Source organism: Lacrimispora brassicae, assembly GCF_054772055.1.
On sequence record NZ_BRYH01000002.1, the window covers coordinates 57,672 to 110,937 of the forward strand.

A 53,266-nucleotide genomic window follows, 5' to 3' on the forward strand; every position below is an offset into this window, starting at 1 on the left:
CGATCCAGCCCTGTTCAGAATATAACGTGGTCAGCGCAATTCCTGCCACGGCGGTGGGCAGTGCGAAAGGCAGCTCAATCAGGCCATCCAATATCCGCCGCATAGGAAATTGATAACGGGTTAAAATCCAGGCCAGCAAAATGCCGAACACTACATTAACCACAGCGGCAATCGCAGCACAGCTAAGACTGACCTTATAGGCCGCTACGGTTTGTTTATTAGTAATCACTCTTAAAAAATCGCTGAACGTAGAATCGGAAAGAAGTAAGAATACAGAAAACAGAGGAATTAGCACAACCAAACTGAGCATTGTGATGGTGATACCGATGGAAAGGCCAAATCCTGGTATCACTCTGCTTTTCCGTTTTATAAAAGTTTTTTCAAAATTATCCATGATTCCCCCTGCACCCGGCGATTACAACCGTGTTACTTCTGATATATCTGATCAAAAATCGCTCCGTCGGCAAAAAATTTATCTCTGGCAGAGGCCCACCCTCCAAAGTCATCGTTGATATTGACTAGCTGGATATTGAGATCAAAAGTATCTCCAAATTCCTTAAGGATGTCAGGATTGGAAGGACGATAATAATTTTTCCCTTCCAACCGCTGTGCCTCGTCTGAATAGAGGTAGTCAAGATAAGCTTTTGCAATCTCCGTGGTTCCATGTTTTTCGGCATTGACGTCTACCACCGCAACGGACGGCTGCGCCAGAATGCTTAAGCTGGGAGTTATAATCTCAAATTCACCGGGATGCTCTTCCACCGAAAGAAACGCCTCGTTTTCCCATGCTAACAGCACATCCCCTTTTTTGTTCTCTACAAATGTAGTGGTTGATCCGCGAGCGCCGGAATCCAGCACCGACACATTGGCGTAAAGCGCTTGTAAAAATTCCTTGTTTTTTGTTTCGTCCCCGCCATATGTTTTATCTGAGAAGGCCCAGGCAGCCAAAAAGTTCCACCGGGCACCGCCGGAGCTTTTTGGATCCGGGGTGATGACTTCAACATCAGTCCCCACAAGGTCATCCCAATCCTGAATGTTTTTCGGATTTCCTTTGCGCACCAGGAAAACAATTGTGGATGTATAGGGGGCGCTGTCCTTTGGAAATTCTTTTACCCAGCCGTCTTCAATCAGTCCGGCTGTACGCAGTTCATCCACATCGCCCTCCAGAGCCAGTGTTACCACGTCGGCCTCGTTGCCCTCCAATACGGAGCGAGCCTGCTTGCCTGATCCGCCGTGAGACTGGGTGATTTCCACTGTTTGCCCTGCTTTCTGCTCCCAATAGGTTTGGAAGAGTTTGTTATATTGCTCATACAACTCCCGGGTAGGGTCGTAGGAGACATTTGTAATAGATACAGTTTCAGAGGCTGCATTATCAGCGTCAGAAGAGACATCCTTGCCAGAGCAGCCCGTCAAAACACCAAGGACAGAAACTAATACGATAGTGGGCCCTAAGACCCTATTGGAAAATATGTTTATACGTTTCATAATAGAAATACCTCATTTCACCATGATATTTTTAAGCCGCATCTTGTTTTTAGAAAATCTGAAATCACATTCGTTCTTTCATGCCACAGGTCTTTCCAGCAGCAAAATGACAAAGCTTATAACATCGGCAATACGAAATCATGGAAAGAGCAGGTTTTTTTCGCATTCGGTTCACCCCCAATCCCTATTACATATAAAACAAATATGTTTACTATGCATTATACGGATCAGATTCAATTTCTGCAACGGGTAATTAAGCAAACGTTTGCTTTTATTGCTTCAAATCATGACCATCTGTACATATGGCAGTGGGGGTGCACTTTACAAATAAAAAGGAACTATCATAATAGACAGTTCCTCAGATTGTTGACTTATAGCTTCTTGGTTGGAAAAATCAAAGAGGTCAGGCCATTCTTCCACAACCAATTTGCAATCTTTTTGAAATTCATGCACGCAAATACCCGTTCAATGGTTTGGCTTCGAAGTGAGCAGAGTTCCTTGTTACCTGTGGTATGCGCCAATGTAAATTTATCGAGGCTGCTCATTATGCTTATTAGCCATAATTCAAATTATATATTCAACCACAAAGCGGGACGGACACCGCCTGTACATTTGCCATCGCTGATGTTGCCTTTCAAAATATTGTTGCCCTGGATACCTATATTACCGTCACCGTGGATATACACAGCTTTTACATTAACGCGGCCGGGCGACCGAAGCCACCACCAGCTACCACCTTTTTTACCCTCAAGTCTTGCTATTCTCTTACTGTTGTTTTCATCTTTTCTTTCAAACCAATATCTTTGATTTTTTCCTGGGTTATGCAGTTTTGAACTGCTGTCACCAAAATATTGGCACACTACTTCCTCAATGTTTAATAAAAATATGCTGTCCCTCGTATCTGCTCCGCCTTTTGAACCATACCACTGATTGTCAGGATTTTTATTTATTACCGGAATTATTCTTGATTGATCAGTTGCGTTGAATTTGTCATAAAATTCGCCGTTAAGATATTTTCTTAATGAGCAGTCAGCCCATGTTATATCTTTATAAGCATCATGGTAAGCACGCTGTTCTATCATATACTCGGTTATAATCAAAACCCCATTGTCTTTTATGTCAAGAATGCGCCAGTCATAACCGCCGAATAGCATTACCCCGCCAATATTAAATTCTTCCATTCACCTTCTCCTTAATAGGGAATAATAAATCAAGTTGTAAATCCTTCATTTTACCGCTTTGAGCATAGTTATAAAAATTTAGTGTTTCTTCAAAGCCTTGCCCCGCGCTCGTTTCCAGGGATATCCAGCGTGGGGAATCCCAGTCGTTATCATACTTATCGCTGGCGTTGACCCATTCTTTTAATAAACGCCAATCCTCAAAATCCCATGTCCTCAATACATGCGCGGCATATAACCCACCGTTAAAGGTTCGCTTTACCAAAGGCGCGGGTATTTCCATGTCATCGGGAACAGATACCCAAACTTCATATATGTGAGAAGGTTCTCCGATTCCTGCTGCTCCCTTAGAGCAGTCAAAACCAAAACTCCGGACATCGGGTTTAATTCTTAACAATCCGCTATCTTTTACGAACTGATTTATCATATCTAACGCCTTACCTTCGCAGTTTTCTCCCATTGCGTAAGCAGCGGCCACGGTCATGGGCGGAAGGTAAACAATCCGCACATCTTTGTCCTCCATTTTACTCAGTTTCTCGCTTGCCTGGTTAAGTTGTTCCATTGACTTTTCCTCCTTGAAATTAATTTTAGAGACAGTCAGGGAATCCACAATTTCTAATAAACCTTCATCATCCGGTAGTGCGAATATCGCGCTTCCAAGGTTTAGATGTTCGATAAAGGCTTTAACAACACTGCGAATGGTGGAAAGCGCGGTGATTTCGTCCTCAATTTCCATAAGGTTGCTCTCAAAGGCTTCGATTGCAACACGCGCATCCGCGCTTTGCAGAATCTCGGCAATCTGTTTAAGCGGTATCCTCAGTTTCCGTAGAATAATAATCTGGCGCAGACGTGTGATGGCTTCCATATCATATACACGATAAGCGAAATCTTCTTTTTTCACAGGTGTTATCAACCCGATTTGTCCGTAATATCTAAGTGTCCGGGTTGAAATCGAAAAATGTTTAGATACTTGACTGATGGTTTGCAGTTCCATGACTAACTCCCCCTTTCAAGTGTAAGTATACCGGTTGACGCGACGTCAAAGTCAAGCGAGAAACCAAAAAATTCGTTTTAAAAACCCACGGAAAACCAAAATTAGCTTGCTGTACAGATAATATAACTAATCTGAATCTAAACATTTTTATTAAACCAACACATTATCCAATTAACAATCAGTATAGCATAATTCTTTCACTAATCACAGATGTAAAAAGGCCATCAACATATAGAATGTCGACAGCCTGAGGAACCATCACAATTGACGGTTCCTTTCAAAGATAATTTTCAATTTTCAAAGAGAGCTGTGGAAAGATATCGCTCACCATTATCCGGAAGAATAACTACAATGACCTTATCTGCGTTTTCCGGACGTCTGGCAATTTCTGTTGCCGCCCATAATGCTGCGCCGGAGGAGATTCCGACCAGAAGTCCCTCGGTATGTGCAATTTCCCGTCCTGCTTGAAAAGCGTCTTCGTTTTTCACTGTAATTACTTCATCATAGACGGAAGTATCCAGTGTCTCTGGTACAAAGCCTGCGCCAATGCCCTGAATTTTGTGCGGACCGGGGCGGCCTTCGGAAAGAACGGGGGAATCTGCCGGCTCTACAGCAATCACCTGCAAGGCGGAATTCATTTTCTTCAGATATTCACCCACTCCGGTGATGGTGCCGCCGGTGCCGATACCGGCCACCACAATATCAACCTTACCATCAGTATCTTCCCAGATTTCCGGTCCGGTGGTTTCCCGATGCACCTGTGGATTGGCAGGGTTGACAAACTGCCCCGGAATAAAGGAATTTGGCGTCTTTTCCGCTAATTCCTGAGCCTTAACGATTGCTCCCCTCATGCCCTTCGCACCCTCTGTCAGCACCACCTCAGCGCCATATGCGGCCAGTAGCTTACGGCGCTCTATACTCATAATCTCTGGCATCGTCAGAATAATACGGTACCCGCTGGCTGCCGCAACAGCAGCCAGTCCAATGCCCGTATTGCCACTGGTTGGTTCAATGATAACAGAGCCGGGCTTTAACTTGCCGCTCTCCTCTGCATCACGAATCATCGCCCAGGCAATACGGTCTTTAACACTCCCCGCCGGGTTATAATATTCCAGTTTGCCCAGCAGCACGGCTGAAAGCTCCTTCTGCTGCACGTATCGGTTCAGCTTCAACAGTGGCGTTTTCCCAATTAACTCAGTTAAACTGTTTGCAATTCTAGACATCTTTATAACCTCCCAGTACAATATAGTAAATTGATATGATATCTATGATATTCCGTTCGACCTGGAATGTCAATATTATAGATATACCACTCTCCCTGTTCAAATCATTCAGCAATATTATGCAGGAACATCTGCCGGATGGCGGAAAGCGTAAGCAAACAGCGATGAACAGGCTTTACCATAAAGCCATCCAATATAAGCCTTCTTTCCATACTTGCCTCATGGTTCCCCAAAATATCCTCCCGCATATGCTTGCCGGCCGTTAAAGTCAGAGGGACAAGCGTGATATTTGAATACGCGTTTTGCCGGAAGAACCGCACCGATATATCCAGATCCGGCTGGCCCTCTAAAACAGCAACCCATGCCTGTGAAAATCCCGCCTTTTGCAATGCTTCCGAGAGACGGGTATACACAGCTTTGCCCACTGGATGACTGGAACCATGCCCCACAAACAGCGTTGGCTCATCCCCGTATTCATTATGGAGAATCTCTGCAAAACATGTAATCGCCTCCTCTGAATACAGAAGAGGCTTACCAACCTCAATATTTTTCGTGTAACAGGAAATTGCAGCAAGCAGCTTTTCATATTCAAAACCCGGCAATAAATGTACCGGCTGAACAAAAATATTGTCCGATTCACACTGTTTCACCCCTGCCTGTAGGGTTCGTGCAGAAAAGACCCGGCAGCCGGGAAACAGGAATCTCACCTCACCCTCTAAAACTGCCAAATCACCAAAACCGACAAGCAGGATATCCCATTGTAATTTGTTTTTCATATATACATTCCTTCGTTTATATTGAATACGCTTTCCCGCCGCATCAACTTATTTGGCAGGTATAGTTTCAGCGGAAGCCGGTGTTGTTTGTGAATGCGGCCGATGAGCAGTTGCACCGCCATGCTTCCAATTTCAGCAATTGGCATACCTACTGTTGTCAGCATAGGAGTAACATAGCTGGACAATTCAATATTGTCCATACTGATTATGGAAAGCTGCTCCGGGACCTTGATTCTCACCTCTCTGAAACGGCGCAAGGCAGCAATGGCTGACACATCGGCTGCGCAAAAGACTGCTGTGGGCAACCCAGCTCCCCCGCGCAAAAGCAAATCCGCCCCCCGGTATCCCCCCTCGCCAGTGTGTGGGACATTGCAAACGAAACGCCGGTTGTCTTCCAGTCCGCATTTACAAATCATATCACGATACGCCTGGTACCGTATTTCATCGTCTGTTTCACCAATATAACCAATCCGCCGGTGACCATAGGACACAAGGTGTTCTATGGCCATTTGTGTCGCCTCATACCCATCGCAAATTACCTGATCCCATTCAGCATGAATTAAATTTCGTCCTACATAAACGATATTTTTGTAATGACACTCCAGGAATTCTGTTGCCGCCTCACTGAACCGTCCCAGCACAATCGCGCCATCCACTTTTGCCGATTCAATTTTTTCAAGGGTAGGGATCATTTTGATATCAAAAACTGAATAAGAGAGCCGTACAGGATAGTTTCGTTCCATGGCCTGCTGTTCAATGACTTGGGCAAGCTGAGCAAAAAATGGGTTATCATCCAAAGTCTTCGCTCTCCCTAAAATGCAGGCAAAGGTTCCGGCCGGTGTTTGCTGTCCCCCGGTTTTCCCTCTTTTTAAATTCCGCGCACTCTGGTTCGGCATATAACCTGTTTCCTTGATGACAGCCCATACCCGGTCCTGGGTTTCTTTGCGGGCGAAACTCCCGTCCGCTGAATTGATAATTCTGGAAACGGTGGACACAGAAACTCCGGCCCGCACTGCAACTTCTTTTAATGTCATGCTGTTACCCTCCCCTCTTAACTATTATGGGAAGTAAAAAGCACTTCCCATAATCGGATGGACGGGGCAAAGATCGCCCCTTTTATCCTCACTTGCGCTGCAAGTTCGGATAACTCCTATTATATATATGTGTTTAGTATGATATATAATTATATATGAAAAAGCAAGACAAATCTTGTATAACGTTTGCGTCAGCATTTGCCATGATTTTGCTGTTTTTTTGTGTAACGATTGCGTAATTTGCTCTGGATTTCCATCTTAAGAACAGGTAAAATGAGTCATATCATATATTTCCCATAGATAAAGTAGGTGATTTCATGGAACAGGTAAATAAGATGCTCCGTACGGAATATTTAGAAACAGATTTTTTAATCATTGGCGGCGGCACTGCAGGGTGTTATGCTGCTTTAACATTCAGTGAACAAAGCTTCGGCCGCATATTGATTGCCGATAAGGCGGATATACGGCGCAGCGGCTGCCTGGCCGCGGGAGTCAACGCAATTAACGCATACATTGTGCCGGGAAAAACGCCTCAGGATTATGTGGATTACGCCCGTAACGACGCACAAGGGATTGTGCGCGGTGACTTACTTCTGACAATGGCCGAGAGGCTTAACCGGACAGCGCAAAAACTGGAAGGATTGGGACTTACGATTCTCAAGGATGAACAAGGCGGGTATACCATACGCGGCAATCGAAATATTAAAATAAACGGAGAAAATATAAAACCGATTTTGGCCGATGCCGTGTCAAAGAAACCGGAAATTACAGTGATGAACCGCATCAACGTGTTTGAGTATATTGTGAAGGATAATCGCATTCAGGGTGCCTATGCTGTCAGCATAGATGAGCCGGTGCTGTACGTCCTTACGGCAAAAGCAGTACTCTGCGCCACCGGCGGCGCGGCGGGCTTGTACCGCCCCAACCACCCCGGATTTTCCCGGCACAAAATGTGGTATCCTCCCTTTAATACCGGCGCCGGGTATGCCATGGGCATTCTGGCAGGTGCTGAGATGACCACTTTGGAAATGCGTTTTATCGCCCTGCGCTGCAAAGATACCATTGCGCCTACAGGAACGCTGGCTCAGGGTGTTGGTGCAAAGCAGATCAATTCCCAGGGAGAGATTTATGAACAGAAATATGGATTGACCACCTCTCAGCGTCTCCATGGAACGGTGACAGAAAACCGCGAGGGCCGCGGACCATGCACCCTGCGTACCATGGGGATCACCGCAGAACAGGATGAGGATTTACAGAGAGCGTATCTCAACATGGCACCAAGTCAAACTCTAAGATGGCTGGAAAGCGGTGAAACACCCCGCATCAAGAATGTAGAAATTGAAGGAACCGAACCCTATATCGTGGGAGGGCACACGGCCAGCGGCTATTGGGTGGATACCAATCGGGAAACCACCGTAAAGGGGCTGTTTGCTGCCGGAGATGTGGCCGGAGGGTGCCCCCAGAAATATGTAACCGGCGCATTTGCAGAGGGGGAAATCGCTGCATTGGCAGCGATTTCATACATAAACAGAGAGGCGGCGCTGCCGGACGCCGGGCAAGTCCGGGAAAAAAAACTCTGGCTGGAGCAATTTCTAAGTAATGATAAAGCCAGTGTTACCACAGACGAGCTGGAAGAAAAAATGCAGTCCGTCATGGATCAATACGCCGGAGGCATTGGCTCCGACTACCGGTTTTCAGAAGACTCCCTGTGCATTGGCGATGAAAAGATTCAGGAGATTCAAAGACAGGCAAACGCTTTGGCTGCGTCGGATATGCAAGAACTTGTATACATACTGGAGCTGCGGGAACGATTAATCCTCTGCCGGTCAGTGATCGCCCACTTGGCCGCCCGGCGGGAAACCCGCTGGCACAGCTTTGCAGAGAACACCGATTACCCGGACATCAGTTCTGAAATGGAATGCTATGTCAATTCCAGGCTTGAGAACGGCAATTTGAAGATTCTCTTCCGGCCGCTTGTTGGGGAAGGAGAAGCATATGAGCATTGAAATAAGATCAAAGCAATGCATTGGATGCGGCCGTTGCAGCAGCATCTGTCCTGGCAGCCTGATTCGCCTGCAACGGGGAAAGGCTGAAATTTTACGGCCGGAGCGTTGCTGGGGCTGCGCTTCCTGTCTCAAGGAATGTCCGGTACAGGCCATTGCCCTCTATCTGGGCGAGGACATCGGGGGACTGGGCGGCCGGTTTACCATCCGGCGAACCGGTACCCAACTGCACTGGACACTCACAAATCCGGATGGCAGCACAAAAACCCTAACGGTAGACAGCCGCAGCGCCAACAAATACTAAACGCTTCTACCTGTTTTCAGTGACACAGGCAAGCAACAATTAATCCGTAAGAAAACAGATTATATCAAGAGAGGAGAGATCCCCATGTCTCTGACACATTTAGATCAATTGGAAGCTGAGGCGATCTATATTTTTCGTGAGGTAGCCGCCGAGTGCGAACGTCCGGTGATGCTATACTCCATCGGAAAGGATTCGTCGGTAATGCTTCATCTGGCCCTGAAAGCTTTTTACCCGGAAAAACCGCCCTTCCCATTTCTGCATATCGACACTAGCTGGAAATTTCGTGAAATGATCACATTTCGTGACCGGCGCGCAAAGGAACTGGGCATCAGCATGCTGGTCTACCGAAACGAAGAGGCGATCTCGCAAGGAATTAATCCCTTTGACCACGGCGCCGCATACACCGATATTATGAAGACGCAAGCGCTTAAAGACGCGCTTACCAAATATCAGTTCACGGCTGCCTTTGGCGGCGGGCGGCGGGACGAGGAAAAATCCCGGGCAAAGGAGCGGATCTTCTCTTTCCGGAACGAATACCACGCTTGGGATCCCAAAAATCAGCGCCCGGAAATGTGGAAATTATACAATACGCAGATTGGCAAAGGTGAAAGCATGCGCGTCTTCCCTATTTCCAATTGGACAGAAAAAGATATCTGGCAATATATCCGGCGGGAAAATATTGACATTGTGCCCTTGTATTTTGCAAAGGAACGTCCTGTGGTTTATCGGGATGGAAACATTATCATGGTTGACGATGACCGGATGCGTTTAAGTCCCGGAGAAGTTTTGCAGCTCAAAAAAGTCCGATTTCGCACACTGGGCTGCTATCCGCTCACCGGCGGAGTGGAATCCGAAGCAGATACACTGGATGCAGTAATCAAGGAAACGCTGGCCTCGGTCACAAGTGAACGCACCAGCCGGGTCATTGATAAGGAGGCGGCCGGCAGCATGGAGCGCCGGAAACGGGAGGGATATTTTTAATGGGCAGTACAGAAAACGGGCTTTTGAAATTTATTACCTGCGGCAGTGTGGACGACGGTAAATCCACCTTGATCGGGCATATTCTATACGACTCAAAGCTGCTCTATGCAGATCAGGAACAGGCACTGATTCTGGATAGCCAGGTGGGAAGCAGGGGAGGCGCAATCGACTATTCTCTCCTGTTAGATGGTCTGATGGCTGAACGTGAGCAGGGAATCACCATTGATGTTGCTTACCGTTACTTTACAACCAATGCCCGCAGCTTTATCGTAGCCGACACACCGGGCCACGAAGAGTATACCCGGAATATGGCGGTGGGCGCCTCTTTTGCGGAACTTTCGGTCATTCTGGTAGACGCATCCCAGGGCGTGCTGGCGCAAACCCGCCGGCATACCAGAATCTGTTCTTTGATGGGGATACGCTTTTTCGTTTTTGCCGTCAACAAAATGGATTTAATTTCCTATAGCAGGGAAAAATTCAACGAGATATCGGAAGATATCGTGACTCTGTGCGAGGACTTGTCACTGGAACATGTGGTCATCATCCCGGTTTCAGCAACAGAAGGAGACAATGTTACCAGACATTCGGAAAACATGCCCTGGTATCAAGGCAAAACACTGCTCTCCCATCTGGAAACAGTGGATATTTCCCATGAACAGCCGGAAGCAGGCTTTTATATGCCAGTGCAGCGGGTTTGCCGACCCGACCATAGCTTTCGAGGGTTTCAGGGGCAGGTGGAGGCAGGCCGGGTATCAGTCGGCGATCAGTTGACCGCCTTGCCCAGCGGAGAACATGCTCTTGTAAAATCCATTTCCATTGCCGGAAAAAATACGGCCGAATCGTCTGTGGGACAGCCGGTCACCATACAGCTTGACCGGGAAGTGGATGTCTCCCGGGGCTGTGTGCTGGTGAAAGACGCCGGTCTCAAGCTGGAAAGGACCTTTGTTGCCACGCTTCTATGGATGGATGAAGAAAATCTGATTCCTGGGAAGGAATATTTACTCAAACTGGGTACAAAGCTAAGCCCAGCCGTTGTGACCGGTATCCAGCATAAAGTGGATATAAACAGCGGTGCACTGCTGCCCGCCGAATCAGTGGGCAAGAACGAAATACTGCGCTGTGAAATCTCATTGTCCGAGCCTATTGTATTGGATCAATTCAAACGGCATAAAAGCCTGGGCGAGTTGATATTAATCGATAGAGTGAGGCACGCTACGACCGCCTGCGGGGTCATTGAAGAGACAGACGAACAAAAGCAAGAGGATGTCCTCCTGCAGGATGGAGAGAAAACGCTGTCCATTCGGCTGTTTGATAACTTTTATTACCATCCGGGCATTCATGCTGTGCTGCGTCATAGCCCTGATCCGGCGGTCTATAAAGTGGGAGATGCCCTTCCTTTAAAAACCGATCTGTTTGATTATCCTCTTGATTTTGACCTGCCCTATGATCAGGAGTTCGCCCGCATTCGTCAGGGAGTTTTTGTGGGATTCGGCAGCCATGATGAAAAAACGCCGCTGATTGATACCAACGGCATTCCGACAGAAGGAGAACTGCCCCGGAATTTTGGGAAATACCGCCGTGTGCTGATTTGGGAGGATTCTTATGAAATTTAACACCAGGCTTTTACACGGAGCATTTCCTCCTGATTTCCAGGGCGCAACACTTCCTCCTGTGTATCAGGTGTCGGCCTTTGCCCAGGAATCGGCCGAAAAACTGGAAAAGGTTTTTGCAAATACGGCCTCTGGGTTTGCCTATACGCGTATATCCAACCCCACAATTTCGGCTTTTGAAAAGAGAATTGCGGTTCTGGAAGGCGGCCTGGATGCGGTCTCCTGTTCCTCCGGTATGGCGGCAGTCAGCATGGCGCTTTTAAATATTCTAAAAGCGGGAGATGAAATTATAGCCGGAAGCGGCCTGTTTGGCGGAACGCTGGAACTTCTCCATGATTTGGAGGCATTCGGAATCACCACACGTTTTGTTGAGAATGTGACGGCAGAGGAAATTGAACGTGCCATTACCCCACACACCCGCGCAGTCTTTGCCGAACTGATCGGAAATCCAAAACTGGATGTGGTAGATATCCGGGCAGTTGCCGATGTTACGGAAAGCCATGGAATACCGCTGATCATCGACAGCACTACCGCCAGCCCGGCGCTGATCCGGCCCCTTGATTACGGTGCACAGGTTGTGGTGCACTCCTCTTCCAAATACATCAACGGCAGCGGTGACGCCATTTCCGGCGTTATCGTAGACGGCGGCAGATTCACCTGGGATTTTGATAAATTCCCCATGCTTGCAAAATACAAAAAGTTTGCCAGGTTTGCATATACAGCCCGGCTGAGGCAGGATATCTGGCGTAACTTCGGCTCCTGTCTGGCTCCGCAAAACGCATATTTGAACTGTATTGGGCTGGAAACACTGGGACTGCGTATGGAGCGGCTTTGCCAAAACGCGCAGGAACTTGCTGAATTTCTGGAAAACTCACCTGGCGTGCATGTTAATTATCCCGGCTTAAAGAGCAGCAATTATAAGCCGCTCATCGACAGCCAGATGGAAGGCGGCGCAGGTGGGGCGATTCTGACGCTCCGCACAGGGTCAAAAGAAAACGCGTTTCTCATGATTAATGGGCTGAAATACGTTCGCATCGCAACCAACATCGGGGATGTACGCACACTGGTGATTCATCCCGCCTCCACCATTTACAATCATGCAAGCAAAGAGACAAAACAAAACGCGGGCGTATATGACGACCTGATCCGTGTCAGCGTTGGGCTGGAAGATATTGAAGATTTAAAAGAAGATTTTGCACAGGCAATTTCAAAAATATATGAAAGCGGGGATCCTTATGGCAGTTAACTATAAAGAATTGAAAAACGGCGGATTTATGCGGCAAGTGCAGAAAAACCATTTCTCCTTGCGGCTGAAGGTAGTGGGCGGCAATCTGACAGCTTCACAGCTAGCCGCGATTGCCGAAATCAGCCAGAAATACGGCGACGGCCATGTACATCTTACTTCCCGTCAGAGCATAGAGATTCCTTTTATTAAGCTGGATGATGTGGATACAGTCAAAGCGGAACTGGACGATGGCGGTGTGAACACCGGCGTCTGCGGCCCCCGGGTTCGAACCGTTACGGCCTGCCAAGGCAACGCCATTTGCCCATCCGGCTGCATTGATACTTATCCCCTTGCGGTAGAGATTTCCGACCGCTATTTTGGACGGGAACTGCCTCATAAATTCAAGTTTGGAGTGACCGGCTGCATGAACAACTGCCTTAAGGCGGAGGAAAATGATCTGGGCGTAAAGGGCGGCTATACAGTGGAATGGATTCAAGAGGCCTGCACCCTGTGCGGTGTATGCACCAAAGTCTGCCGGGAAGGTGCTCTCACCCAAACAGACGGCAAAATCCTCCTGGACCGTGATAAATGCAGCAACTGCGGCCGCTGCGTCAAATCCTGCCCCTTTGACGCCTGGAAAGGCGAGCCGGGATATCTGGTTTCCTTCGGGGGAACCTTCGGCAACTTAATTGCCAGGGGACAACAATTTTTGCCCATCATCCGCGACAAGGAAACCTTATTCCGTGTGACCGATGCGGCACTTGATTTCTTCAACAGGAATGCAAAACCCAGCGAGCGATTCCGGGTCGCCATTGAACGCACCGGCTGGGACGAATTTAAACGTGAAATGGAGGCTGCTTACAATGGTTGATTTTAATATAAATGAGGCGCTGGACATCACAGACGTGGTCTGTCCGGTCACCTTTGTCAAAGTGAAAGTGGCACTTGAGGAGTTAGACGAAGGGCAAATCCTGTCCATTCGTTTAAACGACGGCGAACCGGTACAAAATGTTCCCCGCAGTGTAAAGGAAGAGGGACATCAAATTCTGCGCCTGACAGATAATAAAGACGGAACCTATAACCTGATCGTGCGAAAGTCCGGAGAATAGCTGATTTAACCTCCCTTAGCACATCGATTAAATTTTGGAGGAATTGAAATGATACTAACTGTAGCAGGAAATAAAAAAGAATACGCTGACGGCCTGACCGTAGCGGAGCTGATTGAAATAGAGCAGATAGAAACACCCCAATATGCCACGGTATCTGTTGACGATGAGTTTATTTCCGGAGATGCTTTCAGCGAAACACAGTTGCACGACGGTGCCAGTGTGGAGTTTTTATACTTTATGGGCGGAGGGCAGAGATATGGCATTTACCAATGAGCAGTTGGAACGGTATTCCCGGCACATCCTACTCTCCGAGGTAGGTGTAAAGGGACAGAAAATGCTTCTGGATGCCAAGGTACTGATCATCGGAGCCGGCGGGCTGGGCGCTCCCTGTGCGCTGTACTTAGCCGCTGCGGGTGTAGGAACCATCGGGGTAGCCGATGCTGACCAGGTAGATCTTTCCAACCTTCAGCGGCAGGTCATTCACAGCACGCCCGACGTGGGCAAAGCCAAGGTGGAATCAGCCAAAGAAAGCATCAAGGCCATCAACCATGACGTGACTGTCAAAACCTACCGTACTTTTGTGACGGCAGACAATGTTATGGATCTGATTGCCGATTATGATTTTATCATTGATGGTACGGATAATTTCCCCGCTAAGTTCCTGATTAATGATGCCTGTGTACTGGCGAAGAAGCCTTTTTCTCATGCCGGCATTATCCGGTTCAAAGGACAACTGATGACCTATGTACCGGGGCAGGGCCCCTGCTATCGCTGCGTTTTTAAGAATCCGCCTCCACCGGATGCAGTTCCCACCTGCAGACAGGCCGGTGTGATTGGTGCCATGGGTGGAGTCATCGGTTCTCTTCAGGCAATGGAGGCGATCAAATATATGATTGGTAAGGGTGAACTCCTGACCGGCTCACTCCTGACCTATGACGCATTATCCATGACATTTCGTAAAATCAAACTTCCAAAGTGCCCGGGCTGCCAGGTATGCGGAGAATCCCCCTCTATTTTGGCTCCCTTTGATTATGAACAGGCGGTGTGTGATTTAAAATGAAGCTTACAATAAAAGAAACTTACATGAAATTAATTGTGGAACACGCCAGGGGAGGCCTTCCCAACGAGGTCTGTGGATTGATTGCAGGTACTGTGGATGGCGACAGTAAGACGGTTCAAAAGGTCTATCTGCTTTCCAATCCCGACCAAAGTCCGGAGCATTTCTCCATTGACCCCAAAGAGCATCTCTTTGCGATCAAGGATATGCGCGGGAACGGCTGGTCACCCCTTGGGAATTTCCATTCTCACCCATCTACTCCTGCCAGACCCTCACAAGAGGATATCCGGCTGGCCTATGATCCTTTTGCAAGCTATTTGGTCCTCTCCCTGGCAGAAGATATACCTGTATTGAAAGCCTTTGGCATTACCGGAGATGTGGTGGAACAACAAGAAATAGTGGTCATATCTTAATAAAGAGCGTGCTGTCGGGCAGACAGCACGCTCCTTCTATACTTTTACGCTTCTCCGAATACAGTCTTATAATCCGCCTGGAGCTTGGCGATCCGCGCTTCATCCAGTTCTAAAATATCACTGTTATCCATAGAAGTATTGGAATCTTCAATTAAAATCATTTTCGTATCCTTCCGGGTAATGGTGTTATGCCACAAGGCTGCCGGAATGTTATATACCTTATGAGGTTGCATGTGAACTGCGCCAAATTCCAGGCCTTCTTCTGATTCATTGGCATAAACAAGGGTACATGCTCCCTCCACAAGCACAAAGAGCTCATCCGTTTTGTTGTGCCTCTCCAGGCAGTCAATTCCTGAGACATCATTGGCTGGTTTCCAATTTTTGATGCCAACGGTCCATTTTTCATTCTCAAATACTCTCTGCATTCCTTCGCCCGCAAACTCGTAAACGGCGATATTCATGATTTTATCCTCCCATTAACCCAGTATATTTCTGCAGGCTTCTGCCACGTGTCCGGCGGTGAGTCCATACGCTTCAAACAGTTCTTCCGGCTTTCCAGATTTACCAAACTTATCCTGTATTCCCAATGACGCAAATCTGGCGCCCCTATGCCCGGCCAGGACCTCTGCTACCGCTGACCCAAGTCCGCCGATCACAGAATGTTCCTCTATGGTCACAATGCCTTTGCAGGTTTCATTCATCTTTAAAATGATGTCTTTATCAATGGGTTTGATGGTATGCATATTCACAACCGCTGCATGAATGCCTTCCTTCTCAAGCTCTTCGGATGCCTTTAATGCCTCAGGGATCATCAGGCCGCAGGATATGATGCATACATCATTCCCTTCTCTCATCACATTGGCTTTTCCCGGTATAAACGGCGTCTCTGCGGTTGTAATATCCTTGCAGACCGGTCTTGCCACCCGAATGTATACCGGTCCGTTTATTTCAGCCGCAGCCATCACGGCTTTTTCCGTTTCCGCAGGATCACAGGGCACAAAGATTGTCATATGAGGCATTTCTCTCATAAGTGCAATATCTTCAAAAGACTGGTGGCTTCCGCCGTCTTCTCCTACGGAAAGGCCGGAATGGGAAAAACCGAACTTCACATTTGCATTGGTATAGCAGATGGAATTACGGATCTGCTCATAGGCCCGTCCTGCCCCAAATAATGCAAAAGTACTGGCAAAGGGTATGTATCCGGTATTTGCAAAACCTGCTGCAGCACACATCATATTTGCTTCTGCAATTCCCATGTTATAAAAACGCTCCGGATACTTTTCCTGAAACATACAGGTCTGGGTGGCATGTGCCAAATCTGCATCCAGCACCACTACCTTTTCATTCTCCCCACCTAATTTTACAAGAGATTCTCCATAAGCAACTCTCAGTGATTTCCCCATTACTCTACCTCCTGCTCTTTCATTGCCTGGGCAAATTCTTCTGCATTCATCGGTCTACCGTGCCAGCCAGACTGGTCTTCCATAAAGGAGACCCCTTTTCCCTTTATGGTATTACAGCAGATAAACTTCGGTTTCCCTCTTACCGGCGCCTTTAAGGCTGCTGTTATGGCAGAGATATCGTGTCCATCCACTTCAAAGCATTCAAATCCGAAGGCTTCATATTTTTTCACAATGTCTCCCAGGCTCATGACTTCTGCATTGCATCCGTCAATCTGCAGCTTGTTATAATCCAGCAGAAACGTAAGGTTATCAAGCTTATAATGAGCCGACGCCATTGCCGCCTCCCATACAAGCCCTTCCTGACACTCTCCATCCCCAAGAATTGCATATACGCGATAGGATGCGCCCCCATGTTTGGCAGCCAGAGCCAGGCCCATTGCCAAAGATGCCCCCTGGCCTAAGGAACCGGTGTTCATATCCACTCCCGGAGTCTTTGTACAATCCGGATGTCCCTGCAAGTGGCTGTCAATCTGTCTTAAGCCCGCTAAATCTTCCTTGGGAAAATATCCTAAATCCGCCAGTACCGCATACAATGCAGGGCATGCATGGCCTTTGCTCAATACCAGACGATCCCTGTCCGGTTTATCCGGATCCTTTGGATCCACATTCATCACTTCATAATAGAGTGCCATCAGCATCTCAATACAGGATAAGGATCCTCCCGGATGCCCGGACTGACAGGCAAATAACATTTTAAGAATTTCAGCCCGCAGTTCTTTTGCTTTCTTATTGTACTGCATTTGTTTTCCTCCTTATATATACTCAGCCTTTTACGGCCCCTGCTGTTAACCCTTCCACCAACCGCTTCTGTGCAAAAAAGAACATGATGCATACCGGAATAATGGTTATGATGCCTCCTGCTGTCAGCAAATCCCATTGAACCCCTAATTGTCCGATCAGACTTTTTAAGGCCACCGGAATGGTACGCGTCTCTGTATTGGTAAACATCACAGCAAATGTGTATTCATTCCATGATGTCATAAAAATATAAACCCCTGTAGCCACCAGACAAGGTCCCAGTATGGGAAGAATGATCTTCACAAAAGCAACGCCCCGGTTGCAGCCATCTACCAGGGCTGCTTCTTCCAGGGACATGGGAAGGTCATTTAAGAATCCCAACAGCAGCCATACGGAAAATGGAATGGTAAAGGTGGTATAAGATAATACAAGGGAAGCAGGTGTGAACAAAAGTCCCATCTTGCGCATAATGGAATACAGCGGAATCAGCAGCAATACCGTAGGAAACATATTGTTGCAGAGGAACGTGCACATGAGAAGCTTTCTGCCGGCAAACTGGTATCTGGAAAAGGCATAAGCCGCAAGAGTGGATGCAGTCAGGGATACAAGAGTCGTTGTTGTTGCCACCACAAAGCTGTTCTTTATAGCTGCCAGGAAATTAACCGTAGTGGTAAAAAGTTTCCTGTAGGACTCAAAGGTGATGGATTTAGGTAAGTAGGTAACTACCGTGCCGTACAGCTCATCCTGGGGTTTCAAGGATGTGGCAAGAGTCCAATAGAACGGGAACAAAATAAAGATAAGCATTGCAATCAGCGGCAGATACACACACAGAATCCGTTTGATATCAGGTTGTTTTTTCATCCTTATTCCTCCCCTTTAAAGTTCATTTTTAAGTACGGGATTGCAGCAAACAAAAGCAGTACTGCCAGTAATAACGCCATTGCAGAGGCATAACCCAGATTCAGTGCATTTCCCTTGTTGAATATATAAACGCTGAGCGTCTGGGTGGAATAGGCCGGCCCGCCTTCCGTCATGTTAAAAATTACATCCACTGAATTGGCAACCCAGATGACACGAAGCAGTGCCGTAACAAAAATCGTATTCTTAATGGATGGAATGGTTATATAAAAAAGTTTCTGCCACGCCGCTGCCCCGTCTATGCTGGAAGCTTCATATATTTCTGAGGATACGCCCTGCAGGGCTGCCAGAAGCATAAGCGCAAAAAACGGTATCCCCTGCCAGATGATGGTCACAATGACGCTGGGAAATGCGGTCGACACCTGGGACAAAAAAGGAATTTTATCCGAAATAACATGAAGCTTTAAAAGCAGATCATTCAGAACACCAAAGTTGCCGTCATAAATCCATCTCCACATCAACCCGATCAAGACTCCAGGCGTAACCCAGGGTATCATACTGACCGCTCTCACCATTCCCCTTCCGAAAAACTCCTGATTTAAGAGGAGGGCCAGAATGAATCCGAACAAAAACTGAAAACCAACTCCACATACCACCCATAAAATGGTTCGGATCAGAGCTCCCCAGAACAGCGGGTCCTTACAAGCAGAGGCATAATTGGTCAGCCCATGAAACGCAATCTCTTTCGGCCTTCGAAGATCATAGTTCTGAAAACTCATAAGAATTGCATTCATAACCGGTATAAACACCACGCACAAAATGATAATCACTGCCGGAGCCACCAGTATATACGGCCATATGGTCCGTTTTTTAACCATCGATAATTCTCCCTCCCAACCGGAAGGGGCCGCCTTTTTTTGCAGCCCCCTCACTTTTCGATTCCTTATTGATATAATCCGGCCTGCAACGTCTTCATGCACTCTTCGGCAGATATGCCGCCGGTCAGTGCCTGAGAAACGGTATTTGGCCACAGCGTGGAAATCCACTCTGTAGTTGTATCAAGAATCGGAATGATACCTGCAAACTTCTGTCCGTCAATGGAGGCTTTCATAAAGCGGTTATTCTGGAAAAAATCAGTCTCCTGGACACTTTTACTTACCGGAACATTTCCAGTTCCCTCACACCACATCTTCTGGCCTTCTCCTGCTGCCAGATAGGATACCCACTCAAAGGCTGCCTCTTTGTTTTCACAGGATTCAAATATAACCGTTTCCGTGTCTCCCATTGATGTCCACTGTCCCTTACCTGCCGGGAACGCGAATGCAGATACATCATCTCCCAGCAGCTTTTCCATATCCTTGCTGGATCCTGTATGATGAATGGTCATAGCCGTCAGCCCTGACTGGAAATTGGCAATGATCTCACTGAATCCGTCACTGGTTGCTGTGGGAGGCACATAGCCTTTCTTATAAATATCAATAAAATCCTGCATGCCCTGTACCGCCTCAGGTGTTGTTAAGTCCTCAAAAGTGCCGCCCCGTCCATATACAAAGCTGCCCCATGGCTCCTGACCGCCTTTTGCACCTCTCATGCCAAAGCCGTATACGTCAGTCTTTCCATCCCCATTGGTATCCATGGTGCACTTTTCTATGGCCTGTAAGAATTCTTCATAGGTCTTCGGTACCTCTATCCCTGCCTGTTTAAAGGTGGAGGGCCTGTAATATACATACAGAACCTGGATGTTCCATGGCATTACATAGATTCGCTCCATGTCTCCGGCCTTTTTCATAATGTCATAAATGTTATCATCAATCTCAGCTTTTTTATCCCACACATTAATCATTGGTGTTAAGTCAGCCAACAGATCGTTGTTTACAAATAATGGTGTTGAGGTGAGCTTCCATGTGGCGCAGTCAATATCTCCGCCTCCCATTTTAGCGTTAAACAGATTCTCTGAATATGCGCCCCCATCCCACGGGCTTTCTTCACCCACGACGGTAATTCCTTTGCCGTTTTCCTCATTAAACTTCTTGATAATATCCTGCATGAGCTGGGAATAATCCGTATTATCGGCCCAATAACGAAATTTTATGGTACATGGTTTTATATCCCCGGAAGGAGCCTGTCCTTCCTTTTCCGATGTGGTCTGTGTACCTGCTGCTGTGGTTTGTGCACCTGCTGCTGTCTCTGTACCTGCCGATGTGGCCTCTTTGCTGCCTGAAGAACAGCCTGCCATCGCTCCCCCGGCCATAAGAACCGCCAGGACCATTGCCATTGTTTTCTTTCCAATCAATCCTTTTTTCATTTTTTCCCTTCCCTTTCCCTGACATCATTTAGTGTTTCCCATACATGCCGTTCGGCAAGAAATTTGGCTTCCATATAATTACCGTCGGCAATTGCTTGATAAATACCTTTATGGCTTCGTTTTGCCCGTTTGAAGCTCTCCAGGTCATTATGGGTTTCTACGTGGCTCCGCCGGATGGATTCATTGATTATGGGGACCACCCGAATGAGTACTTCATTATGGGTGCATTCTGCTACAGCCGTATGGAACTGAACATCCATCTCTGCCGTAGCGGTGCTGTTGATCTGAATCTGGTCCATCTCCGCTACCAGTCTCTCAAGATTCTTAATATCCTGAGGTGTGGCCCTTTGTACCGCCAGTCCCGCAATCTGAGGTTCAATTAACATCCGGGTTTCAAACAGATTCTGAATAAGATACTTCTGATCCGTAAAATGCAGCCCAAGGGGATCCTCCCCGATCCCTGTTCCGGCACTGACAAAGGTTCCGCTCCCCTGGCGGATGACAACTACATTTTCAGCCCTTAAATACTTCATGGCTTCTCTCAAGGTAGAACGGCTGACTCCAAAAACCTCCGACAGTTCCTTCTCCGTAGGCAGCCGGTCTCCCGGCTTCATCTCCCTTTGGATAATCATGGTTTTTACCTTTTGAGCCGTAGCCATGGGGAGAACATCCACATTCTGCATCTTATCCATATTCCTTCTCATACCTCCTCCTCTCCGCAAATCAATTTGTATAAATTGTATACAAATAAAGTGTTTTACTGTTTTCATTTGGTTGTTTTTGTTTTCATCTGTCCTAATGCTAGCATAACATATGATGTATGTAAATAGATATTTTATGTTTATTTGAATTATTATTATAAAATAACAATTTATCCCTAATTATTTTGTGCATATATCACAAATATGAATAATAATTCATCATACCTTTCATATGTTTACCATACCAATTGGTATGTTGTTTTTGATTTCGTATTAAAATAATATAAAGAAGAGCTGCCATAAATCTTAAAACTCAGACGTCTGTTTACAATATAATTCTGTCATGATAAAATGTAATCAACGATATTCCTGCTCTTAACTCAAGATATGATGGGGGGATTAAATGACCGAAGAAAGCAAGGAGCCAAAACCACGGCGTATACAAAAAACAGATTTAAAAACACAGATAGAAACAGAGCTGCTGCATTTTATCAAGCAGATGGATCTATCGGTGAATAACAAGCTGCCACGGGAAGAAGAACTGTCCAGAATGCTGGGGGTCAGCCGCATCACACTGCGAAGCGTCCTGGACGACTTATCAGCCAAGGGAATGATTTTCCGCAGGCATGGAAAAGGTACCTTCATCAATAACAGCTTTTTTGAAATGAAAGCCAGCTTTAACCCTGTCATGCATTTTGTGGACATGATAACCAGCAGCGGCTATAAGCCCAGAGTGGAAATGATCCACCATGATATCATTAAGGCGGACAGGGATGTTGCCGATCATCTTGAGATGGCGGAAGGCGGCCTGGTTCTTATTTGTGATAAGATATTTTATGCCGATAAACAGATATGCGCCGTTACAAGGGATTACATCCCCTTCTCTTATCTTAACGGAGTGGATATGGCGGAGTTGGACAACTTTGTTAATTCCGTGTTTTACTTCATGTACAAGGCCACAGGGAAAAAACTGGAATGGGATAAGGTGGAGCTGAATGCAGTATACAGCAAGGATGTAGAACTGTTAAACGAATTGCTGGAGCGCTTTCACATTCCCCCAAAGGCATTTCTCCTTCTGAAAGCCATGAACTATGACGAGGATGGCACTGCTGCCGTATACACCTGGGAGTATGTGGATACCACCATATTAAAATATAGCCAGATTCGCAAAAGGCTGCTGCACTATGAGAATATTTAAAATTTGCGGCACATCCAAAACGTCCCGGAATGAAGGCTCTTTAAAAAAGCTTTCATTCCGGGACGCTTTGTTTTTCTTTCTATGAAGAGCTGCCATATCCGCAAGCCCTTTTGTTAACACTTACCTATGGCTGCCATTTGGCGTAGCCATAGATCATGATGAAAATGCTCACCACAAGCAGCACATTTCCAGTGATGATATATGGCCCTTTTTCGGCCAGACAAGCCATGAATGATCCTATGCCCATAATGACCGTTCCCATCAGGGCGCTTAATTTATATCTGTCCATATAACTCCCTCCTTTTACGCTTCTTCGGCCAGTTTGCCAGCCATCTGCCTGTTGGTCACAGCCATCAATACCGTGTAAATAATGGCTCCAAGTATGATCCCGTTCAGTGACGGAAGTCCGAAGGGAATTATGTATACCGCTACGATACAGGCGCCCCAGGTGATCCAGGGAACCGGATTCCATTTCCGGAAGGAAGCCTTGTCATATTCTTCATACCTGCCCTTGTGAACCAGGAAATAGTCGGAAAGTATGATGCCAGACAATGGGGGAACCACTGTTCCCAGTATATTTAAGAAGCTGAACAAAAAGCCGATATCATATGGCTTTGTAAGGGTCGCAACAGCGGACAGAGCCAAAAGGATGCCCAGCATTTTCTTTCTCTCCATTTTAAATGCATTGGACAGGTTTAAGGAGGTGGAATAAAGGTTTGCCGCATTGGTTGTAAAAATGTTGGTAGTCATAAGGATCAGACTGGGGATGACCAGGCCAAAGCTTAAGAGGATGACGGTTAAGTCACTGTTTTGCATGGCAATGGCTGCAATAGCTCCGCAGACGATCATGAGGATGTTGCCCCCCAGAAGGCCTGTAAGAGTGGCGGATACGGCTGTTTTCGTATCCTTTGCATACCGCATAATATCTGCAATACAGGTGGCAGTGGAAAGCACCCATGTACCGATTACGGCCGTAATTCCTGAATACAGGGATATGTTCCCACTTGGAACGTAGGAAAACAGAGCCTCAGCACCGCCAATAACCCCCAGAGAGCGGATGGCAGTGGCAATGGATAAGAATACGATTGCCGGGATAGCGATATATCCCAGAATGGCAATTGCCTGTATGCCGAACATAGCAAAGATACCCATAACAATGGCGCTGGCCGCCATACAGATCCCTTCCCCCACCCAGCCAAAATGGAATACCTGAGCTACGAAATGTCCATAGGTGGCCGCCTGAATGGTGTACCAGCCAAAATTCACAATAGGCACGAAAATCGATGCAGCCTTGGAACCGCTGGAACCAAAACTGTAACGGGTGAGAAGAGCAAAGGTAAGCCCTGTCTTACAGGCAATGATACTGATCAGCACAGCAATGATGCTTAAGAAAATATTTCCTCCAAGGGTTGCAATGATAATACCCTTAAAATCCAGTCCGGCCGCAAGTCCCCCTCCTGCCATCATGCTGGTGATAACAAAGACAAACCCGGTCCATATAATCGTAAGGCTGAAATAGCTTTTCCGCTGGTTTAATGGCACGGCACAGCGGGAAAACTCTGTATCCGTCTGCTGACTCTGATTTTTCTGTTCCATCTCCAAATCCTCCTGATGATTAATTCAATACTTTAATGGTTCCAATACCCCTTGTGGACCTCCGCGATCTCTTCTACCAGCTCCGGAAATGGCCCTACAACCTGGATCTTTTTCTGTCCCCTTGCAAACACTTCACGGCAGGGCAGATCAAAGGTAGGATTCTGAGGATCTGCCCCTGTATGGGCCAGGAGATCTTTTTCAGACATGCCGTACACCACCCGTCCGATGCCTGCCCAGTAAATTGCTCCCGCGCACATGGCACATGGCTCTGCGGTGGTATAAAGTGTACACTCCTCCAGAAAATCCTTGGAATACAATTGGGAGGCTCTCTCAGCTACCTGTGTCTCAGCATGACCTGTACATTTCCCTTCGGTGATCTCAATGTTAGGCTGCTCCAGGAGAATGGTTCCATCCTTTCCTGCAAGAAGCGCTCCAAAAGGGGTGTTGCCTGCTTCCCTTGACTGGCGGGATATTTCCTTACACCGCTTCAGGTTTTTAATATCAATTTCATAGTCCATATTAGACCTCCTATCGTATAAGGTATTACCTCATATCTTTATTACAATAATAATTTAACATATCTTAGAAGTGTTGTAAATAACTAATATGCTTAATAAAGGCGAAAAATATTGTGCATATTATCTAAATCACAACGGTCCTGATGCTGTTTTTTCCAACATAAAAATAAATCCCCCACTTGGAAAAGTAAGGGATTTATCATAAAACAGCCTTATGGAGAGAGCCTAACGGTCCATCAGCTTACAGGCCGCCACGCCCACCAGAGTTGAAATCAAAGTGGCAATAAGCGCCGGCCCTACCACAGCCATTGGATTGGGGCTTCCGTACTGGCTCCTGTAAGCAATCATATTGACAGGCAGTAACTGCAGGGAAGAAATATTAATGATGAGAAAGGTGCACATCTCATTGTTTGCTGTCCCCTCAGGAACCGGCTTAAGGGAATATTTCCCGGAGACCTCTCCCTTTCTCCGCTTTTCCTCCAGCTCCTTTAAGGCCTCCATGGCCTTAAGCCCTGCCGGAGTGGCCGCCCACCCAAGTCCCAGGATATTGGCAATGATATTGGTGGAGATATATTCAAATGAAGGATGGTCCTTTGGAATTCTGGGAAAAAGGAAACGAAGCACAGGACGCATTTTCTGTGACAGCCGTTCGATCAGCCCGGACCTGCTCCCCACCTCCATGATTCCGCTCCAAAAGGACATGATTCCCAGCATGGTGATGCACAGCGTTACAGCTTCCCTTGCAGAGTTAATGGCCCCTTCCGTTACTCCGTTTAAATTTCCGTGAAAGGCCCCCCAAAGGACTCCCACCAGCATCATAAAAGCCCATAAGTAGTTCAGCATCGGTCTTTCCTCTTCTTAACATCTTTTCATTCTTTCTTAATCCATCTTATTCCCCCTGAAATGACCTTATGTGTTTTCCTTGCTGCAAGTTCATAGTAATATAAAGAGTCCTTTGTCAAAATCACCGTCAGCCCATATTTGCAGCAAACCAAGAAAAATACCGCAAAGCAACAAAATCTCAGTTGCTTTGCGGCATCCATTTTCATAAAAGCCATATGAATTCAAGTCTTTCATTGGCATTTTCCGGTGTCAGTCACTTCCGGAACTTTCTTTTCTTCAGTTACCCATTATCCCTGTCATTTGTCAGATTCAGCTTGTCCAGCACAAAGAACATCAGACCCATGAGCATGCCGACTACACACGCAAGAACCATACCTGATAACTGAATACTTCCAAACTTTACGGCAACGCCGGAAAGGCCTGTTACAAAGATAACGGATGTCATGGCCATGTTTCTGGATCTTCCATAATCCACCCGTGCATCAACCAGAATACGAATGCCGGAAGCTCCGATCATTCCATATAATAAGAATGAAATTCCGCCGATTACCGGCCCCGGAATTGTATTGATCAATGTTGTCATCTTTCCGATAAAAGAGCAGGCAACAGAAAGGACAGCCGCTCCCCCGATCACATAGACGCTGTATACCTTTGTCATTGCCATAACGCCGATATTCTCCCCATATGTGGTGGTAGGCACGGAACCAACAAGACCGGAAAGCGCAGTTGATATATAATCTCCCAGCAAAGATCGGTGAAGCCCGGGATCCTTTATTAAATCTCTTTCTACGATCTTACTGGTTACAATCTGATGGCCGATATGCTCCGACGTAACCACCAAAAGCACAGGAAGAATAATGACAATTGCTTCCCACTTGAACTTTGGTGCAGAAAAATTAGGCAATGACAACCATGGTGCAGCACTGATCTGAGTAAAATCTACAATGCCGCATAAAAGAGCTGCCACATACCCTGCAATAATCGCAATCAGAATCGGGATAACAGATAAGAATTTTCTGAATACAACAGAACCAATCACTGCTGTCAGCAGAGTTACCAGAAAAACAATGACATTTCTCATATCAATCATTTCATCCTTCAGACCAGCATTGGATGCCGCCGTTCCTGCCAGCTCCAGGCCGATCAGCGCCACAACCGGTCCCATAGCCGCCGGAGGAAGAACAACATCGATCCAGTCCGAACCGAACTTATAAATAATCAGTGCCAGAATGCATCCGCAAATCCCAACGGCAACAAACCCGCCCAGGGCATAATTATAGCCCCATTTGCTGATAACAATTCCTGCCGGTGCCAGGAACGCAAAACTGGAGCCAAGGTATGCCGGTGCTTTTCCCTTTGTTATGAAAATAAAAAATAATGTTCCCATACCGTTCATAAACAGTACAACTGCCGGGTTGATTCCAAATATAAAAGGAACCAGGACGGATGCTCCGAACATTGCGAACATGTGCTGGATACTTAAGGGCACCAACAGCTTAAATGGCACTTTTTCTTCCACCTGAATGATTTTCTTGCTTTCCATACAGCTCTCCATTTCTCTTATAGTCTTCTAATAATTTTTTATCTTTCCCATTATAGCATCACCTCTATGTTCGTGCAACAACTTAAAATGGGTGAATTCAATTTGTTCAGCAGCGTTTCTGCAAGAGCCCGGAAAAAGGGCCGCAGCTCCGGTTTCTTCAAACCGGCAGCCCTGCAGCCCCTTTTAGTCCGATACCAAAGTCAAGCAAGCTTGACCTTGACTTGTTGCCTTCACGAGAATCAATTCTCACCAACCAAATCTTTCATAACCTCTTCCACGGTTTCCATCCGTGTTGCCAGATACGCCTTGCTTCCGCAAAAGACAAGCCCTTCCTCGGTCCGTCCTTCTGCAGAATCCACCAAAGCCTTGGTAATGCAGTAGGGAATTGTCTCCCTGTCACATTTTTCCAAACATTGATAGCAATGCTCCAGGCGGAAAGGCACCTGTCCCACTCCCTTTAGGAAGGGATTTTTAATGGCTCTCCCAGGCATTCCCACCGGGCTCTTTGTAATAACGATATCCTCTTTTTCCGCCTGGATATAAGCCTGCTTAAACTCCTCCGGAGCGTCACACTCCAGGGTTGTTACAAAACGGGTGGCTACCTGAACTCCGTCAACACCCAGAGAAAGCTGGTGCAGCACATCCTCATGGGTATAGATGCCCCCGGCCGTCACTACCGGAATCTCCTTGTTATACTTATCCCCGTATTCCTTTACCAGCCGGATAATGCCTCTCACTTCTTCATCATAATCCGCCTGCTTATAGGTGAGGTCCACCTCCGCCGTATCCACTCCAAGGTTTGCCAGATCCTCTCTGGAAAATCCCAGGTGTCCTCCTGCCAGAGGCCCTTCCACCACTACCAGGTCAGGCGCCTGATGGTATTTACGGTCCCACATCTTACAGATGACCATGGCAGACTTTACCGTTGATACAATGGGAGCTATCTTGGTTTTTAACACGATCCCGGCTTCTTCTGCAGCCTCAGCCACATATTCCGGCAGGCTTATAGGAAGCCCGGCTCCGGATATGATTAAATCCGCTCCTGCCTTTACCGCTTTTTTTACATAACTGGCATAATTCTTTGTGGCAACCATAATGTTAAATCCTATGATGCCATCCGGTGAGATTTCTCTCGCCTTTTTCATTTCCTGTCCAATGGACCGTAAATTCGCTTCCAAAGGATTCTTCTTAAAATCAGGCTCCCGAAAGCCGATCTGGGCCGTAGAAATGATCCCAATCCCTCCGGCCTTTGCCACTGCTCCGGCTAAGGAGGAAAGGCTGATCCCAACTCCCATACCGCCCTGGATCACCGGATGCTTTGCTACCAGATCTCCTATTACCAAAGGTTTTAATGTTCCCATTACATTCTCCTAAATCTTTCATATCTTTGATCTGCAAGTTCTTCCTTTGTCATGGTAAGGTAAGAGGCAAAAAATTCTTCCATGGCTTTATCCATTTCTTCCGCAATCAGGTCAAGATTATCTGCACAGGCCGGTTCTTCCTCCTGAATCACCCGCTCTATGAGACCTAATTCCATTAAATCCCTGGCCGTGATCTTCATGACCCTGGCCGCGTCATTTGCTTTTTTACTGTCCTTATAAAGAATCGAAGCAAAGCCCTCCGGCGAGAGAATGGAGTAGATGGAATTTTCCATCATCCAGACCTCATTTCCCACTGCCATGGCAAGAGCTCCGCCGCTTCCGCCCTCTCCTATGACGATGGAAAGAACCGGAACCGTTAGATCCGCCATTTCAAATAAGTTTCTGGCTATGGCTTCCCCCTGGCCCCTTTCCTCGGCCTCAAGACCGCAGAAAGCTCCCGGCGTATCCACAAGACAGACAATGGGGCGTCCAAAGGCTTCCGCCTGTTTCATCAGGCGAAGGGCCTTCCGGTAGCCTTCCGGAGAGGGCATTCCAAAATTGCGCCTGATATTATCCTTTGTATTCTTCCCCTTTTCCTGTCCGATGACCGTAACAGGCATTCCATGGAAAGAGGCGATCCCGCCTACAATGGCTCCGTCATCCTTATAATAACGGTCCCCGGCAAACTCTATAAAATCATCAAATATAGCATGGATGTAATCCGATGCCACCGGACGGTCCGAACTTCTGGATAATAATACCGTATCCCAGGCGCTCCTTTTGTTCTTTCTCAACCGGAAGGGTTTCTTTTTTCCACCACTTGATTCCGCTTTTGTCCGGTTATCCACAAAAAGGTTCTGAACACTTGGAGTATTGTGGAGGTTCAGGATATCTGACAGGGTTTCCTTCATCTCTTCCCTGGGGACGATCTTGTCAATGAAGCCATGTTCAAGTAAAAACTCCGCCCTCTGAAACCCTTCCGGCAGCTTTTGCCCAATGGTCTGTTCGATGACCCGGGGGCCTGCAAATCCGATGAGGGCAAAGGGCTCCGCCAGAATAATGTCGCCAAGCATGGCAAAGCTGGCGGTCACTCCTCCTGTGGTAGGGTCCGTAAGAACGCTGATATAAAGCTGGCCTGCCTTATGATGGCGCTTTAAGGCCGCCGAAGTCTTTGCCATCTGCATCAGGGACACGATCCCCTCCTGCATCCTGGCACCGCCGGAACAGGCAAAAAGGATCACAGGAAGCTTCTCTTTTGTGGCCCGTTCCACGGCTCTTGCGATCTTCTCCCCCATAACATGGCCCATGCTGCTCATGATAAAACGGGCATCACAGACTCCGATCACCGCCTTCTGGCTGTTTATTTCACAGATTCCTGTGACAATGGCTTCGGAAAGCCCTGTCTTTTCCCTGGCTGCCGCCACCTTCTTATCATATCCTGGGAAATCCAGGGGATTCTTAAATTCCATCTCCTTATCCCATTCATCAAAGGTTCCCTTATCTGCGATCATTTCAATCCTCTGATGCGCATGAAGGCGGAAATACCCCTTGCATTTGGGGCAGATGAAGTGATTACTCCTCACATCCTCCGCATAAACGGGCTGGCAGCATTTATTGCATTTCTTCCACAGTCCGGCAGGAATATTGGGTTCCTCAGACTTTTCAGGAGCCTTGTATTTGCTGTCTATTAATGTATAAGTTTTCTTAAACATGCTTTTTAACATAAGATTGCTCCTTTACCTGCCTACCGGACATAATCCGGGAAATATTTGGGGATAAAATCCGTATCAACGTCTCCATCCCGGTAAGCATCATGACTCAGGATATCAAACTGAAAATCCACATTTGTCTCGATTCCCTCGATGATCAGCTCCCCAAGAGCGCTTCTCATCTTTAAGATGGCCTCTTCCCTGTCTTTTCCATGGACGATCATCTTCATTAACATGGAATCGTAGTTGGCCGGAACCTTATAATCGTTGTAAATGTGGGTGTCAATGCGGACACCGTTGCCTCCCGGCACATGGACATTTTTTATAAGACCCGGACAGGGCATGAAGTTTTTCGAAGGATTTTCCGCATTGATCCTGCATTCAATGGCATGGCCTGTGATCACCACATCCTCCTGCCTTATGCTCAAAGGTTCCCCTGCTGCGACCCGGATCTGTTCCTTGATCAGATCTAAGCCGGTCACCATTTCCGTCACCGGGTGCTCTACCTGGATGCGGGTGTTCATTTCCATGAAGTAAAAATTCTTATGGCTATCCAGAAGGAATTCAATGGTTCCCGCATTCTCATATCCAACGGCCTTGGCTGCACGGACTGCGATCTCTCCCATGCGGTTTCTCAGCTCCTGAGAAATAGCGGCTGAGGGAGATTCTTCCAGAACCTTCTGATGGCGCCTTTGAATGGAACAGTCACGCTCTCCTAAATGCACCACATTTCCAAACTTATCCGCCATGATCTGAAATTCAATATGCCTTGGCTTTTCAATATATTTTTCAATATACATGGTATCATCGGAAAATCCCTTCACCGACTCCATCTGGGCATTCTTAAAATTAGCCTCGAAATCCTCCAGGCTTCTGGAAATTCTCATACCTTTTCCGCCACCCCCTGAAGAAGCCTTGATCATAACAGGAAAACCGATTTGATCCGCCATGGATTTGGCCTCTTCCACCTGACGGACTGCTTCCTTACCTCCAGGAATTACAGGAACCCCTGCTTCTATCATAGTCTTTCTGGCCTCGGATTTATTTCCCATCTTCCCGATGATTCCCGCGGAAGGACCGATAAAGGCAATGTTACACTTTTCACAAAGTTCTGCAAACCTTTCATTCTCCGAAAGAAAGCCAAACCCCGGATGAATGGCATCCGCCTTCATGGCTACGGTGGCCGTAAGGATCCTCTCCATGTTTAAGTAGCTCTGGGTCGAGGGCGCAGGGCCAATGCAGATGGCCTCGTCAGCCAATAAGGTATGAAGGCTATCCCGGTCCGCTTCCGAATAAACAGCCACGGTTTTGATCCCCATTTCCCTGCAGGCTCTTATGATACGCACCGCAATCTCTCCGCGGTTGGCAATTAAAATCTTATCAAACATGAGCCTCACCTATCCAATCATAAATGTCAGTTCTGCACTGGCAGCCAGCTTGCCGTCCACAGTTGCAGTGGCCTTTCCTACGCCCACAGGGCCTTTGCGCCTAATGATCTCACATTCCAGCTTAAGCCTTTCTCCCGGAATGACCTTGTGTTTGAATTTTGCCTTATCAATACCGCCGAAATAAGCAATTTTTCCCTTGTTATCTTCTAAGCTCAAAATCGCCACTGCTCCTACCTGCGCCAGAGCCTCTATGATCAGGACTCCCGGCATTACCGGCTCTGCCGGAAAATGTCCCTGAAAAAATGACTCATCATAAGTCACACATTTATATCCAACCGCTTTCACTCCAGGTTCAAACTCCTCGATGCAATCCACCAGTAAAAACGGGTGTCTGTGAGGAATGATCTCCTGGATCTCCTTAATACCTAACATTATGCGCCCTCCTACTTTTAAAAGAGAGGCCCAGCCTCTGGACCTCTCTTAGTTATTACAACGGCTTACCGGATACGGAACAGAGGCTGACCGTATTCCACCACATCTTCATTGCCTACCAGAATGGCTTCTACCACGCCATCGTATTCACATTCGATCTCATTCATCAATTTCATGGCTTCGATGATTCCCAGTACCCGGCCTTTCTTCACCTGATCTCCTACCTTTACAAAAGGTTCACTGTCAGGAGATGACGCATTGTAAAAGGTTCCTACCAAGGGAGAGGATACGATCTTTTCTGAACAGATATCATTTCCCGGTACTTCCTCCCCATTCCCGGAAAGAACGGCCGCCAAAGGCGCCTGCTGGGTGAAAACACCTGCTGCCACTTCTGCCGGTACCACAGAGCTTCCGGATATTGTCACGATTTCTCTTTCTTTTTCTTTCTTAATGGAAAGCTTTAAGTCTCCCTCTTCCATCTTAAAGCCGGTCAGGTCATTTTCTTTTACAGCCTGCATCAGCCTGATAATATCATTGATCTCCATAGACTGCCTCCTATTGTTCGAACTTCTTCACAAGAATGCTGGCATTGTGTCCGCCAAATCCCAGGGAATTGCTGATGGCGTATGTTACATCTAAGGAAACGCCTTCCCCCTTGGTGTAATCTAAATCACAGCCTTCCCCTTCTTCTTCAAGGCCGGCAGTGGCATGGACAAAGCCATCCTGAATGGATTTTACACAGGTAATGAACTCCACTCCTCCTGCTGCGCCTAAAAGATGGCCCACCATGGATTTGGTGGAGCTGATCTTCACATCCTTTGCATGATCGCCCAAGGCAGTCTTAATGGCCATGGTTTCAAACAGGTCATTGTGATGAGTGCTGGTGCCATGGGCATTGACATAATCAATTTCCTCAGGAGCAATTCCCCCATCCTTAATGGCCTCGGTCATGGCTCTTGCCGCACCGCTTCCGTCCTCTGCCGGAGAAGTGATATGGTAAGCGTCACAGGTTGACCCGTAGCCAGCTACTTCTCCATAAATCACAGCATTCCTGGAAAGAGCGTGTTCCAGCTCTTCTAAAATAACCACACCTGCCCCTTCTCCCATGACAAAGCCGCTTCTGTCCTTATCAAAGGGGATGGAAGCACGAAGAGGATCGTCAGAGGTGGTAAGAGCCGTAAGAGCCGTAAATCCTGCCACACCGATGGGTGTGATGCTGGCTTCCGCACCTCCTGCCACCATCACATCCGCTTCCCCGTACTGGATGGAACGGAATGCTTCCCCAATGGAATGGGTTCCTGTGGCACAGGCGGTCACCACATTGATGCATTTTCCTTTTAATCCGAACTGGATTCCTACATTTCCGGCCGCCATATTGGATATCATCAAAGGAACCAGAAGAGGGTTTACTCTGCCCGGGCCTTTTTCCAGAAGCTTTTTAGTCTCCCTTTCAAGGGCCTGCAAGCTCCCGATTCCTGAACCAACGCTTACGCCCACCCGGTAAGGATCTTCCTTTTCCATATCAATGCCGGACACTTCCAGGGCTTCCTTGGAGGCCGCCACGGCAAACTGGGCAAACCGCTCCATTCTTTTGGCTGCCTTAACATCCATGTAATCCTTTGGATCGAAATCCTTTACCTCTGCAGCCAGCTTTGCCTTATAATCCGTTGTATCAAACTGGGTGATCGGTCCGATTGCCACCCTTTTTTCCTTTAAGCCATTCCAAAAGCTTTCCACATCTTTTCCAATGGGAGTAATGGCGCCCATACCGGTCACTACGACTCTTCTCTTCATACCGTCTCTCCTTTTCTCTTTACCGTCCATACTATCCGGACAGAATCCACCCTGCTTAACCAGGTGTAAAGGTATGCCTGCCAGACATTCAGGCTTACATAGCCATGCCGCCATCCACACTGATCACCTGACCTGTGATGTATGCGGCTTCCTCTGATGCCAGAAATGCTACGGCACCAGCAACATCTTCCACTGCCCCAAAACGCTTCATCGGGATTTGCTCTAAGGACGCCGCCTTTATGGACTCCGGCAGAACCTCAGTCATTGCTGTATGAATAAAACCTGGAGCCACTGCATTCACCGTGATCCCTCTGCCTGCAACCTCTCTGGCAAAAGATTTGGTAATGCCGATGACGCCGGCCTTTGCTGCACAGTAATTTGCCTGGCCTGCATTGCCTAACACGCCGGAAACAGAAGAGATGTTTATGATCCTTCCGCTCTTTTGCCTGATCATCTGACGGGCCACATGCTTCATGCAGTTGAACACTCCCTTTAAATTGGTATTGATCACTGCGTCAAAATCTTCCTCTGACATCTTCATCAGCAGATTATCCCGTGTGATCCCTGCATTGTTTACAAGAATATCCAGCTTTCCGTATTTCTTTATAACGCTCTCTAAAAATGCGCCCACACTTTCATATTCCGCTACATTGCACTGGATGGCCTCTGCCTTGCCGCCCTTTTCCTGGATCTCCTTTACCACTTCCATGGCCTTGGAATCAGAACCATTATAGTTTATAACCACCGTTGCTCCCTGGCCTGCCAGCTTTATTGCAATCGCCCTGCCAATTCCTCTGGCCGCTCCGGTCACTACTGCTATCTTACCATCTAACATGTTCCTTACCTCCTGCATCCATAATGAAGTTCGATTCACCTGACGGTTCCTCGAACAGCTATTTTTCTAAGTGCCCTTTAGGGTAAAATTCAAGCTGCGCTTACGCTTTCTTTCATTAAGAAAAATATGCCTCCATGTCTTCCAGTTTCTCTATATTAAAGACTCTTACGTCCTTCGTAATCTTTTTAATGAATCCGGCCAGAGTCTTGCCCGGCCCGATTTCGATAAAGGTATCCACTCCGTCTGCTACCATGGTTTCCACGCTTTGCTGCCATCGCACGGAAGAATACACCTGCTTCTTAAGCAGGGGCTTCACCATTTCACGGTCAATTACATACTGGGCCGTCACGTTGGCTGCGTAAGGGATTTCAGGGGTCTTTATTTCCACGCCCTCCAATACCTCTCCCAGTTTTTCCCCCGCACCGGTGAGCATGGAGGAATGGAAAGGCCCGCTTACATTTAACATCAGCGCCCGTTTCGCACCTGCTGCCAGAAGCTTTTCATTTGCCGCTTCCACAGCCTCTTTTTTACCTGATATTACAATCTGCCCCGGGCAGTTGTAATTGGCGATCTGGACTCCCTCCATACCGCTTAACACTTCTTCAATCTTCAAGGCATCCAGTGCCAGAATAGCCGCCATGGCTCCGACCCCTGCAGGAACAGCCTCCTGCATGAGGATTCCTCTCTGCCTGACTGTACGAATGGCATCCCTGTCACTCATAACGCCTGCAGCCGCAAGCGCACAATATTCTCCCAGGCTTAAACCGGCAGACACCTGTGGCCTTATGCCTTTTTCTGCTTCCAGTACCCGCATCATGGCAATGCTGGTGGTCACCATGGCTGCCTGCGTATATTCCGTAATATCCAGCCGGTCATTCTTTTCAAAGCAAAGTTTCGGTAGGTCAAAACCAAGCAGGTCCGAAGCCATATCATACAGTTCTTTTCCAATCCTTGTCTGCTCATAAAAATCCTGGCCCATGCCGCAGTACTGCGCGCCCTGGCCTGGGAAAATAAATGCAATCTTGCTCATAATTATAAACTCCTCTTTAACGGCCAAGCAATTTCTCTGCCTGCTCCATCATCTCATTAATCATTTCCTTACAGGTCTGCTCCTTATAAATCATACCTGCAATCTGCCCGGCCATAACCGTGCCATTTGTCACATCCCCATCATGGACAGCATTTCTTAAGGTTCCAAGGGTTATATACTCCAGTTCCTCAAAGGTTTTGCCTTCCTGCTCCAGTCTTACATACTCCCTGGTCATCTGGTTTCTTAAAGACCTTACGGGATGGCCGTGGCTGCGTCCGGTTACTGCAGAATCAATATCCTTTGCCTTAATGATCCGCTGCTTGTAGTTGTCGTGGACAATGGATTCCTTTGCAACCACAAACCTGGTTCCGATCTGGACAGCCTCTGCTCCCAGCATGAATGCTGCAGCAATTCCCCGTCCGTCTCCGATGCCGCCGGCTGCAATCACTGGTATGGATACTGCATCCACTATCTGTGGAACTAACGTCATGGTGGTCTGCTCGCCGATATGTCCGCCTGATTCACTGCCTTCCGCCACAACCGCATCCGCGCCGTACTTTTCCATCCTCTTTGCCAGAGCTACGGAAGCCACCACCGGGATCACCTTGATGCCTGCTGCCTTCCACATATCCATATACTTTTCCGGGTTTCCGGCTCCGGTAGTAACAACCTTGATGCCTTCCTCCACGATCACCTTTGCCACATCCTCTGCATGAGGGCTTAACAGCATGACATTGACGCCGATGGGTTTTCCCGTCAATTCCTTTGCCTTGCGGATCTCTGCCCTTACCACCTCGCCTGGAGCATTTGCCCCGCCGATCAGCCCTAAGCCTCCGGCCTCCGATACGGCTGCTGCCAGGTGATGCTCAGCCACCCATGCCATGCCACCCTGAATAATCGGATGTTCCACTCCTAAAAGTTCGGTAATTCTGGTTTTCATTACGCTTCCACGCCCTTTGCTTTTAAATAGTCCATAACCTGCTGAACTGTAGTCAGTTTCTCCAAATCCTCAGACGGGATCTCTACGGAATACTCATCCTCAAGAGCCATAACAAGCTCAAATAAATCCAAAGAATCTGCTCCTAAGTCCTCTTTGAAGGAGGATTCCGCAGTGATTGTACCTGCCTCCACATTTAACTGCTCCGCGATAATTTCCTGCATTTTCTCTAACATAATTTAATCTCCTCTTTCATTCATATTCATTTTATGCTATTACTTTGAGTTTCAAAGTATTAGTCAAAATCATTACCACTCCAAAAGAGTGGCTCCCCAGGTTAATCCTGCACCAAAGCCAGCAAGTACGATCTTATCTCCCCGCTGTAATTTCCCTTCCCGGTTCATCTCATCCAAAAGTATGGGTATGGTCGCTCCCGATGTATTCCCATACCGGTCCAGATTGGTGGGAAACTTTTCCATAGGTATCTTCAACCGCTTTGCGATGGATTCAAAAATCCGGTAATTTGCCTGATGCAAAATAAAATATTTAATTTCTTCTATGTCGGTTCCGCTTTCTTCCACTACCCGTTTAATGGACTCGGGCACCGTCTTGACTGCAAATTTGAACACTTCCTGACCGTCCATGGTCATATATCCAAGCTCCGGTTTCTTTCCAGTGAGGAAATTGCCCGTAGTCCGCCCTCCGCATTCCAGGACTTTTCCTCTGGTACCGTCTGCTCCCATGGTCATGTGAAGGATTCCCTTCTCTTCCGCCCGTACCACAGCCGCTCCGGCCCCGTCGCCAAACAGAACACAGGTGCTTCTTTCATTCCAGTCAATGAGCTTACTTAAGGTATCCGCTCCTATCACCAGGCCGGTCTGATAGATTCCTGCCTTAAAAAATCCGTGGATTGTATTTAAAGCATAAACAAATCCGGAGCAAGCCGCGCTTATATCAAAGGCAGCGGCATGATTGGCTCCGATGGCCGCCTGTACCTCGCAGGCACCGCTGGGGAAACAGCAATCTGCAGAAGATGTGGCTAAAATGATGATATCCAGTTCTTCTGCCGATACACCGGCATTGTTAAGGGCTTCCTTCGCCGCCTGTATGGCCAGATCAGAGGTTCCTGACTCCGCCGATGCGATCCGCCTCTCCTTTATTCCGGTCCTGGTCCTTATCCACTCATCGCTGGTATCCACAAACCTTGCCAGATCCTCATTGGTTACCACCTGCTCCGGGACAGCAGAACCTGTTCCTATTATTCTTGTTGTCATAAATTCCCCCATTCATGCTCCGGCATTCCCTTTTCAGAGCCTGCTGGATCCATGCCGCGTTGGATTGTTTTATTTATCAAATATTTTGAATATCAAAGTAATTTTATAAAAAGATGCGCTGATTGTCAAGAGAAATTTTATCATTCACTTTTTAACAAGTACTGATAAACCTCTCTTTTACTGATCCCTCTGTCCTTTGCCACCATGCGCATGGCTTCCTTCCGGTCCAATCCTTGATTTACATAAAGTTCCATATGTTCCTCCAGGGACATCTCCCGGGAAGCCATGACTTTTTCCTCTATTTTGTCCCTGATGCTTTTTCCTTCTATGACGATGACGCACTCTCCCTTAGGTGCTTCCTCCTCATAGGCCTTTAACGCATCTGTAAAGGTTGTCCGAAACGCCGTTTCAAACCGTTTTGTAATCTCCCTGCAAATAGTGATCTTCCGGTCTCCCAAAGCTTCATAAAGCTCTTTTAAAGTCTTGACAAGCCGGTGGGGCGCTTCGTAAATGACAATGGTCCTGGATTCTTCCTTAAGTTCTTCCAGGATCCACTGCTTTTCCTTCTTATCAGACGGCAAAAAGGCTTCAAAACAAAAACGCCTGGTCCCAAGGCCGGAGAGGGTCAGAGCCGTGATACAGGCCGCCGGACCAGGAAGAGAAGTGAGCTGGATTCCCGCCTCATAGCACTGCCTTACCAGTTCCTCCCCTGGATCGGAGATGCCGGGAGTTCCGGCATCCGTGATCAGGGCGATCCTGACTCCCAGTTTCATCTGTTCCACTAAGTATCTGGCCTTTTCCACCTTATTATGCTCATGGTAGCTGGTCATGGGCGTTTTTATATCAAAATGGTTTAATAGCTTGATGCTGTGGCGGGTATCCTCCGCCGCGATCAAATCCACTTCCTTTAACGTATTTAAAACCCTCAGGGTAATGTCTTCAAGGTTCCCTATGGGTGTTGCACACAAAAATAATTTTCCCTTATTCTCTTCCAATTTTCCTGCTCCCAGTCATTTCCTCTTAATACCTGCAAGGCATTTCTATTTCCTTATAGATCAATACCCATAAATGGTATAAATTTCATCCGTATACACACCAGGTTCTTTATATACAATCACAGGGGCCTCCACTTTAATCATGGATCTTCCTCCCCGTACCGCTTCTATGAGAACCATGTTTGCCTCCCTGTCCACAAAGGGATGAACCATTTTCAACCGTTTTGGCTCCAGGCGGCAGCTTTTTAATTCCGTTATGATCTCAGCCAGCCGGTGAGGGCGGTGCACCATATAAAACCGCCCTCCCGGGCGCAGAAGCCTTGCCGCCTCCCTTGTCACATCATGAAGAGTGCATAACACCTCATGGCGGGCAATGGCCTTTGGCAGCTCCGGGTTTTTAAGGCCATGGGAATCATTCATATACGGAGGGTTAGAGGTCACCACGTCAAAGGAAGCCGCGCCAAATAAACGGCTGGCTTCCTTTATATCTCCTGTCACAATAGAAATTTTCTCTTCCAGATGGTTTAAGGCAACACTCCTTCTGGCCATTTCCGCCATTGCCTCCTGAATCTCCAGCCCGGTATAATGAAGACCCTGATTTTTGGCCTCCAAAAGAAGGGGGATGATTCCAGTGCCTGTCCCTAAATCCACCGCTTTTTCTCCTGGCTTTACCAGGGCAAATCCGGAAAGAAGGACCGCATCCATGCCAAAGCAGAATCCATCCCGGTTCTGTATGATCTTATACCCGTTTCTCTGCAGATCATCAATACGTTCATTTTCTTTCAAATCAATTGTCATCTAACTTGGACTTTCCTTCTTTCTTTTCAAGAGCTTCCAATGCCTTTAACTCCACATCAGTTACCTGGGTCTTCTCCCGGCGGCGTCTTGGTTTGAATTTCAACTGTTCCACCTTGTATTCCCGGATTTCCTTTTCATCCTTAGTGGTGACAAGCACCTTTACCAACTGCCTTAAAACGCTTACAGAATGAACCTCACCCTTAAGCCCATCATCTGTTGTCACATAATCGCCTACATTGGGAAGCTTGCTGTTAAGCTCCTCATAGGTTTCCTCTTCATTTTTTAAGCAGCACATGAGCCTTCCGCAAACGCCGGAAATCTTGGTGGGATTTAAAGAAAGGTTCTGTTCCTTAGCCATCTTAATAGAAACGGGTATGAATTCAGAAAGGTAAGAGTGGCAGCATAAAGTTCTTCCGCAAATGCCGATCCCTCCCACGATCTTCGTCTCATCCCTGACTCCTACCTGACGAAGTTCAATCCTGGTTTTGAAAACAGAAGCCAGATCCTTCACAAGCTCCCTGAAATCAATTCTTCCGTCTGCAGTAAAATAAAACAGCACCTTATTATTATCAAAGGTATATTCCGCATCGATCAGCTTCATCTGAAGACCATGTTTTTTGATCTTTTCCCTGCATATCTTAAATGCTTCTTTTTCCTTTTCGTGGTTTTTCTTTTCTACTTCATCATCACCCCTGGTGGCCATGCGGATCACCGGCTTTAAAGGCTGGATCACCTTATCGTCTTCCACTTCCCGGCATCCCAGGACAACATAACCATATTCAATTCCCCGTGCAGTCTCCACAATTACATGATCCCCGGTCAATACTTCCAGATTCACGGGATCAAAGTAATATATTTTTCCTGCATTGCGGAAACGAACGCCTATTACCTTTATCATCAATTAATTCTCCTTCATAACAAGCAGCATGAGCTCCATAGCCAGTTCCATATTCACATTGGCATCCAGACGGATCCTTGCCTTATCAATCGCCTGTAAAATCATCTCAATGCCGTCATAAGCGCTGGCAGCGCTCAACTCTTTCATTGTATTATATTCTTCCCTGAAAATCAGAAGATTGATATCCTGAGTCACCTTATACATTAAAACATCCCGGTACCATAACTGCATAAAATCAAGACAGTCGTAAATATCCAGATTTTCATCCTTCATCCGCTTAATGTAAAAAAGCAGCTCTACAATATCCATATCCTTTATGTGCTTCAGCATATGGAGCAATTCCGTATACATTAGCTGAAATTCCTCAGAGGAAGCCAGATGAATAGCCCTTCCAAGATTCCCTCTGGCAAACGCCCCGTAAACCTCTGCCTTGCTCTCCCCGATGCCCAAAGACCCTGTTAAATAAGATTTCACTACTGAATCCTGCAAAGGCTTTAGCTTTAACTGCACGCATCTGGAAAGAATGGTTGGCAGAAATGATTCCTGATTGGTGGTAAGCAGCATGATGATTGCATAAGAAGGTGGTTCCTCAATGGTCTTTAACAGTGCATTCTGAGCCTGAACCGTCATCTTCTCCGCTTCATCCACAATATAGATTTTATAGTAACTGCTATAAGGGCGTATCATGATGGTGTCATGGATCTGATCCCTGATATCGTCAACGCCAATGCTTCCCGGTTTTCCATGGGTCAGATAAATAAGATCCGGATGGTTTCCGCTCATGACCTGTTTACAGGCATGGCACTGCATACATGGTTCACTCTTTCCCTTTTCACAGAGCAGGGTCATTGCAAATGCATTGGCCAGGAACTTACGCCCCATCCCCGCTTCACCTGTAAGAATGTACGCATGGGAAACATGATTTGATTCAATGGCCTTTTGCAAATGTTCCTTGATTCTCTCATGGCCGATGATATCTTTAAACCCTGGCATAGAGACACCCCCTGTCGCTGTTGTCTGACCCGCTTTCCTGTTTCGTTCACACGGGAAAACGAATCAAACTAATTATAACATAGAACGTTTGCCACCACAAGAATGAAGTATTGGCAAATCCTTTCTCATTTCCTTTTATTCTGCACATTTTCAGCCAATATTTTGCAGTACATGAAACTTTTTGAGTTGAGATTATAGACCAGGTGAAGTATACTGAAAAGAGAAGGTTTGATTCGTATCGGAATTATAACTATGGGGGATGATTTCAATTTTAGGAATAATAATTGCAGACGACGAAAAGAAAATATGCAGGCTTTTAGAATATTTGATTAATTGGGATGAAATAGGGGCTGAGCTTCTGGGTGTTGCTTATGACGGCATTTCTGCCTTTCAGTTGATTCAGGAAAAGAAACCTGACGTTCTGCTTACGGATATCAGAATGCCGGGTATGGATGGACTCCAACTGATTGAAGAAGCAAAAAAACAGAATGCTTCCCTTAAGTGCATCATCATAAGCGGCTATAAGGACTTTCAATACGCACAACAGGGGATCAGGTACGGAGTACGGGATTATCTGTTAAAGCCCATTAATCAGGATGATTTAACCCGCACCTTAAAGAAGCTTGTTAAAGAAACCCTGGAGCAGAAAAGCAGTCAGGAAACCCGGATTCACCTGGAGAAAACGATAAAAAACTATTCCGGTGAATTTAAACGGGTATTTTTAAAAATAGTGCTGGAACAAAAACCGGAGGAAAGACCTGAGACAGTATTAAAAGAAGTCAGGAAAATCAATACCTCCCAGGTTGTTGACCAGGGCGGCCGGTGTCTGGTTGTGAAGCCGGATATTGAATATAAGGATTTTACAAAAGACGCCTATCAGCTTTTAATTGATAAAACCATTGAGATCCTTCAGGTAGAATTTGCTTCTGAAGAAGGAGAATTAACCATTGAGTCCTCCCATGAGGGCATATTTTTAATGCTTTGCCATGAACCTCCTGACAAGGAAGAACTGATCAAAGCCTTAAACCATGTGAGGGACCGAGTCATGGGACTTCAGGACTTATTTCCAAGGATACATTTTACAGCAATCATTACGGAGCCGGTGGATACGGACGAAGAACTGATCCGGCAGATACAGCACAGCCGGATCGCCATGTACAACCGGCTCCTTACGGATACCAATACGGTTTCGGAATTAAATGGGCCTGCTGCAGGATCAGAAGAAAAACACTCCCTAACCCCAAAGATTTCAAGGCTGTTAGAAAATAGGCCGGAATCCTTTGAACCGGAAGAAATCAAAAAATGCTTAAGTGATGCCAAACGGATCTTGCACGAAACAAAAGACATCTCTGGCCTTGACATTAAAATAGAGCTGCTTCGCCTGGCTCACAATTATCTGGACTGGTTTGAGCTGCTGGATTCATCTTTAGACAAAAGCGGGAAAGCTGCATATTTCTCCGAAATGTATGAGCATTGCATCAGCCTTGACCAGGCATTTGAACTCCTGGAAGAAACGCTTATAAAAGCCTTACTTGAAGTTCTGAACCATTTAAAAAGCAGGGAAATAAAACCGGTTGCCTATGCAAAGCATTATATAGAAAAAAACAAGGGTATTGATATAAAGCTGGAAGAGCTGGCAAAAACTGCCGGATTCAGCTATTCCTATTTTTCATATCTGTTTAAAAAGGAAACGGGAAAAACACTGACTGAATATATACAGATGGTAAGAATTGAGACCGCCAAAAAACTTCTGGTGGAAAAAGAACGGAACGTAAGTGAAATAGCGGAGCTGGTTGGTTACAGCGATATCAAATTTTTTACCAAACAGTTTAAAAAAACGCTGGGCGTCTCTCCCAATGAATACCGCAAAATGTTTTTGGAACGTTGAAACAGGGAGGCTATCCTTTGAAAAAACAATGGTTGAAAAAACGAATTCTGATCTGGATCAGGGCCATGGTCTCTTGGAGCTGTCTTGCCCTGATCCTGTTTTTTCTGATTCTGCTTAAGCCGGAACTGACGGAATCCATTTTTTATGGAGTGATGACATGGATTATGCTGTTTTCCTTTCTCCTTCTGCTGGTTATTGGTAAGATCAGTATTTTAGAACCTCTGGGGACCATGAGAAAAAAAACAGAGCTTTTCAACGACGGGATCATTTTCACAGAAATATTCAAAAACCTGGAAGGAATCTCGCCGGACACAGATGCCCTGCTTTTAAAGGTACATGCCATCCTGGACAAAGATAGAATAATAGAAAATGCCAAGCAGCAAGCCAGGTATCTGGCTCTTCAAAATCAAATCAATCCTCATTTCCTCTATAATGTACTGGAATCCATACGTTCCGATGCGATTATGGCCGGAGTCCCGGAAATAGGGAAGATTGCAGAAGCCCTTGCCGTATTCTTCCGCTATACAACTTCAAAAATGGAGAGGCTCAGCACCCTTCAGGAAGAACTGGCCAATGTAGAGAATTATTTTTTAATTCAGAAATACCGCTTTGATGATAAGCTGGAATTAAAGATCAAACTGCCCCGGGATGATGAAGAAATTTTAAAAACCCGAATCCCAAAGCTCACCCTTCAGCCAATCGTGGAAAATGCCATTAAACACGGATTGGAACCTAAGGTTTCAGGGGGAACCGTTGTTATCGATATAGAACACAGCGACACCATCCTTTACCTTTCCGTAATTGATGACGGGATCGGCATTGAAGAAGCCAGGCTTGGAGGCCTTAATGAAAAGCTTTCCCGAATGGATGCCGGGGACGGTTCCGCCAATGAAGGCGGAAAGGGAGGGATCGCTCTCATAAATGTAAATTCAAGAATCCGCCTTCTCATGGGTGATGAATATGGCCTTCACATCCTCAGCACTCCCGGAATCGGAACCGAAGTATGCCTCACACTTCCTTATATGTTTGAGCCGGAAGAAAGGAGGGGATGATGAAAAAAGAACTGATCCGCTATGAAAACATACACTGTTCCATGGATGGCCAGACCTATTTCAATGGACTCTTCTTTCGGGCATTTGAGGGACAGATCTGCTGTGTCATAGTCAACAATACCATTGAAAAAGAGTATTTCCTCCAGCTTCTCCACGGAAATTTAAAGCCAGACTACGGCTGGACCTATTATAAAGAGAAGAAAATAGTATCTTCCAGAATGCAGGAGCAGATACTGAAGCACACTGCATTTATCGGCCGCAACAAAGGAATCTTTTCTGAGTTAAGCGTAGCTGAGAACATTTTCGTGGCCAGCGGCAGGGTCCCATTCTGGAAGAGGGTAAATCCTCTCTGCAGGCATGCTCCCAATCTTCTTAAGGATTTGGATAGTTCCATCCCCCTGCTTGATAAAGCACACATCCTGGATCCCGGCATGCAGAAACAGGCAGAATTAATGCGCGCTTATGTCTCCGGATGCCATCTGGCTGTTATAACGGATATTGAAATGATCATGACAGAAGAGCAGCTTAAAAATTTCTTTATTCTGGTGACAAAGTTAAAGGCCCGGGGAATGACTTTCCTCTACGTTGTAAACAGCTCCACCAAATTATATGAATATGCTGATGAAATAACCATCATCAAAAGCGGCAGAACCATCGGCCATATGGATCAGGAGGATTTTTCCAAATTCCAGACCTATATGGAACTGTTTGAAAAGACCAGAAAAAATACATTGAAAAAAAATAACTTGTTACAAAAACAAATAGATAAAAAAACAGTCTTAGAATTCCAAGATGTGAAGCTGCCTGATCTTCCCGTATTGAATCTATCGTTAAGTGCAGGGGAGGTTCTGAACATATTGGACTTGGATTCTACGGAATGCAGAAATATCCTTCCCATCCTCCAGGGAGAATGGGGATTTGAAGCCGGAAAAATTTTATTAAACGGATTAGAATACTCCTTCCAATCAGTTCACCAATCCATCCGGGATGGCATCGCCTTCATTGAAGCAAGGCCAATGGAAGAAATGCTGTTTGCCGATATGACCATTCTGGATCACATGACTTTTATGATCCAGCGAAACAAGAAAAAGTACTTTTTGAGAAAAAAATACAGAAAGATGACCTGTCATCTGATGGAGGGAATATTTACGGAAGAGGAATTGATGAAAAAAACATATACAGTCAGTGATGAATGCAAATTAAAACTTCTATATTACCGCTGGATCTTTGTCCGTCCAAAGGTCCTGGTATGCATAAAGCCTTTTTCATCTGTTGATTTTCAAATGCGCCAGATCACCATCAATCTGCTGAAAGAAGTTTTAAAGTCAGGAATCGCTGTAATCATCATCACCAACCAGATTGCAGAAGCTTACACCATGGAAGGAAAGAATATCACCTTTCACAATGGAACTATTGCTATGGATTAACTCTTTTTATCGAAGTTTTTTGTATATTTAAACCATAAAAAAGTCTTATTTTTCTAATTAATAAGGCTTTTTTTCTTATTCAATGACTGATTTCGATAAATATACCCCCATATTGCACAAAATATACCATTGTTTCCTCCCCCTTTCACTGTTAAAATAACAAACACATAACATTCATTCATACTATCAAAACGATAGAAAATAAGAAGGGAGATTAAGAAATGATGAAAAGAAAAATCTTATCCATGCTGCTGGTATCCGCTATGCTGGCCACCATGACTGGCTGCGGGGGCCAAAAGACCGTTTCAGAGTCCGGTATGACAGAGAAAGCTTCGTCTGAAGATATTACCGTAGGCGTCATTTTAAAAACACTGTCCAGTGAATACTGGGGTTATGTTGCGGCAGGCGTTCAGGCAGCATCAAAGGATTTGGGGGTTAAGGTTGATCTCCAGGGGCCGGCTTCTGAAACAGCGTATGATGAACAGAATAATATGATCGAGACCATGCTCTCCGGCGGCGTAGATGCGTTTGTCATCTCTCCCCTCCAATCTGACTCTGTGGCAAGCGTAATCGGAGATGTGAAGATTCCCATTATAACCGTAGACACGGATGCGGAAATAGCAGGAAAAGTTTCCTTTGTAGGAACCGGTAACGACAATGCAGCTTACCAAGGCGGATTATTTGCCGCTAAAAAAGCCGGAAAAGGTGCAAAAGCCGTTATTATAGGAGGAGTTGAAGGAAATGCCACCAGCGATGCCCGCCAGGCAGGATATACCAAGGCTCTGGAAGAAAACGGTGTGGAAATTGTTTCCGTACAGTATGCCCAGTCCAATCCGGATACAGCAGCAAATGTAATGGAAAATATCATAACCGCACAGAACGGAGACATTCAGATCGTATGCTGCCACAACGATGATACGGCTGCCGGTGCATCCAATGCCGTAAAACAGCTTGGTTTAAAGGACGTCATCATTGTTGGCTTCGACGGCAACCAAAGCGGTGTTCAGAATATCATTGACGGCAACATAACAGCTACCTGCGCACAGGCCGCTTATACCATGGGTTATAAGGCCGTTGAAACAGCTTTTCAGGCTGTAAAAGGCGAAACCGTTGAAACCTTCGTAGATACAGGATGTGAAGTCATCACAGCAGAAAATGCAGAAACATACTTAGAAAAACTGAAAGGCTACTTAAAATAATCCACTTGAGCACGTTAGGAAAGGTTTGGCGGCATTATGAGTAATTATTTGGTTGAGCTGAAAGGTGTTACAAAACGCTTCCCTGGTGTAGTCGCAATGCGAAACATGTCCTTGCAGATCAAACCTGGCGAGATCCACGGGCTGATCGGTGAAAACGGTGCCGGAAAATCCACCCTGATCAAGGTTTTAACCGGTGTACACATTCCGGAAGAAGGCACCATTTACATAGAAGGGAGCAAAGTTTCATTTAAGAATCCTAATGAAGCTGCCACTGCGGGAATTGCCTGTGTATATCAGGAATTAAACATTGTAAAGCTCCTTTCTGTCACAGACAATATTTTTATTAACAAAGCCTTAAAAAAGAAAGGCAGCCCGTTTCTGGAATATACTAAAATGCATGAAATGGCCCATGAAGTTATGCTTTCTCTAGGGCAGGACATTGATGTAAAAAAGGAATGCGGTTCCTATGGCATGGGAATCCAGCAGATGGTAGAAATTGCAAAAGCCGTCCTGATCGATGCAAAACTCATCATCATGGATGAACCTACCTCCAGCCTTGGGGAAAAGGAAGTGGAACAGTTAATGAAAACGGTCCGTTCCTTAAAGGAAAAAGGCATTGCAATTCTGTTCGTGTCCCATAAACTGGAGGAGCTGTTTGAGCTGTGCGACCGTGTAACGGTCATGAGAGATGGAGAACACATCCTGACAAAAAATACTGATGAATTGGATAACGATTCCCTGATCTCAGCCATGGTAGGCAGAACACTGGATAATCAATATCCGAAAATTGAAGCGGAGACCGGTACGGAGGCTCTGCGGGTGGAACATTTAAACTCTGCAGGTGTTTTAAGGGATGTGAGCTTTCATGCAAACCATGGAGAAATCCTTGGTTTTGCAGGCTTAGTAGGCGCCGGCAGAACCGAAACATTCCGGGCCGTGTTTGGCGCTGACCCCTATGACAGCGGGGATATTTATGTAAACGGGAAAAAATCAGTCATAAAATCACCCAAAGACGGCATCCGCTGCGGAATGGCATTTTTAACAGAAGACCGCAAAGGACAAGGTCTTGTTCTTTCCCAATCAGTCCGGACGAACCTTATCTTAAGTAGTATGAGACGCTGTACGAAAGGCCTGTTCTTTGACGAAAAACAGATCGATCAGTTAGCGGAAGAAACCATCAGCGACTTAAAGATAAAAACTCCCACTGCCGATGAGGTGGTGGGGCAGTTATCAGGCGGCAATCAGCAAAAGGTGGTCATCGGAAAATGGATCAATACAGACGCGGATATCTATATATTTGATGAGCCTACCAGAGGAATTGACGTAGGTGCCAAAGTTGAAGTGTACAACATCATGAACCGCCTGGTCCGTGCCGGAAAATGTGTTATCATGATTTCTTCCGAATTACCGGAGATCATAGGAATGAGTGACCGGGTGATCATCATGAGGGAAGGAAGAGTCATGGGAGAACTTTCGAAAAAAACAGATGTCCTGAATCAGGAAATAATCATGAAAGCTGCTTGGGGAGGTAAAATTTGATGAAAAAGAATAAAATGAAAGATATGATTGGAAAGGTGGCTCCTTTGCTGGCCTTGGTTCTTTTATTCATTGTTTTATCTTTGGCAACAGATAAATTTTTTACACTCAATAATATGATGAATATTTTAAGGCAAACGGCTGTAAACGGGCTGATTTCCGCGGCCATGCTGGTGGTGCTGATTACAGCAGGCATCGACTTATCTGTAGGCGCCAATGCTATTCTGTGCGCATGTATGATGGGTATGCTGAAAAACTCTTTTGGCATTACAAACTCATTGGTATTGATCCTGGTCTGTATCTTAACCGGAGTTTTCGTGGGCTTCTTAAATGGAATATTGCTCACAAAAATGCATCTTCCCCATCCTTTCGTTTCAACCCTGGGTATGAAAAATGTGCTTTGCGGCCTGGCACTGCTGGTTGTCTCAACAAAAACCATCTCCGACTTTCCGGCTGCCGTTACATTCTTAGGTTCCAGCAACTTATTTAAGATATCCGGCGGATTCTCCGGGATTCCTTTATGCTTTATAGTTTTAATATTGATCTATCTGGTCTATCATTTCTTTTTAAATAAAACTGCTCTTGGAAGGATGATTTACTGCGTAGGAGGCAATCCGGAAGCTGCCCGCCTTTCCGGGATCAATTCCGATAATATACTGATATTCGTTTACAGTTTATCCGGATTTATGTGCGCCATTGCCGGTCTGGTTATTGTAGGGCGCTCCGCAGTCGCCAATCCTTCTGCCGCTATCTCACCATATGATACGGATGCCATTGCAGCATGTATTATTGGCGGTGCTTCCTTTATGGGAGGAAAAGGGACCATCTGGGGAACCCTGATCGGTGCCCTGATGATTTCTACCATTCGAAATGGTTTAACACTCTTAAATACTTCAAGTTCCGTACAGTACGTTGTTATCGGCCTTGTAATCATTGCCGCCGTATTTATCGATGTAACAAGAACACGTATGGAAGCAAAAGCCAAACGGCTTGCAGCTAAATAAAAGCCAACTTTAAAATAAGCATGAAAGGCGCTATGGAATTCCATATCTCTTTCATGCTTATTTTAACCATTTACAGCTCTGCTGTCACAGCTTTTACGATCTCAGCCAGGCACGCTTCCAGATCCTGATTGCAGAATCGCCTATGTATTCCGCATCGAACGAGATTTTCTTCTTTAAAATCCTCCTCATCCGCCAGAAACCTTCTGCAAAGCTCCTTATATTTTGGTGTCTTCTGTCCCCTTTCCCGTTTGATCGCTCTCAAAAGCCGATCTCCATCATCGACCTCAACATAAATAGGAAACAGCCTGTCCTTTCCAAAATAATCCCTTGTCTTTTCATAAGATTCCAGGGTTCCGATCATCAGATATCCATTTTTCCCTTCTAAATCAACCTGACCGTCATCAACAGTAAAATAACTCCACGGCCCATAAATCGTTTCATACGTCCTCTCCTCAATAAGCCTGTTTTCTTTCCTGAATTCCTCCAGCTTATCTCTGGTTGTGAAATAATATTCCACCCCATCCCTTTCTCCATCCCGAATCGGTCTGGTGGTATATAAAACAACTTTCTTTAATTGGGGAAGCCTCTTTAAAAGTCTTTTATAAATCGTATCCTTTCCGGAAGCGCTCTTTCCCATTACATAGAATATTTTTCCCATATCATCTGCTCCATCTTTTATTCTGTCTTTTATTCTGTCTTTTATCTGATCTTTTATTTCATCTTTTATTTCATCTTTTATTTCATCTTTTATCTTATCTTTTATCTCAGCTTTTATCTTACCTTTTATCTGATCTTTCATCTTACCTTTTATTTCATCTTTTATCTAATCTTTTATCTTACCTTTTATCTGATCTTTTATCTTATCTTTAATTTTACTTTCCACCCAGTCCTGCTTCATCAACCACATAAAGCTCTCTGGAATCCTCATCCTCCATTCCCTGTACCGCAAGGCCCAGTTCCTTATACTTCATGATCAGATCAATGGATTTCTTATTTAAAACTTCCCCCGGTACAACGATAGGAATCCCCGGCGGGTACACATAAACAAATTCCGCCGATACCATTCCCTCTCCGTCGGGTATTGCGATCCTGTACCTGGGTTCATCCATAGCCTGAGCAATGGTCAGCCGGCATTCCGGTGTTCTCTCAAGCTCAGGACATAAGCTGATCTTACTTTCACAACCATCCTCCGTGGAAAGCCCGGAGTCAATATGAAGAAGGGCATTGCACAGCCGTTCAAGACCTTCCTGAGTATCAGCCAGAGTGGTTATGGCAGTCACATAGTCTGAACCGCACATTTCCATTTCCAGATGATATTCCCTTCTCAGCCTGTCATCCAGCCAGGTCCCCGATTTTCCCGTGCTCCTTGTGGAAATAATGATCTTGGAACGGTCCATGTCATAGATTCCATACGACCCCTTCTCCTGATCCGTAAGAAGCCTAAGATGCTTCAAACCAGACAGAACCTTTCGGATCTTTTCTATTTTACCGGAAAAGAGTTTCATCTGTTCCAGGCCTTCCCCGACCATATAGCGTATACAGCCCTCGATCCCCGCCATCAGTACGTAGGATGGGCTGCTGGTCTGATACATATGCACATAGCGGTCCAATCTCCCCATATCCCCATATCCTTCCCTGACATGCATAACAGCCGTCTGAGTAAAGGAAGGAAGGGTCTTATGAAGGCTTTGAATCACCACATCCGCTCCAAGCTCTAATGCGGAAACCGGAAATTCCCCCTCTCTCCCAAAGGAAAAGTGTGCTCCATGAGCTTCATCCACAATGAGAGGCAGGCGAAACCTATGAACGATCTCTGCAATAGCTTTAATATCAGATACAATTCCATCATAAGTTGGGGATACTACAAACACTGCCTGAATCGACGGATGGTTCATCAACATCTCTTCTATTTTTTCCGGAATTAATCCACCTTGGATACCGAATTCTGGTATGATTTGTGGATAAATGTATTCCGTTTTTAACTGATTGAGGAAAACTCCATGAAACGCTGACTTATGGCAGTTCCTGCTCATAAGAATGGTACCGCCCCTTGATACGGTCCCGCTTATAGCACTGAGTATTCCGCTGCTGCTGCCATTAATAAGATAATAAGTCTTGCTGCTTCCATAAATTCCTGCAGCCCATTCCATGGACTCCCTTAAAATCCCTTCCGGATGGTGCAAATTATCAAAACCGTCTATCTCCGTAATATCTATGGAAAAAGGATTTGGAAAATCAACTGCAAAAGATCCTTTACACTGCCTTTTATGTCCCGGCATATGAAAAGGATAAAAATCTGATTTCCCATATTCCATTAGCTTCTTTAATAAATTCGGTGTTTCATTCATAGTATGAACCGCCTTTCGACTGTATAAACCACTGGCCCACTTCCCTGTTTTTTTGCATTCTTCTACATAAATTAACCCTTTTAGTATAGCATCCTTATCCTCTCTTTACAATTTTTTCTCACAGCGCTATAATATAATTTCGGGAATAAAAAAGGAGATGATTATCATGAGATTAATCGAATTTAAAATGGAGCGCCCCGGTCTGGTAAAAGCGGGAGATGAAGTTCAGATCATAGAGAGGGAAGGAACCAGCAGCTACAGCTATATCATTGACCCTGCCGTGGCTATGTCCGGCTGCTATATGGGACGTGACCGGATCAAATCCGACCACGGAATTGTAAGAGAGATAAAACACAATGACCGTGGGTATTATGTGATTGTAGAATTCAATGAATGACCCCTTTACGATGAGCAACTTTACTTGCCCGAATCTCTGCATCTACAAAAATTGTTGCACAATAAAAAGCCCTGAAACATTTCTGTTTCAAGGCTTGTCCTGAGACACCGGGGATTCGAACCCCGGACAACTTGATTAAAAGTCAAGTGCTCTACCACCTGAGCTAGTATCCCATATGCCCAAAGCCGGAATCGAACCAGCGACACGAGGATTTTCAGTCCTCTGCTCTACCAACTGAGCTATCTGGGCCTATGCACTTTCATTAGTACACGTTTTCCTAAAATTACTCAAAAAAAATTGCGGGGGCAGGATTTGAACCTGCGACCTTCGGGTTATGAGCCCGACGAGCTTCCAGACTGCTCCACCCCGCGTTATTTATTTATATTATATGCAGTGATTAAGATTTTAATCACCAAATGGATGGAGATGGATTCGAACCATCGAAGCTGTCGCAACAGATTTACAGTCTGCCCCCTTTGGCCACTCGGGAACCCATCCATGTTTTTTCTAGTGATGCAAGCCGATGATCGGACTCGAACCGATAACCTGCTGATTACAAATCAGCTGCTCTGCCAATTGAGCCACATCGGCACAACTCTTCTCATGCGTGTCGCTTTGCATACCGAATGGGACCTATAGGGCTCGAACCTATGACCCTCTGCTTGTAAGGCAGATGCTCTCCCAGCTGAGCTAAGATCCCATGATCAAAATTTAGTTTTAAACGACCCGGATGGGACTCGAACCCACGACCTCCGCCGTGACAGGGCGGCGCTCTAACCAACTGAGCCACCAGGCCAAAACTTATTGAAGGTTACT

At 46.2% G+C, this 53,266-nt stretch carries 54 protein-coding genes and 7 tRNA genes (1 of these 61 running past the window's edge); 18 read left to right on the forward strand and 43 right to left on the reverse strand.

The window, feature by feature from the left end:
- The 7 genes from cysT to ACYVD3_RS01025 form a co-directional block, all read right to left on the reverse strand.
- Positions 1–394, reverse strand: the 5' end (the start) of a protein-coding gene (gene cysT / locus ACYVD3_RS00995) for a sulfate ABC transporter permease subunit CysT (protein ID WP_460640646.1). Its footprint begins 455 nt before the window's first position; 394 of the gene's 849 nt are visible here — the first part of the coding sequence; the start codon lies at positions 392–394; its stop codon lies off the left edge, out of view.
- Positions 395–426: 32 nt separating this feature from the next.
- Positions 427–1,485, reverse strand: coding sequence for a sulfate ABC transporter substrate-binding protein (locus tag ACYVD3_RS01000; protein WP_460640647.1), 1,059 nt, complete (start codon positions 1,483–1,485; stop codon positions 427–429).
- Positions 1,486–2,054: 569 nt separating this feature from the next.
- A complete protein-coding gene (locus ACYVD3_RS01005; RefSeq protein WP_460640648.1) occupies positions 2,055–2,666 on the reverse strand; it encodes a DUF6273 domain-containing protein in 612 nt (203 codons plus the stop codon).
- On the reverse strand, positions 2,653–3,657 hold the full coding sequence (locus ACYVD3_RS01010; RefSeq protein ID WP_460640649.1) for a MerR family transcriptional regulator: 1,005 nt from the start codon (positions 3,655–3,657) through the stop codon (positions 2,653–2,655). The genes ACYVD3_RS01005 and ACYVD3_RS01010 overlap by 14 nt, the downstream gene beginning before the upstream one ends.
- A gap of 290 nt (positions 3,658–3,947) precedes the next feature.
- Entirely contained in the window at positions 3,948–4,880 is a 933-nt protein-coding gene (gene cysK, locus ACYVD3_RS01015; protein ID WP_460640650.1) for a cysteine synthase A, read from the reverse strand.
- A gap of 104 nt (positions 4,881–4,984) precedes the next feature.
- On the reverse strand, positions 4,985–5,656 hold the full coding sequence (locus ACYVD3_RS01020) for a sirohydrochlorin cobaltochelatase (protein ID WP_460640651.1): 672 nt from the start codon (positions 5,654–5,656) through the stop codon (positions 4,985–4,987).
- Complete coding sequence (locus ACYVD3_RS01025; RefSeq protein WP_460640652.1) at positions 5,653–6,690, reverse strand: LacI family DNA-binding transcriptional regulator; 1,038 nt, start codon at positions 6,688–6,690, stop codon at positions 5,653–5,655. The genes ACYVD3_RS01020 and ACYVD3_RS01025 overlap by 4 nt, the downstream gene beginning before the upstream one ends.
- Positions 6,691–7,007: 317 nt before the next feature.
- On the opposite strand from ACYVD3_RS01025, the gene ACYVD3_RS01030 reads away from it, so the two are divergent.
- The 10 genes from ACYVD3_RS01030 to ACYVD3_RS01075 all read left to right on the forward strand — a co-directional run bounded on the left by ACYVD3_RS01030 (position 7,008) and on the right by ACYVD3_RS01075 (position 15,392).
- Positions 7,008–8,696 carry an adenylyl-sulfate reductase subunit alpha gene (locus ACYVD3_RS01030; protein ID WP_460640653.1) on the forward strand — a complete coding sequence of 563 codons (1,689 nt, stop codon included), beginning with the start codon at positions 7,008–7,010 and terminating at the stop codon, positions 8,694–8,696.
- Positions 8,686–8,997, forward strand: a complete 312-nt coding sequence (locus ACYVD3_RS01035) for an indolepyruvate ferredoxin oxidoreductase subunit alpha (RefSeq protein ID WP_460640654.1) — start codon at positions 8,686–8,688, stop codon at positions 8,995–8,997. Before ACYVD3_RS01030 ends, ACYVD3_RS01035 begins: the two co-directional genes overlap by 11 nt.
- Positions 8,998–9,081: 84 nt before the next feature.
- On the forward strand, positions 9,082–9,978 hold the full coding sequence (gene cysD, locus ACYVD3_RS01040; RefSeq protein WP_460640655.1) for a sulfate adenylyltransferase subunit CysD: 897 nt from the start codon (positions 9,082–9,084) through the stop codon (positions 9,976–9,978).
- Positions 9,978–11,591 (forward strand): sulfate adenylyltransferase subunit 1, encoded by a 1,614-nt coding sequence (locus ACYVD3_RS01045; protein WP_460640656.1) that lies wholly within the window; start codon positions 9,978–9,980, stop codon positions 11,589–11,591. The genes cysD and ACYVD3_RS01045 overlap by 1 nt, the downstream gene beginning before the upstream one ends.
- Positions 11,581–12,834: an O-acetylhomoserine aminocarboxypropyltransferase/cysteine synthase family protein gene (locus ACYVD3_RS01050; protein WP_460640657.1), complete on the forward strand. Its 1,254-nt coding sequence runs from the start codon at positions 11,581–11,583 to the stop codon at positions 12,832–12,834. Before ACYVD3_RS01045 ends, ACYVD3_RS01050 begins: the two co-directional genes overlap by 11 nt.
- Complete coding sequence (locus ACYVD3_RS01055; protein ID WP_460640658.1) at positions 12,824–13,684, forward strand: 4Fe-4S binding protein; 861 nt, start codon at positions 12,824–12,826, stop codon at positions 13,682–13,684. The genes ACYVD3_RS01050 and ACYVD3_RS01055 overlap by 11 nt, the downstream gene beginning before the upstream one ends.
- Positions 13,677–13,922, forward strand: coding sequence for a sulfurtransferase TusA family protein (locus tag ACYVD3_RS01060; RefSeq protein WP_460640659.1), 246 nt, complete (start codon positions 13,677–13,679; stop codon positions 13,920–13,922). Before ACYVD3_RS01055 ends, ACYVD3_RS01060 begins: the two co-directional genes overlap by 8 nt.
- A gap of 48 nt (positions 13,923–13,970) precedes the next feature.
- Entirely contained in the window at positions 13,971–14,195 is a 225-nt protein-coding gene (gene thiS / locus ACYVD3_RS01065) for a sulfur carrier protein ThiS (RefSeq protein ID WP_460640660.1), read from the forward strand.
- Positions 14,179–14,982 carry a HesA/MoeB/ThiF family protein gene (locus ACYVD3_RS01070; protein WP_460640661.1) on the forward strand — a complete coding sequence of 268 codons (804 nt, stop codon included), beginning with the start codon at positions 14,179–14,181 and terminating at the stop codon, positions 14,980–14,982. Before thiS ends, ACYVD3_RS01070 begins: the two co-directional genes overlap by 17 nt.
- Entirely contained in the window at positions 14,979–15,392 is a 414-nt protein-coding gene (locus ACYVD3_RS01075) for a M67 family metallopeptidase (RefSeq protein WP_460640662.1), read from the forward strand. Before ACYVD3_RS01070 ends, ACYVD3_RS01075 begins: the two co-directional genes overlap by 4 nt.
- A 44-nt stretch (positions 15,393–15,436) precedes the next feature.
- Here ACYVD3_RS01075 and ACYVD3_RS01080 read toward each other — a convergent pair whose 3' ends face one another.
- The 7 genes from ACYVD3_RS01080 to ACYVD3_RS01110 all read right to left on the reverse strand — a co-directional run bounded on the left by ACYVD3_RS01080 (position 15,437) and on the right by ACYVD3_RS01110 (position 21,460).
- On the reverse strand, positions 15,437–15,853 hold the full coding sequence (locus ACYVD3_RS01080) for a cupin domain-containing protein (RefSeq protein WP_460640663.1): 417 nt from the start codon (positions 15,851–15,853) through the stop codon (positions 15,437–15,439).
- 15 nt (positions 15,854–15,868) lie between these two features.
- Complete coding sequence (locus tag ACYVD3_RS01085) at positions 15,869–16,795, reverse strand: transketolase family protein (protein ID WP_460640664.1); 927 nt, start codon at positions 16,793–16,795, stop codon at positions 15,869–15,871.
- Positions 16,795–17,595, reverse strand: a complete 801-nt coding sequence (locus tag ACYVD3_RS01090) for a transketolase (RefSeq protein ID WP_460640665.1) — start codon at positions 17,593–17,595, stop codon at positions 16,795–16,797. The genes ACYVD3_RS01085 and ACYVD3_RS01090 overlap by 1 nt, the downstream gene beginning before the upstream one ends.
- Positions 17,596–17,617: 22 nt before the next feature.
- Positions 17,618–18,454 carry a carbohydrate ABC transporter permease gene (locus tag ACYVD3_RS01095; RefSeq protein ID WP_460640666.1) on the reverse strand — a complete coding sequence of 279 codons (837 nt, stop codon included), beginning with the start codon at positions 18,452–18,454 and terminating at the stop codon, positions 17,618–17,620.
- Positions 18,455–18,456: 2 nt separating this feature from the next.
- On the reverse strand, positions 18,457–19,329 hold the full coding sequence (locus ACYVD3_RS01100; protein WP_460640667.1) for a carbohydrate ABC transporter permease: 873 nt from the start codon (positions 19,327–19,329) through the stop codon (positions 18,457–18,459).
- A gap of 65 nt (positions 19,330–19,394) precedes the next feature.
- Entirely contained in the window at positions 19,395–20,756 is a 1,362-nt protein-coding gene (locus ACYVD3_RS01105; protein WP_460640668.1) for an ABC transporter substrate-binding protein, read from the reverse strand.
- A complete protein-coding gene (locus tag ACYVD3_RS01110; protein WP_460640669.1) occupies positions 20,753–21,460 on the reverse strand; it encodes a FadR/GntR family transcriptional regulator in 708 nt (235 codons plus the stop codon). Before ACYVD3_RS01110 ends, ACYVD3_RS01105 begins: the two co-directional genes overlap by 4 nt.
- Positions 21,461–21,860: 400 nt before the next feature.
- Between ACYVD3_RS01110 and ACYVD3_RS01115 the strand changes: the two genes are divergently transcribed.
- The gene (locus ACYVD3_RS01115; RefSeq protein WP_460640670.1) at positions 21,861–22,655 is read left to right on the forward strand and encodes a GntR family transcriptional regulator; all 795 of its coding nucleotides are present in this window, start codon (positions 21,861–21,863) and stop codon (positions 22,653–22,655) included.
- A 124-nt stretch (positions 22,656–22,779) separates the two neighbouring features.
- On the opposite strand, the gene ACYVD3_RS01120 is transcribed toward ACYVD3_RS01115, so the two are convergent.
- From ACYVD3_RS01120 to holB, 20 genes are all read right to left on the reverse strand, one after another.
- Positions 22,780–22,944, reverse strand: coding sequence for a hypothetical protein (locus ACYVD3_RS01120; RefSeq protein ID WP_460640671.1), 165 nt, complete (start codon positions 22,942–22,944; stop codon positions 22,780–22,782).
- 14 nt (positions 22,945–22,958) lie between these two features.
- On the reverse strand, positions 22,959–24,251 hold the full coding sequence (locus ACYVD3_RS01125; RefSeq protein WP_460640672.1) for a cytosine permease: 1,293 nt from the start codon (positions 24,249–24,251) through the stop codon (positions 22,959–22,961).
- A 32-nt stretch (positions 24,252–24,283) separates the two neighbouring features.
- Positions 24,284–24,769, reverse strand: a complete 486-nt coding sequence (locus ACYVD3_RS01130; protein WP_460640673.1) for a nucleoside deaminase — start codon at positions 24,767–24,769, stop codon at positions 24,284–24,286.
- 225 nt (positions 24,770–24,994) lie between these two features.
- Entirely contained in the window at positions 24,995–25,612 is a 618-nt protein-coding gene (locus ACYVD3_RS01135) for a nucleoside recognition domain-containing protein (RefSeq protein ID WP_460640674.1), read from the reverse strand.
- 280 nt (positions 25,613–25,892) lie between these two features.
- Positions 25,893–27,155 carry a uracil permease gene (gene uraA, locus ACYVD3_RS01140; RefSeq protein WP_460640675.1) on the reverse strand — a complete coding sequence of 421 codons (1,263 nt, stop codon included), beginning with the start codon at positions 27,153–27,155 and terminating at the stop codon, positions 25,893–25,895.
- 239 nt (positions 27,156–27,394) lie between these two features.
- A complete protein-coding gene (locus ACYVD3_RS01145) occupies positions 27,395–28,516 on the reverse strand; it encodes an NAD(P)H-dependent flavin oxidoreductase (protein ID WP_460640676.1) in 1,122 nt (373 codons plus the stop codon).
- A complete protein-coding gene (locus tag ACYVD3_RS01150) occupies positions 28,516–30,240 on the reverse strand; it encodes an acetyl-CoA carboxylase carboxyltransferase subunit alpha (protein ID WP_460640677.1) in 1,725 nt (574 codons plus the stop codon). The genes ACYVD3_RS01145 and ACYVD3_RS01150 overlap by 1 nt, the downstream gene beginning before the upstream one ends.
- A gap of 20 nt (positions 30,241–30,260) precedes the next feature.
- Positions 30,261–31,613 (reverse strand): acetyl-CoA carboxylase biotin carboxylase subunit, encoded by a 1,353-nt coding sequence (locus tag ACYVD3_RS01155; RefSeq protein WP_460640678.1) that lies wholly within the window; start codon positions 31,611–31,613, stop codon positions 30,261–30,263.
- 9 nt (positions 31,614–31,622) lie between these two features.
- Complete coding sequence (fabZ, locus tag ACYVD3_RS01160) at positions 31,623–32,045, reverse strand: 3-hydroxyacyl-ACP dehydratase FabZ (protein WP_460640679.1); 423 nt, start codon at positions 32,043–32,045, stop codon at positions 31,623–31,625.
- A 65-nt stretch (positions 32,046–32,110) separates the two neighbouring features.
- Positions 32,111–32,590 (reverse strand): acetyl-CoA carboxylase biotin carboxyl carrier protein, encoded by a 480-nt coding sequence (gene accB, locus ACYVD3_RS01165; RefSeq protein ID WP_460640680.1) that lies wholly within the window; start codon positions 32,588–32,590, stop codon positions 32,111–32,113.
- 10 nt (positions 32,591–32,600) lie between these two features.
- Positions 32,601–33,839: a beta-ketoacyl-ACP synthase II gene (fabF, locus tag ACYVD3_RS01170; protein ID WP_460640681.1), complete on the reverse strand. Its 1,239-nt coding sequence runs from the start codon at positions 33,837–33,839 to the stop codon at positions 32,601–32,603.
- A 94-nt stretch (positions 33,840–33,933) separates the two neighbouring features.
- Positions 33,934–34,674: a 3-oxoacyl-[acyl-carrier-protein] reductase gene (fabG, locus tag ACYVD3_RS01175; protein ID WP_460640682.1), complete on the reverse strand. Its 741-nt coding sequence runs from the start codon at positions 34,672–34,674 to the stop codon at positions 33,934–33,936.
- Positions 34,675–34,789: 115 nt separating this feature from the next.
- Positions 34,790–35,704, reverse strand: coding sequence for an ACP S-malonyltransferase (gene fabD / locus ACYVD3_RS01180; protein ID WP_460640683.1), 915 nt, complete (start codon positions 35,702–35,704; stop codon positions 34,790–34,792).
- 16 nt (positions 35,705–35,720) lie between these two features.
- Positions 35,721–36,644 carry an enoyl-[acyl-carrier-protein] reductase FabK gene (gene fabK / locus ACYVD3_RS01185; protein WP_460640684.1) on the reverse strand — a complete coding sequence of 308 codons (924 nt, stop codon included), beginning with the start codon at positions 36,642–36,644 and terminating at the stop codon, positions 35,721–35,723.
- Positions 36,644–36,877, reverse strand: a complete 234-nt coding sequence (gene acpP / locus ACYVD3_RS01190; protein ID WP_024292603.1) for an acyl carrier protein — start codon at positions 36,875–36,877, stop codon at positions 36,644–36,646. Before acpP ends, fabK begins: the two co-directional genes overlap by 1 nt.
- 72 nt (positions 36,878–36,949) lie before the next feature.
- Complete coding sequence (locus ACYVD3_RS01195; protein WP_460640685.1) at positions 36,950–37,915, reverse strand: beta-ketoacyl-ACP synthase III; 966 nt, start codon at positions 37,913–37,915, stop codon at positions 36,950–36,952.
- Between the two features lie 140 nt (positions 37,916–38,055).
- Positions 38,056–38,910, reverse strand: coding sequence for a 16S rRNA (cytidine(1402)-2'-O)-methyltransferase (gene rsmI, locus ACYVD3_RS01200; RefSeq protein ID WP_460640686.1), 855 nt, complete (start codon positions 38,908–38,910; stop codon positions 38,056–38,058).
- Between the two features lie 60 nt (positions 38,911–38,970).
- Positions 38,971–39,708 carry a tRNA1(Val) (adenine(37)-N6)-methyltransferase gene (locus ACYVD3_RS01205; RefSeq protein ID WP_460640687.1) on the reverse strand — a complete coding sequence of 246 codons (738 nt, stop codon included), beginning with the start codon at positions 39,706–39,708 and terminating at the stop codon, positions 38,971–38,973.
- Positions 39,698–40,606: a PSP1 domain-containing protein gene (locus ACYVD3_RS01210; protein WP_460640688.1), complete on the reverse strand. Its 909-nt coding sequence runs from the start codon at positions 40,604–40,606 to the stop codon at positions 39,698–39,700. Before ACYVD3_RS01210 ends, ACYVD3_RS01205 begins: the two co-directional genes overlap by 11 nt.
- Positions 40,607–40,609: 3 nt before the next feature.
- Positions 40,610–41,599 carry a DNA polymerase III subunit delta' gene (gene holB / locus ACYVD3_RS01215; protein ID WP_460640689.1) on the reverse strand — a complete coding sequence of 330 codons (990 nt, stop codon included), beginning with the start codon at positions 41,597–41,599 and terminating at the stop codon, positions 40,610–40,612.
- A 259-nt stretch (positions 41,600–41,858) separates the two neighbouring features.
- Between holB and ACYVD3_RS01220 the strand changes: the two genes are divergently transcribed.
- The 6 genes from ACYVD3_RS01220 (at position 41,859) to ACYVD3_RS01245 (ending at position 49,705) form a co-directional block, all read left to right on the forward strand.
- A complete protein-coding gene (locus ACYVD3_RS01220; protein ID WP_460640690.1) occupies positions 41,859–43,487 on the forward strand; it encodes a response regulator in 1,629 nt (542 codons plus the stop codon).
- 17 nt (positions 43,488–43,504) lie between these two features.
- On the forward strand, positions 43,505–44,539 hold the full coding sequence (locus ACYVD3_RS01225) for a sensor histidine kinase (RefSeq protein WP_460640691.1): 1,035 nt from the start codon (positions 43,505–43,507) through the stop codon (positions 44,537–44,539).
- Positions 44,536–45,966 carry a hypothetical protein gene (locus ACYVD3_RS01230; protein ID WP_460640692.1) on the forward strand — a complete coding sequence of 477 codons (1,431 nt, stop codon included), beginning with the start codon at positions 44,536–44,538 and terminating at the stop codon, positions 45,964–45,966. Before ACYVD3_RS01225 ends, ACYVD3_RS01230 begins: the two co-directional genes overlap by 4 nt.
- 221 nt (positions 45,967–46,187) lie before the next feature.
- Positions 46,188–47,165, forward strand: a complete 978-nt coding sequence (locus ACYVD3_RS01235) for a sugar ABC transporter substrate-binding protein (protein ID WP_460640693.1) — start codon at positions 46,188–46,190, stop codon at positions 47,163–47,165.
- 36 nt (positions 47,166–47,201) lie between these two features.
- Positions 47,202–48,704, forward strand: a complete 1,503-nt coding sequence (locus ACYVD3_RS01240) for a sugar ABC transporter ATP-binding protein (protein WP_460640694.1) — start codon at positions 47,202–47,204, stop codon at positions 48,702–48,704.
- Entirely contained in the window at positions 48,704–49,705 is a 1,002-nt protein-coding gene (locus ACYVD3_RS01245; protein WP_460640695.1) for an ABC transporter permease, read from the forward strand. Before ACYVD3_RS01240 ends, ACYVD3_RS01245 begins: the two co-directional genes overlap by 1 nt.
- Before the next feature lie 70 nt (positions 49,706–49,775).
- On the opposite strand, the gene ACYVD3_RS01250 is transcribed toward ACYVD3_RS01245, so the two are convergent.
- Positions 49,776–50,363 (reverse strand): guanylate kinase, encoded by a 588-nt coding sequence (locus tag ACYVD3_RS01250; RefSeq protein WP_460640699.1) that lies wholly within the window; start codon positions 50,361–50,363, stop codon positions 49,776–49,778.
- A 214-nt stretch (positions 50,364–50,577) separates the two neighbouring features.
- Complete coding sequence (locus ACYVD3_RS01255) at positions 50,578–52,053, reverse strand: aminotransferase class I/II-fold pyridoxal phosphate-dependent enzyme (RefSeq protein ID WP_460640696.1); 1,476 nt, start codon at positions 52,051–52,053, stop codon at positions 50,578–50,580.
- A gap of 166 nt (positions 52,054–52,219) precedes the next feature.
- On the opposite strand from ACYVD3_RS01255, the gene ACYVD3_RS01260 reads away from it, so the two are divergent.
- Complete coding sequence (locus tag ACYVD3_RS01260; protein ID WP_460640697.1) at positions 52,220–52,450, forward strand: hypothetical protein; 231 nt, start codon at positions 52,220–52,222, stop codon at positions 52,448–52,450.
- A 100-nt stretch (positions 52,451–52,550) separates the two neighbouring features.
- On the opposite strand, the gene ACYVD3_RS01265 is transcribed toward ACYVD3_RS01260, so the two are convergent.
- The 7 genes from ACYVD3_RS01265 to ACYVD3_RS01295 all read right to left on the reverse strand — a co-directional run bounded on the left by ACYVD3_RS01265 (position 52,551) and on the right by ACYVD3_RS01295 (position 53,246).
- Positions 52,551–52,623, reverse strand: a tRNA-Lys gene (locus ACYVD3_RS01265).
- Between the two features lie 3 nt (positions 52,624–52,626).
- Positions 52,627–52,699, reverse strand: a tRNA-Phe gene (locus ACYVD3_RS01270).
- A 48-nt stretch (positions 52,700–52,747) separates the two neighbouring features.
- Positions 52,748–52,821 (reverse strand) — tRNA-Met (locus ACYVD3_RS01275).
- A gap of 46 nt (positions 52,822–52,867) precedes the next feature.
- Positions 52,868–52,948 (reverse strand) — tRNA-Tyr (locus ACYVD3_RS01280).
- Positions 52,949–52,968: 20 nt separating this feature from the next.
- Positions 52,969–53,041, reverse strand: a tRNA-Thr gene (locus tag ACYVD3_RS01285).
- Positions 53,042–53,077: 36 nt separating this feature from the next.
- Positions 53,078–53,150, reverse strand: a tRNA-Val gene (locus ACYVD3_RS01290).
- A gap of 22 nt (positions 53,151–53,172) precedes the next feature.
- Positions 53,173–53,246, reverse strand: a tRNA-Asp gene (locus ACYVD3_RS01295).
- Between the last annotated feature and the right edge of the window lie 20 nt (positions 53,247–53,266).

Bases quoted from the DNA above. Each gene is read 5' to 3' on its own strand.
- ACYVD3_RS01000 (WP_460640647.1), bottom strand. From the start codon at position 1,485: ATGAAACGTATAAACATATTTTCCAATAGGGTCTTAGGGCCCACTATC.
- ACYVD3_RS01005 (WP_460640648.1), bottom strand. From the start codon at position 2,666: ATGGAAGAATTTAATATTGGCGGGGTAATGCTATTCGGCGGTTATGAC.
- ACYVD3_RS01010 (WP_460640649.1), bottom strand. From the start codon at position 3,657: ATGGAACTGCAAACCATCAGTCAAGTATCTAAACATTTTTCGATTTCA.
- cysK (WP_460640650.1), bottom strand. From the start codon at position 4,880: ATGTCTAGAATTGCAAACAGTTTAACTGAGTTAATTGGGAAAACGCCA.
- ACYVD3_RS01020 (WP_460640651.1), bottom strand. From the start codon at position 5,656: ATGAAAAACAAATTACAATGGGATATCCTGCTTGTCGGTTTTGGTGAT.
- ACYVD3_RS01025 (WP_460640652.1), bottom strand. From the start codon at position 6,690: ATGACATTAAAAGAAGTTGCAGTGCGGGCCGGAGTTTCTGTGTCCACC.
- ACYVD3_RS01030 (WP_460640653.1), top strand. From the start codon at position 7,008: ATGGAACAGGTAAATAAGATGCTCCGTACGGAATATTTAGAAACAGAT.
- ACYVD3_RS01035 (WP_460640654.1), top strand. From the start codon at position 8,686: ATGAGCATTGAAATAAGATCAAAGCAATGCATTGGATGCGGCCGTTGC.
- cysD (WP_460640655.1), top strand. From the start codon at position 9,082: ATGTCTCTGACACATTTAGATCAATTGGAAGCTGAGGCGATCTATATT.
- ACYVD3_RS01045 (WP_460640656.1), top strand. From the start codon at position 9,978: ATGGGCAGTACAGAAAACGGGCTTTTGAAATTTATTACCTGCGGCAGT.
- ACYVD3_RS01050 (WP_460640657.1), top strand. From the start codon at position 11,581: ATGAAATTTAACACCAGGCTTTTACACGGAGCATTTCCTCCTGATTTC.
- ACYVD3_RS01055 (WP_460640658.1), top strand. From the start codon at position 12,824: ATGGCAGTTAACTATAAAGAATTGAAAAACGGCGGATTTATGCGGCAA.
- ACYVD3_RS01060 (WP_460640659.1), top strand. From the start codon at position 13,677: ATGGTTGATTTTAATATAAATGAGGCGCTGGACATCACAGACGTGGTC.
- thiS (WP_460640660.1), top strand. From the start codon at position 13,971: ATGATACTAACTGTAGCAGGAAATAAAAAAGAATACGCTGACGGCCTG.
- ACYVD3_RS01070 (WP_460640661.1), top strand. From the start codon at position 14,179: ATGGCATTTACCAATGAGCAGTTGGAACGGTATTCCCGGCACATCCTA.
- ACYVD3_RS01075 (WP_460640662.1), top strand. From the start codon at position 14,979: ATGAAGCTTACAATAAAAGAAACTTACATGAAATTAATTGTGGAACAC.
- ACYVD3_RS01080 (WP_460640663.1), bottom strand. From the start codon at position 15,853: ATGAATATCGCCGTTTACGAGTTTGCGGGCGAAGGAATGCAGAGAGTA.
- ACYVD3_RS01085 (WP_460640664.1), bottom strand. From the start codon at position 16,795: ATGGGGAAATCACTGAGAGTTGCTTATGGAGAATCTCTTGTAAAATTA.
- ACYVD3_RS01090 (WP_460640665.1), bottom strand. From the start codon at position 17,595: ATGCAGTACAATAAGAAAGCAAAAGAACTGCGGGCTGAAATTCTTAAA.
- ACYVD3_RS01095 (WP_460640666.1), bottom strand. From the start codon at position 18,454: ATGAAAAAACAACCTGATATCAAACGGATTCTGTGTGTGTATCTGCCG.
- ACYVD3_RS01100 (WP_460640667.1), bottom strand. From the start codon at position 19,329: ATGGTTAAAAAACGGACCATATGGCCGTATATACTGGTGGCTCCGGCA.
- ACYVD3_RS01105 (WP_460640668.1), bottom strand. From the start codon at position 20,756: ATGAAAAAAGGATTGATTGGAAAGAAAACAATGGCAATGGTCCTGGCG.
- ACYVD3_RS01110 (WP_460640669.1), bottom strand. From the start codon at position 21,460: ATGAGAAGGAATATGGATAAGATGCAGAATGTGGATGTTCTCCCCATG.
- ACYVD3_RS01115 (WP_460640670.1), top strand. From the start codon at position 21,861: ATGACCGAAGAAAGCAAGGAGCCAAAACCACGGCGTATACAAAAAACA.
- ACYVD3_RS01120 (WP_460640671.1), bottom strand. From the start codon at position 22,944: ATGGACAGATATAAATTAAGCGCCCTGATGGGAACGGTCATTATGGGC.
- ACYVD3_RS01125 (WP_460640672.1), bottom strand. From the start codon at position 24,251: ATGGAACAGAAAAATCAGAGTCAGCAGACGGATACAGAGTTTTCCCGC.
- ACYVD3_RS01130 (WP_460640673.1), bottom strand. From the start codon at position 24,769: ATGGACTATGAAATTGATATTAAAAACCTGAAGCGGTGTAAGGAAATA.
- ACYVD3_RS01135 (WP_460640674.1), bottom strand. From the start codon at position 25,612: ATGCTGAACTACTTATGGGCTTTTATGATGCTGGTGGGAGTCCTTTGG.
- uraA (WP_460640675.1), bottom strand. From the start codon at position 27,155: ATGGAAAGCAAGAAAATCATTCAGGTGGAAGAAAAAGTGCCATTTAAG.
- ACYVD3_RS01145 (WP_460640676.1), bottom strand. From the start codon at position 28,516: ATGGGAACATTAAAACCTTTGGTAATAGGAGATCTGGTAGCAAAGCAT.
- ACYVD3_RS01150 (WP_460640677.1), bottom strand. From the start codon at position 30,240: ATGTTAAAAAGCATGTTTAAGAAAACTTATACATTAATAGACAGCAAA.
- ACYVD3_RS01155 (WP_460640678.1), bottom strand. From the start codon at position 31,613: ATGTTTGATAAGATTTTAATTGCCAACCGCGGAGAGATTGCGGTGCGT.
- fabZ (WP_460640679.1), bottom strand. From the start codon at position 32,045: ATGTTAGGTATTAAGGAGATCCAGGAGATCATTCCTCACAGACACCCG.
- accB (WP_460640680.1), bottom strand. From the start codon at position 32,590: ATGGAGATCAATGATATTATCAGGCTGATGCAGGCTGTAAAAGAAAAT.
- fabF (WP_460640681.1), bottom strand. From the start codon at position 33,839: ATGAAGAGAAGAGTCGTAGTGACCGGTATGGGCGCCATTACTCCCATT.
- fabG (WP_460640682.1), bottom strand. From the start codon at position 34,674: ATGTTAGATGGTAAGATAGCAGTAGTGACCGGAGCGGCCAGAGGAATT.
- fabD (WP_460640683.1), bottom strand. From the start codon at position 35,704: ATGAGCAAGATTGCATTTATTTTCCCAGGCCAGGGCGCGCAGTACTGC.
- fabK (WP_460640684.1), bottom strand. From the start codon at position 36,644: ATGAAAACCAGAATTACCGAACTTTTAGGAGTGGAACATCCGATTATT.
- acpP (WP_024292603.1), bottom strand. From the start codon at position 36,877: ATGTTAGAGAAAATGCAGGAAATTATCGCGGAGCAGTTAAATGTGGAG.
- ACYVD3_RS01195 (WP_460640685.1), bottom strand. From the start codon at position 37,915: ATGACAACAAGAATAATAGGAACAGGTTCTGCTGTCCCGGAGCAGGTG.
- ACYVD3_RS01205 (WP_460640687.1), bottom strand. From the start codon at position 39,708: ATGACAATTGATTTGAAAGAAAATGAACGTATTGATGATCTGCAGAGA.
- ACYVD3_RS01210 (WP_460640688.1), bottom strand. From the start codon at position 40,606: ATGATAAAGGTAATAGGCGTTCGTTTCCGCAATGCAGGAAAAATATAT.
- holB (WP_460640689.1), bottom strand. From the start codon at position 41,599: ATGCCAGGGTTTAAAGATATCATCGGCCATGAGAGAATCAAGGAACAT.
- ACYVD3_RS01220 (WP_460640690.1), top strand. From the start codon at position 41,859: ATGATTTCAATTTTAGGAATAATAATTGCAGACGACGAAAAGAAAATA.
- ACYVD3_RS01230 (WP_460640692.1), top strand. From the start codon at position 44,536: ATGATGAAAAAAGAACTGATCCGCTATGAAAACATACACTGTTCCATG.
- ACYVD3_RS01235 (WP_460640693.1), top strand. From the start codon at position 46,188: ATGATGAAAAGAAAAATCTTATCCATGCTGCTGGTATCCGCTATGCTG.
- ACYVD3_RS01240 (WP_460640694.1), top strand. From the start codon at position 47,202: ATGAGTAATTATTTGGTTGAGCTGAAAGGTGTTACAAAACGCTTCCCT.
- ACYVD3_RS01245 (WP_460640695.1), top strand. From the start codon at position 48,704: ATGAAAAAGAATAAAATGAAAGATATGATTGGAAAGGTGGCTCCTTTG.
- ACYVD3_RS01250 (WP_460640699.1), bottom strand. From the start codon at position 50,363: ATGGGAAAAATATTCTATGTAATGGGAAAGAGCGCTTCCGGAAAGGAT.
- ACYVD3_RS01255 (WP_460640696.1), bottom strand. From the start codon at position 52,053: ATGAATGAAACACCGAATTTATTAAAGAAGCTAATGGAATATGGGAAA.
- ACYVD3_RS01260 (WP_460640697.1), top strand. From the start codon at position 52,220: ATGAGATTAATCGAATTTAAAATGGAGCGCCCCGGTCTGGTAAAAGCG.